This window comes from Nonomuraea sp. NPDC003804, from assembly GCF_040610675.1.
Classification (GTDB): domain Bacteria; phylum Actinomycetota; class Actinomycetes; order Streptosporangiales; family Streptosporangiaceae; genus Nonomuraea.
The window spans coordinates 281,887-332,231 of sequence record NZ_JBEXMT010000006.1 but is presented as its reverse complement, the minus strand read 5'-3'; the positions used below and the strand labels follow the sequence as shown (position 1 = coordinate 332,231).

The 50,345-nt window shown below is 72.1% G+C and carries 49 protein-coding genes (1 of these 49 running past the window's edge); 29 read left to right on the top strand and 20 right to left on the bottom strand.

The window, feature by feature from the left end; translation table 11 throughout:
• Positions 1 to 140: 140 nt before the first annotated feature.
• From ABZX22_RS11135 to ABZX22_RS11110, 6 genes are all read left to right on the top strand, one after another.
• Positions 141 to 512, top strand: coding sequence for a hypothetical protein (locus tag ABZX22_RS11135; protein ID WP_354907499.1), 372 nt, complete (start codon positions 141 to 143; stop codon positions 510 to 512).
• Positions 513 to 580: 68 nt separating this feature from the next.
• Positions 581 to 2,596, top strand: a complete 2,016-nt coding sequence (locus tag ABZX22_RS11130) for a hydantoinase/oxoprolinase family protein (protein WP_354907498.1) — start codon at positions 581 to 583, stop codon at positions 2,594 to 2,596.
• A complete protein-coding gene (locus ABZX22_RS11125; protein WP_354907497.1) occupies positions 2,593 to 4,395 on the top strand; it encodes a hydantoinase B/oxoprolinase family protein in 1,803 nt (600 codons plus the stop codon). Before ABZX22_RS11130 ends, ABZX22_RS11125 begins: the two co-directional genes overlap by 4 nt.
• Before the next feature lie 76 nt (positions 4,396 to 4,471).
• Positions 4,472 to 4,855 carry a hypothetical protein gene (locus tag ABZX22_RS11120; protein WP_354907496.1) on the top strand — a complete coding sequence of 128 codons (384 nt, stop codon included), beginning with the start codon at positions 4,472 to 4,474 and terminating at the stop codon, positions 4,853 to 4,855.
• Positions 4,856 to 4,871: 16 nt separating this feature from the next.
• Complete coding sequence (locus ABZX22_RS11115; protein ID WP_354907495.1) at positions 4,872 to 5,879, top strand: NAD-dependent epimerase/dehydratase family protein; 1,008 nt, start codon at positions 4,872 to 4,874, stop codon at positions 5,877 to 5,879.
• 5 nt (positions 5,880 to 5,884) lie between these two features.
• Positions 5,885 to 6,976 (top strand): dihydrodipicolinate synthase family protein, encoded by a 1,092-nt coding sequence (locus tag ABZX22_RS11110; RefSeq protein ID WP_354907494.1) that lies wholly within the window; start codon positions 5,885 to 5,887, stop codon positions 6,974 to 6,976.
• On the opposite strand, the gene ABZX22_RS11105 is transcribed toward ABZX22_RS11110, so the two are convergent.
• Positions 6,973 to 8,178: a hypothetical protein gene (locus ABZX22_RS11105; protein WP_354907493.1), complete on the bottom strand. Its 1,206-nt coding sequence runs from the start codon at positions 8,176 to 8,178 to the stop codon at positions 6,973 to 6,975. The two genes, ABZX22_RS11110 and ABZX22_RS11105, sit on opposite strands and share 4 nt — an antisense overlap.
• 325 nt (positions 8,179 to 8,503) lie before the next feature.
• Between ABZX22_RS11105 and ABZX22_RS11100 the strand changes: the two genes are divergently transcribed.
• A complete protein-coding gene (locus ABZX22_RS11100; protein WP_354907492.1) occupies positions 8,504 to 9,598 on the top strand; it encodes a dihydrodipicolinate synthase family protein in 1,095 nt (364 codons plus the stop codon).
• A 374-nt stretch (positions 9,599 to 9,972) separates the two neighbouring features.
• On the opposite strand, the gene ABZX22_RS11095 is transcribed toward ABZX22_RS11100, so the two are convergent.
• Positions 9,973 to 10,488: a hypothetical protein gene (locus tag ABZX22_RS11095; RefSeq protein WP_354907491.1), complete on the bottom strand. Its 516-nt coding sequence runs from the start codon at positions 10,486 to 10,488 to the stop codon at positions 9,973 to 9,975.
• Positions 10,489 to 10,607: 119 nt separating this feature from the next.
• On the opposite strand from ABZX22_RS11095, the gene ABZX22_RS11090 reads away from it, so the two are divergent.
• Both ABZX22_RS11090 and ABZX22_RS11085 read left to right on the top strand, forming a co-directional pair.
• On the top strand, positions 10,608 to 11,765 hold the full coding sequence (locus ABZX22_RS11090; RefSeq protein ID WP_354907490.1) for a CoA transferase: 1,158 nt from the start codon (positions 10,608 to 10,610) through the stop codon (positions 11,763 to 11,765).
• 43 nt (positions 11,766 to 11,808) lie between these two features.
• Positions 11,809 to 13,299, top strand: a complete 1,491-nt coding sequence (locus tag ABZX22_RS11085; RefSeq protein ID WP_354907489.1) for a carboxyl transferase domain-containing protein — start codon at positions 11,809 to 11,811, stop codon at positions 13,297 to 13,299.
• On the opposite strand, the gene ABZX22_RS11080 is transcribed toward ABZX22_RS11085, so the two are convergent.
• From ABZX22_RS11080 to ABZX22_RS11045, 8 genes are all read right to left on the bottom strand, one after another.
• Positions 13,296 to 15,140 carry a hypothetical protein gene (locus ABZX22_RS11080; protein WP_354907488.1) on the bottom strand — a complete coding sequence of 615 codons (1,845 nt, stop codon included), beginning with the start codon at positions 15,138 to 15,140 and terminating at the stop codon, positions 13,296 to 13,298. The genes ABZX22_RS11085 and ABZX22_RS11080 overlap by 4 nt on opposite strands.
• Positions 15,137 to 15,622, bottom strand: coding sequence for a sigma-70 family RNA polymerase sigma factor (locus ABZX22_RS11075; RefSeq protein WP_354907487.1), 486 nt, complete (start codon positions 15,620 to 15,622; stop codon positions 15,137 to 15,139). Before ABZX22_RS11075 ends, ABZX22_RS11080 begins: the two co-directional genes overlap by 4 nt.
• Complete coding sequence (locus ABZX22_RS11070; RefSeq protein ID WP_354907486.1) at positions 15,622 to 16,068, bottom strand: hypothetical protein; 447 nt, start codon at positions 16,066 to 16,068, stop codon at positions 15,622 to 15,624. The genes ABZX22_RS11075 and ABZX22_RS11070 overlap by 1 nt, the downstream gene beginning before the upstream one ends.
• A 61-nt stretch (positions 16,069 to 16,129) precedes the next feature.
• Positions 16,130 to 16,525, bottom strand: coding sequence for a hypothetical protein (locus tag ABZX22_RS11065; RefSeq protein WP_354907485.1), 396 nt, complete (start codon positions 16,523 to 16,525; stop codon positions 16,130 to 16,132).
• A complete protein-coding gene (locus ABZX22_RS11060; RefSeq protein ID WP_354907484.1) occupies positions 16,522 to 16,974 on the bottom strand; it encodes a hypothetical protein in 453 nt (150 codons plus the stop codon). The genes ABZX22_RS11065 and ABZX22_RS11060 overlap by 4 nt, the downstream gene beginning before the upstream one ends.
• 65 nt (positions 16,975 to 17,039) lie before the next feature.
• Positions 17,040 to 17,834, bottom strand: a complete 795-nt coding sequence (locus ABZX22_RS11055; protein ID WP_354907483.1) for a carbon-nitrogen hydrolase family protein — start codon at positions 17,832 to 17,834, stop codon at positions 17,040 to 17,042.
• 9 nt (positions 17,835 to 17,843) lie between these two features.
• Complete coding sequence (locus tag ABZX22_RS11050; protein WP_354907482.1) at positions 17,844 to 18,320, bottom strand: hypothetical protein; 477 nt, start codon at positions 18,318 to 18,320, stop codon at positions 17,844 to 17,846.
• Positions 18,317 to 19,951 (bottom strand): RyR domain-containing protein, encoded by a 1,635-nt coding sequence (locus ABZX22_RS11045; protein ID WP_354907481.1) that lies wholly within the window; start codon positions 19,949 to 19,951, stop codon positions 18,317 to 18,319. The genes ABZX22_RS11050 and ABZX22_RS11045 overlap by 4 nt, the downstream gene beginning before the upstream one ends.
• A 62-nt stretch (positions 19,952 to 20,013) precedes the next feature.
• Here ABZX22_RS11045 and ABZX22_RS11040 point away from each other — a divergent pair, with 62 nt between their 5' ends.
• The gene (locus ABZX22_RS11040; protein WP_354907480.1) at positions 20,014 to 21,948 is read left to right on the top strand and encodes a hypothetical protein; all 1,935 of its coding nucleotides are present in this window, start codon (positions 20,014 to 20,016) and stop codon (positions 21,946 to 21,948) included.
• Here the strand turns inward: ABZX22_RS11040 and ABZX22_RS11035 are convergent.
• Positions 21,884 to 23,092: a M20 family metallopeptidase gene (locus tag ABZX22_RS11035; RefSeq protein ID WP_354907479.1), complete on the bottom strand. Its 1,209-nt coding sequence runs from the start codon at positions 23,090 to 23,092 to the stop codon at positions 21,884 to 21,886. The genes ABZX22_RS11040 and ABZX22_RS11035 overlap by 65 nt on opposite strands.
• Complete coding sequence (locus tag ABZX22_RS11030; protein ID WP_354907478.1) at positions 23,089 to 23,934, bottom strand: DUF418 domain-containing protein; 846 nt, start codon at positions 23,932 to 23,934, stop codon at positions 23,089 to 23,091. Before ABZX22_RS11030 ends, ABZX22_RS11035 begins: the two co-directional genes overlap by 4 nt.
• A 145-nt stretch (positions 23,935 to 24,079) precedes the next feature.
• On the opposite strand from ABZX22_RS11030, the gene ABZX22_RS11025 reads away from it, so the two are divergent.
• On the top strand, positions 24,080 to 25,246 hold the full coding sequence (locus ABZX22_RS11025; protein ID WP_354907477.1) for a pyridoxal phosphate-dependent aminotransferase: 1,167 nt from the start codon (positions 24,080 to 24,082) through the stop codon (positions 25,244 to 25,246).
• A 6-nt stretch (positions 25,247 to 25,252) separates the two neighbouring features.
• On the opposite strand, the gene ABZX22_RS11020 is transcribed toward ABZX22_RS11025, so the two are convergent.
• On the bottom strand, positions 25,253 to 26,176 hold the full coding sequence (locus tag ABZX22_RS11020) for a LysR substrate-binding domain-containing protein (RefSeq protein WP_354907476.1): 924 nt from the start codon (positions 26,174 to 26,176) through the stop codon (positions 25,253 to 25,255).
• Positions 26,177 to 26,292: 116 nt separating this feature from the next.
• Between ABZX22_RS11020 and ABZX22_RS11015 the strand changes: the two genes are divergently transcribed.
• Positions 26,293 to 26,844 carry a peroxiredoxin gene (locus ABZX22_RS11015; protein WP_354907475.1) on the top strand — a complete coding sequence of 184 codons (552 nt, stop codon included), beginning with the start codon at positions 26,293 to 26,295 and terminating at the stop codon, positions 26,842 to 26,844.
• Positions 26,841 to 27,377, top strand: a complete 537-nt coding sequence (locus tag ABZX22_RS11010; RefSeq protein ID WP_354907474.1) for a carboxymuconolactone decarboxylase family protein — start codon at positions 26,841 to 26,843, stop codon at positions 27,375 to 27,377. The genes ABZX22_RS11015 and ABZX22_RS11010 overlap by 4 nt, the downstream gene beginning before the upstream one ends.
• A 60-nt stretch (positions 27,378 to 27,437) precedes the next feature.
• Here the strand turns inward: ABZX22_RS11010 and ABZX22_RS11005 are convergent, their stop codons facing one another.
• Positions 27,438 to 28,085, bottom strand: a complete 648-nt coding sequence (locus tag ABZX22_RS11005; RefSeq protein WP_354907473.1) for an alpha/beta fold hydrolase — start codon at positions 28,083 to 28,085, stop codon at positions 27,438 to 27,440.
• A 142-nt stretch (positions 28,086 to 28,227) separates the two neighbouring features.
• Between ABZX22_RS11005 and arcC the strand changes: the two genes are divergently transcribed.
• Complete coding sequence (gene arcC / locus ABZX22_RS11000) at positions 28,228 to 29,127, top strand: carbamate kinase (RefSeq protein WP_354907472.1); 900 nt, start codon at positions 28,228 to 28,230, stop codon at positions 29,125 to 29,127.
• The gene (locus ABZX22_RS10995) at positions 29,128 to 30,219 is read left to right on the top strand and encodes a ring-opening amidohydrolase (RefSeq protein WP_354907471.1); all 1,092 of its coding nucleotides are present in this window, start codon (positions 29,128 to 29,130) and stop codon (positions 30,217 to 30,219) included.
• 59 nt (positions 30,220 to 30,278) lie between these two features.
• Here ABZX22_RS10995 and ABZX22_RS10990 read toward each other — a convergent pair whose 3' ends face one another.
• Both ABZX22_RS10990 and ABZX22_RS10985 read right to left on the bottom strand, forming a co-directional pair.
• Entirely contained in the window at positions 30,279 to 30,713 is a 435-nt protein-coding gene (locus tag ABZX22_RS10990) for an RpiB/LacA/LacB family sugar-phosphate isomerase (RefSeq protein ID WP_354907470.1), read from the bottom strand.
• 3 nt (positions 30,714 to 30,716) lie between these two features.
• Positions 30,717 to 31,580 (bottom strand): NAD(+)/NADH kinase, encoded by an 864-nt coding sequence (locus tag ABZX22_RS10985; protein WP_354907469.1) that lies wholly within the window; start codon positions 31,578 to 31,580, stop codon positions 30,717 to 30,719.
• Positions 31,581 to 31,656: 76 nt separating this feature from the next.
• Here ABZX22_RS10985 and ABZX22_RS10980 point away from each other — a divergent pair, with 76 nt between their 5' ends.
• From ABZX22_RS10980 to ABZX22_RS10945, 8 genes are all read left to right on the top strand, one after another.
• The gene (locus tag ABZX22_RS10980; protein ID WP_354907468.1) at positions 31,657 to 32,202 is read left to right on the top strand and encodes an SseB family protein; all 546 of its coding nucleotides are present in this window, start codon (positions 31,657 to 31,659) and stop codon (positions 32,200 to 32,202) included.
• Positions 32,203 to 32,274: 72 nt separating this feature from the next.
• Positions 32,275 to 32,985: an A24 family peptidase gene (locus ABZX22_RS10975; RefSeq protein WP_354907467.1), complete on the top strand. Its 711-nt coding sequence runs from the start codon at positions 32,275 to 32,277 to the stop codon at positions 32,983 to 32,985.
• A gap of 43 nt (positions 32,986 to 33,028) precedes the next feature.
• Positions 33,029 to 34,210, top strand: a complete 1,182-nt coding sequence (gene aroC, locus ABZX22_RS10970; protein ID WP_354907466.1) for a chorismate synthase — start codon at positions 33,029 to 33,031, stop codon at positions 34,208 to 34,210.
• Positions 34,207 to 34,707, top strand: a complete 501-nt coding sequence (locus tag ABZX22_RS10965) for a shikimate kinase (RefSeq protein WP_354907465.1) — start codon at positions 34,207 to 34,209, stop codon at positions 34,705 to 34,707. Before aroC ends, ABZX22_RS10965 begins: the two co-directional genes overlap by 4 nt.
• Positions 34,704 to 35,774 carry a 3-dehydroquinate synthase gene (gene aroB, locus ABZX22_RS10960; protein WP_354907464.1) on the top strand — a complete coding sequence of 357 codons (1,071 nt, stop codon included), beginning with the start codon at positions 34,704 to 34,706 and terminating at the stop codon, positions 35,772 to 35,774. The genes ABZX22_RS10965 and aroB overlap by 4 nt, the downstream gene beginning before the upstream one ends.
• Positions 35,771 to 36,199 carry a type II 3-dehydroquinate dehydratase gene (gene aroQ / locus ABZX22_RS10955; RefSeq protein WP_354907463.1) on the top strand — a complete coding sequence of 143 codons (429 nt, stop codon included), beginning with the start codon at positions 35,771 to 35,773 and terminating at the stop codon, positions 36,197 to 36,199. Before aroB ends, aroQ begins: the two co-directional genes overlap by 4 nt.
• Positions 36,196 to 36,960 carry an SGNH/GDSL hydrolase family protein gene (locus tag ABZX22_RS10950; protein WP_354907462.1) on the top strand — a complete coding sequence of 255 codons (765 nt, stop codon included), beginning with the start codon at positions 36,196 to 36,198 and terminating at the stop codon, positions 36,958 to 36,960. Before aroQ ends, ABZX22_RS10950 begins: the two co-directional genes overlap by 4 nt.
• A gap of 155 nt (positions 36,961 to 37,115) precedes the next feature.
• On the top strand, positions 37,116 to 37,415 hold the full coding sequence (locus ABZX22_RS10945; protein ID WP_354907461.1) for a hypothetical protein: 300 nt from the start codon (positions 37,116 to 37,118) through the stop codon (positions 37,413 to 37,415).
• Between the two features lie 7 nt (positions 37,416 to 37,422).
• Here ABZX22_RS10945 and ABZX22_RS10940 read toward each other — a convergent pair whose 3' ends face one another.
• Positions 37,423 to 38,316, bottom strand: a complete 894-nt coding sequence (locus ABZX22_RS10940) for an NADP-dependent oxidoreductase (protein WP_354907460.1) — start codon at positions 38,314 to 38,316, stop codon at positions 37,423 to 37,425.
• 70 nt (positions 38,317 to 38,386) lie between these two features.
• Between ABZX22_RS10940 and ABZX22_RS10935 the strand changes: the two genes are divergently transcribed.
• From ABZX22_RS10935 to ABZX22_RS10920, 4 genes are all read left to right on the top strand, one after another.
• Entirely contained in the window at positions 38,387 to 38,992 is a 606-nt protein-coding gene (locus ABZX22_RS10935; protein ID WP_354907459.1) for a helix-turn-helix domain-containing protein, read from the top strand.
• A 425-nt stretch (positions 38,993 to 39,417) separates the two neighbouring features.
• The gene (locus ABZX22_RS10930; RefSeq protein WP_354907458.1) at positions 39,418 to 39,993 is read left to right on the top strand and encodes an NAD(P)H-dependent oxidoreductase; all 576 of its coding nucleotides are present in this window, start codon (positions 39,418 to 39,420) and stop codon (positions 39,991 to 39,993) included.
• Positions 39,994 to 40,017: 24 nt separating this feature from the next.
• On the top strand, positions 40,018 to 40,998 hold the full coding sequence (locus ABZX22_RS10925; protein WP_354907457.1) for an ATP-binding cassette domain-containing protein: 981 nt from the start codon (positions 40,018 to 40,020) through the stop codon (positions 40,996 to 40,998).
• Positions 40,995 to 41,840, top strand: coding sequence for an ABC transporter permease (locus ABZX22_RS10920; RefSeq protein WP_354907456.1), 846 nt, complete (start codon positions 40,995 to 40,997; stop codon positions 41,838 to 41,840). The genes ABZX22_RS10925 and ABZX22_RS10920 overlap by 4 nt, the downstream gene beginning before the upstream one ends.
• A gap of 207 nt (positions 41,841 to 42,047) precedes the next feature.
• On the opposite strand, the gene ABZX22_RS10915 is transcribed toward ABZX22_RS10920, so the two are convergent.
• Both ABZX22_RS10915 and ABZX22_RS10910 read right to left on the bottom strand, forming a co-directional pair.
• Positions 42,048 to 42,689: a hypothetical protein gene (locus tag ABZX22_RS10915; RefSeq protein WP_354907455.1), complete on the bottom strand. Its 642-nt coding sequence runs from the start codon at positions 42,687 to 42,689 to the stop codon at positions 42,048 to 42,050.
• Positions 42,690 to 42,759: 70 nt separating this feature from the next.
• Positions 42,760 to 46,398: an AAA family ATPase gene (locus tag ABZX22_RS10910; protein ID WP_354907454.1), complete on the bottom strand. Its 3,639-nt coding sequence runs from the start codon at positions 46,396 to 46,398 to the stop codon at positions 42,760 to 42,762.
• A gap of 22 nt (positions 46,399 to 46,420) precedes the next feature.
• Here ABZX22_RS10910 and ABZX22_RS10905 point away from each other — a divergent pair, with 22 nt between their 5' ends.
• Complete coding sequence (locus tag ABZX22_RS10905; RefSeq protein WP_354907453.1) at positions 46,421 to 47,413, top strand: MOSC N-terminal beta barrel domain-containing protein; 993 nt, start codon at positions 46,421 to 46,423, stop codon at positions 47,411 to 47,413.
• Positions 47,414 to 47,508: 95 nt separating this feature from the next.
• On the opposite strand, the gene ABZX22_RS10900 is transcribed toward ABZX22_RS10905, so the two are convergent.
• A complete protein-coding gene (locus tag ABZX22_RS10900; RefSeq protein WP_354907452.1) occupies positions 47,509 to 49,470 on the bottom strand; it encodes an ATP-dependent DNA helicase in 1,962 nt (653 codons plus the stop codon).
• Between the two features lie 689 nt (positions 49,471 to 50,159).
• Between ABZX22_RS10900 and ABZX22_RS10895 the strand changes: the two genes are divergently transcribed.
• On the top strand, positions 50,160 to 50,345 hold the 5' portion of the coding sequence (locus ABZX22_RS10895; RefSeq protein WP_354907451.1) for a hypothetical protein. It continues 990 nt past the right edge of the window; 186 of the gene's 1,176 nt are visible here — the first part of the coding sequence; it begins with the start codon at positions 50,160 to 50,162; the stop codon falls past the right edge of the window.

Below are 50,345 nucleotides of genomic sequence, written 5' to 3'. Positions count from 1 at the left end.
GAAGTCCTCAAGACGGCCTCGAACATCAGCCAGCTCATCCGGAGTCACACAAAGATCATCTCACACAAGATCCCGAACTAACAAAGTACTACTAGCTTACTGCTCACCACTACTGCTCCCATCTGTAACAGGAGGCGACCTTGGCCACGGACAAGCCGGCGGCGCTGGAGGCCCTGATGACCCCTGACGACCTGACCGCGGCGCAGGCCGACGCCGCGCGCTGGCGCTACGGCTTCTTCGTGGTGCTGACCGGCATCATCGTGATCCTCGTCGCGTTCGGCGCCGCGGTGTTCGCCACCAAGGAGTTCGCCACGATGTTCGCCGGGGTCTGCGGCGTGATCGGCACCATCATCGGCGCCTACTTCGGCATCCAGGCCGGCCAGTCCGGCAAGGCGAGGGTGGAGATGGAACTGCACCGCGCCCACGAGCTCGCCGTACGGCTGGCCGCCTACGTGGGCACCGAGAACGCCCCCAGGGTGATCGACGACGTGCTGGGAAACAGGAGACGCTGAAGAATCGCCGGTTGTTCGGCAGGTTTCGCTGATCCCCGCGGGTCAGGGCCCAGGTAGACACTGAACCCATGCGCATCGGAGTGGACACCGGCGGCACGTTCACCGACGTCGTCGCGGTCGACGAGCGGACCGGTGAGATCTTCACGACCAAGACCCCCTCGACTCCCGCCAACCCCGCCGACGGCTTCATGGCGGGCATCGAGAAGGTGGGCGGCGGGCCGGTCACCGGGCTTGTCCACGGCACCACCGTGGCGACCAACCAGCTGCTCGAGGACAGGATCGCCGACCTGGGCTTCGTGACCACCGAGGGGTTCGAGTTCATCCTGGAGATCGCCAGGCAGAGCGTGCCCGACGGCTACGGCAACTCCTACTTCTGGGTCAAGCCGCCGCGGATCGTCCCGGTGCACCGGGTCAGGACCGTCGGCGGCCGGCTCGATCACCTCGGCGGGGAGGTCAGGCCGTTCGACGAGGATCAGGCCGTCGAGGTCGCCCGCTGGTTCAGGGATCAGGGGATCACCGCGATCGGCGTGTGCTTCCTGCACTCCTACGCCGACCCCGCGCACGAGCTGCGCATGCGGGAGGTGCTCGAGCGGGAGCACCCCGAGGCGGTGGTGTCGCTGTCGAGCGATGTGCTGCGCGAGTACAGGGAGTACGAGCGGTCGGTCACCACCCTGGTCGACGCGGCCGTCAAGCCGGCGATGCGGCGCTACATCGCCAACCTGTCCGAACGGCTCGGCATGCCGTACGCGGTGATGAAGTCCAACGGCGGCGTGCTGAGCGCCGCCGAGGTGGTGCACCAGCCGATCACCACCGTGCTGTCGGGCCCGGCGGCCGGCGCGCTGGGCGCCGCGCTGATCGCCTCCACGGCCGGGCAGCCGTCAGTGATCACGCTGGACGGCGGCGGCACCTCCACCGACGTGGCGGTGATCGTGGACGGGGAGCCCTCGCTGACCACCGAGGGGTCGATCGGGCGCTACCCGTGCAAGATCCCCATGATCGACATCGTGACCGTGGGCGCGGGCGGCGGCTCCATCGCGTGGATCTCGCCCGAGGGGACGCTCAAGGTCGGGCCCAAGTCCGCGGGCGCCGATCCCGGCCCGCTGTGCTACGGCAAGGGCGGCGGCGACGTGACGGTCACCGACGCGCACGTCTTCCTCGGCCGGATCCCGCCGCACCTGCTCGGCGGGGAGATCCCGCTCGACCGCGAGGCGGCGCGGCAGGGAATGGAGGCGCTGGCGGGCAAGCTGGGCATCACCCCTGAACGCACCGCGACGGGCATCCTGGAGATCAGCGCCTTCAACCAGTGCAACGCGATCCGCCAGATCACCGTCAAGCGCGGACTCGACGTGCGCGACTTCCCGCTCGTGACGTTCGGCGGTTCGGGGCCGCTGCTGGCCTGCCGCCTGATCGACATCCTGAACCTGCCCGCCGTCGTCGTGCCGCCCGACCCCGGCAACGTCTCGGCGTTCGGGCTGCTCACCGTGGACGTCAAGAACGACTACGTCCGCACCCACGTCACCCGCGAACCCGACGCGGACGCGCTGGCCGCCGTCTTCGCAGACCTGGAGGGCCAGGCCGTCGAGGCGCTCGAGCGGGAGGGCTTCACCTCGCCCGTCTGCCAGCGCGGCGCCGACCTGCGCTACTACGGCCAGGCCTACGAGGTGCGCGTGTCCGCGCCGCCCGGCCCTCCTGACGACCGCTGGCAGGCGGAGGTGGTCGCCCGCTTCCACGAGGCGCACGAGCGGCTCTACGGCTACGGCTACCGCGACGATCCCCGTCACGCCGTCGAGTGGGTCAACCTGCGGGTGTCCGGCATCGGGCCCATCACCCGTCCCACGATCCCCGTGCGGCCCGGACGCGACCGGCCGCCCGCCGAGCCGGGCAGCCGCCCCGTCTCCTTCGAGGACGCAGGGTGGGCCGCCTGCCCCGTGCACCCACGCGCCACGCTGTTCGCCGGCGACGTGGTCCGCGGCCCCGCCGTCATCGAGGAGTACGGCTCGACGCTGCCGCTGCACCCCGGCTTCACCGCCACGTGCGACGCCCACGGCAACCTGATCGTCCGCAAGGAAGGGACCGCCCCGTGACCGCCGACCCGATCCTCGTCGAGATCGTCGAGGGCACCCTCGCCTCCGTGGAGAAGGAGGTCGAGACCGCCATCGCGCGCACCGCCCGCTCCCCGATGATCCGCGACGCCCACGACTTCCGCGCCGGTATCCACGACGTCAGGCTGCGCAAGCTCACCGGCCGCTCCTACTCCGCGCTCGTCCAGCCGATCGTGCGCGACTTCCCCGTCGAGACCATGAACCCCGGCGACGTGTTCTTCCACAACGACGTCTACCTGTCCGAGGGTGGCATCGGCCACCTGCCCGACCTCTGCGTGACCGTCCCGGTCTTCCACGCCGGCGAGGTGGTGGCCTTCGTGCAGGCCTTCGGCCACCACGACGACATCGGCGGCGCCGTACCGGGCAGCATGCCCTCCCACGCGCGGTCGGTCTTCGAGGAGGGGCTGATGGTCCCGCCGATCAGGCTCTGGGACCGCGGGGTGCCCAACGAGGCGGCGCTGCGGATCATGACCCGCAACTCCCGGATGCCCGACTCGCTGGCCGGCGATCTCGACGCCGAATGCTCGGCCTGCCTGATGGGCGCGCGCAGGCTGGGAGAGCTGTTCGACCGGTACGGCAAGGCGGCCGTCGAGGAGTGCTTCGACGCCATCATCGCCAACACCACGGAGACCTTCCGCAGGGAACTGCTGTCGAAGATCCCGCTCGGCACCTACGTCTGGGAGGACTACGCCGAGCACGACGGCGTCGACGAGCCGCGCCTGCACACCCAGCGCATCACGCTCACCCGGCTGGAGGACCGCCTGGTGATCGACTTCACCGGCACCTCGCCGCAGGCCAAGGGGCCGATCAACCACGCGGGCGACTACGCCGACGGGGTGTTCATGAAGAAGTGGCTGGCGCCGATCCTGCGCAACCTGGCCGACACCCCGGCGCGGATGGCGGAGCTCGACGTCAACGAGGGGGTCGTCCCGCTCATCGAGATGAGGTTCCCCGAGAAGGGGACGCTGCTGACGCCGATCTTCCCCGCGCCGACCAACGCCAGGACCTTCGTCATCCTGCGGCTGCTGGGCGTGCTGGCCGGGGTGCTGGCCAAGGCCACCGGCGGCCGGATGCCCGCCGACCAGGAGACGATCAGGTACACCGGGGTCTACGGCGAGGACGCCGACGGCGTGCCGTACCTGATGAGGGAGGTGCTGGGCGGCGGCTCAGGCGGCCGGTGGTACGCCGACGGGGAGGACACCATCCACGTCGTGCCCGACTCGCGCAACATCCCGGTGGAGTTCGCCGAGGCGCGCTGGCCGTTCCGGGTGGAGCGGCTCGGGCTCGCGGTCGACTCCGGCGGTCCGGGGCTGTTCCGCGGCGGGCTGGGCTACGACAAGCACATCAGGATGCTGCGCGACGCCTCCTACATGTCGATCGCCGACCGGTCGATCCTGTCGTGCTGGGGGGTCAACGGCGGGCGGGCGGGGCGGCCCTTCACCGTCTCGGTGGCGGGACGCGAGATGGAGGGGCTGGTCGACGACCACCCCGTGCCGGCCGGCGAGATCATCCGCATCCGCACCACGGGAGGCGGCGGCTGGGGCTCGCCGTACGAGCGCGCCCCGCGGCGTGTGGCCGACGACGTGCGCGACGGGAAGGTGTCGGTGCGGGGGGCGCGGGAGGACTACGGCGTGGTGCTGGCCGACGGCGTGGTCGACGAGAAGGCCACGGCGGAGCTGCGCGCCGGGCTCGCCGCCACGCCCGCCACGTTCTTCGACCGGGGGCCCGGGTACCCGAGGCTGGCGGGCGGCCGGACCGCGGCGGAGGTGGACCAGCCCTGACGCGGGCGCGGGGGAAGCCCGCCGCCGCCACCCGCGCCCAGCTCGACGCGCTCGACGGCTGGAGATCACCGACAGGGTGCTGTCCACGTCGGTGCTCCGCTTCGCGCACGCCTTCACCGCGGCCACGGTGGACCCCGCCTCCGTGCTGTCGGTGCGCGCCACCGTCCGGCACGACGTCGGGATCTGGGCGACCGGCTACAACCCGTGGCAGGACACCCCCGGCGGGGGCGGCGGCACGATGGTCACGATGGGCATCCACGGCGTCGAGCTGCTCGTCGCCCTGCTCGGCCCGGCCGTACGGCTGGCCGGCGCGGCCGGCGCCGTCAGGCACTACACGGGCCTGCGCTCGGAGGACACCCATCCTCGACGTCCTCGTCCGCGCGCGCGAGGCCGTACCGGCCTGACCTGCCCGCACCCCATTGACAGGGCCAGACTCGCGAAGTTACGGTCTGGACCGTAAATGAGAGGAGTTCTGGGTGCGGACGGTAGTGGAGCTCGAGGAGCGGCTCGCGCGGCCCGGCGAGGGGCTGATCGCCGACATGGCCAGGCTCGACGGCGACATCATGATCCTTGGCGCGGGCGGGAAGCTCGGGCCCAGCCTGGTCAGGCTGGCGCTCAACGCCACCAAGGGCGACCGGCGGATCGTGGCGGTGTCCAGGTTCTCCGAGCCGGGCCTGGCCGACGCCCTCACGGCGGAGGGTGCCACGGTGGTCAGCGCCGACGTGGCCGACGAGCAGGCGCTGCGCGGCCTGCCCGACGTGGAGAACGTGGTGTTCCTGGTGGGCGCCAAGTTCGGCACGCAGGGCGCCGAGCACGCCACCTGGTTCACCAACTCCTACCTGCCCGGGCGGGTCGCCGACCGGTTCAGGGACAGCAGGATCGCGGCGCTGTCGACCGGCAACGTCTACCCGCTGGTCCCGGTGACCAGCGCAGGCGCCACCGAGGAGACGCCCACCGACCCGGTGGGCGAGTACGCGATGAGCTGCCTTGGCAGGGAGCGGGTCATGTCGCACTTCAGCGCGAAGTACGGCACCCGCCTGGCCCTCATCCGCCTCAACTACGCCGTCGAGCTGCGCTACGGCGTGCTCGTCGACCTGGCGCAGAAGGTCAACGCGGGTGAGCCCGTCGACCTGTCCACCGGCATGGCCAACGTCGTCTGGCAGGGCTACGCCAACGAGGTCACGCTCCGCTCGCTGCTGCACGCGTCCGCGCCGCCGTTCGTCCTCAACCTGACCGGACCCGAGCTGATCTCGGTACGGCAGGCCGCGATCGACCTCGGCCGGGCGCTCGGCAAGCAGCCCTCCTTCGTCGGTGAGGAGGCGCCCACCGCGCTGCTGTCCAACGCGGCCAGGTGCCACCGGCTGTTCGGCTACCCCGAGCTGACGCCGGCCGAGCTGATCGAGCTCACGGCTGCCTGGATCGCCGAGGGCGGCGCGCTGCTCGGCAAGCCGACCAAGTTCGAGCGCCGCGACGGCCGGTTCTGACCAGCATGCTCATCGATCAAGGGGGAAGCGACGTGCTCAGCACGGCTCCAGAGGCTCACACGTCCGTGCGCGACCTGTTCAGGCGCGGGCTGGTCATTCCCGCGCACCCGCTCGCGCTCGACGCCGACCGCAGGCTGGACGAGCGCCGCCAGCGGGCGCTGACCCGCTACTACGTGGCGGCGGGCGCCGGCGGTCTCGCGGTGGGCGTGCACACCACGCAGTTCGCCATCCACGGCACCGCGCTGCTGCCGCCCGTGCTGGAGCTGGCGGCCGAGACCGCCAGCGAGACCGCCCGCGAGGGCCGCGAGATCGTCCTGGTGGCGGGCGCGACGGGCCCGACCACGCAGGCGGTGGCGGAGGCGGAGCTGGCCAGGTCGCTCGGCTACCACATGGTGCTGCTCAGCCCCCACCGGGAACTGGACGAGGACGCCCTGATCGAGCGCGCCCGCGCCGTGGGCGAGGTACTGCCGGTCATCGGCTTCTACCTGCAGCCCGCGGTCGGCGGTCGTACGCTCTCGCGCGACTTCTGGACCAGGCTGGCCGCGATCGAGTCGGTCGTCGGCATCAAGGTGGCGCCGTTCGACCGCTACCGCACGCTGGACGTGCTGCACGGCGTGGTCAGGGCGGGCAGGGCCGAGCAGGTGGCGCTCTACACCGGCAACGACGACCACATCCTGGCCGACCTCATCACCACCCACCGCGTCGTCGTCGACGGCCGGCAGGTGGAGGTCGAGTTCGTCGGCGGGCTGCTCGGCCAGTGGGCGGTGTGGGTGAAGAAGGCGGTCGAGCTGCTCGACGAGGCGAAGCTGGCCCGCGCGGGCGACGACGCCGCCGTGCGCAGGCTGCTCGGCCTCGACGGTCACCTCACCGACGCCAACGCCGCCATCTTCGACTCGGCCAACGGCTTCCACGGCTGCATCCCCGGCATCCACGAGATCCTGCGCCGCCAGGGCCTGCTGGCGGGCCGCTGGTGCCTCGACCCGGCCGAGGACCTGTCTCCTGGGCAACTGGCCGAGATCGACCGCGTGTGGGCCGCCTACCCCTGGCTGCGCGACGACGACTTCGTGGCCGAGGGCCTGGACCGGTGGCTCGCCTAGAGCGTCAGCCGGTACAGGGTCAGCGGGCGGCCGCTGCTCCCGCTGGTCAGGTTCCCGGTGCGCTCGGCGAGCCCGGCCAGCTCCAGGCGGTGCAGCATGCGGCGGGCCGTCCGCTGCTGGACCGCGAGCCGTTCGGCGATCTCCCTGGTGGTCAGCGGTTCCCCGCCGGTCGCCGCGCGGGCCTCGAGCAGCTTCTCCAGCGTCGGCACCGACAGGCCGACCCGGCGGGCGATCACCGAGAGGTTCTGCTCGGCGGCGGGGGTCGCGCTGACCGACTCCAGCACGATGTCGGTGTCGGCGCGCAGCGACAGCACGGCGGCCACCTCGCCGATGCGCCGGGCGCGGGCCAGCGCCCTGCGCGCCAGGCTCTCGGCCTCGGCCGCGCTGCGGCCCAGCCCGAACCCCACCCTGACCACCTGGCCGGCCGTCGTCAGGCGCGACAGCATCGGCAGCCCGGTGAAGTTGCCGGTCGCGTCGGCCAGCGGCCCGCGCGTGGTGACCAGCAGGTGGGTGCCGCCACTGAAGGCGGCCAGCGTGCCGCCCAGCGCCGCCGCCTCCCGCAGCAGCCCCTCCTCGCTCTCGACCTCGATGAGGCCGAGGGCGATCTGCGCGTCCTCCTGCGCCTGGCCCTCCGCGGTCAGCAGCAGCTGGCGCAGCGCCACCCGCACCGAGTGGACCGACGGCGCCAGGCGCAGCACGTGCATGTCGTCGCGCAGCGCCTCGTGCACCGAGCTCAGGCAGGTGATCACCGCGTGCTCGCCGCCGCGCCGGTGGAAGGCCACGGCCTTCTTGGAGGTCATCTCCGGCCGGTAGGGGAGCGTGCGGACCTGCTCGGTCGGCAGCCCCGCCTCCTCGAACGTGGCGATGACGTCGGCGGCCGACAGGGTGTCGATGGACAGGCGCGTGATGTCCTGGCCCTCGTGCTGCAGCCGTACCAGAGCGGTCAGCAGCGTCGCCCCGGAGTAGTCGACGAACGCCGCGGGCCGGGTGAGCGCCTCGGCGTCGCGGGCCAGCATGTACGGCACGATGCCGGTGAACAACCAGCCCTCCACCGTGGTGGCGTGCGCCTCGACGATCGCGGGTGCCTGCGACTCGTGGTCGTAGTCGAGCCGCAGCGCGGTCACGCCCGGCTGCTCCTCGCACGTGGCCGCGACGTCGTCGACCAGATCGTGTGGGCCGACGACCCCGATGACGATACCCACCCACGCCTCCCTCTGCCCTATTACGGTCAAGACCGAAAGGTTAGCTCGTGAACCCGAAGTTTCCAACCATGGCCGACCCCGAGGGTCGCACGCTCGGCGACGAGGAGGTGGCGGCGGCCCTCGAACGGGTGATCCGTTCGGGCATGCTCAACCGACGTCAAGATCGACCAGCAGCCCTGGTACGGCAGGCAGGAGAAGATCACCACGGCCCTGGCCTCGAAGACGGGCTTCGACCTGGTCGTGCTCGGACCCGACTGGCACTGGAACGACTTCCTGTGGCCGCTGGTCATCGCGCAGAGCGACGCCACCCGGACGCTAAGCGATCATGAGTACGGCGATCGACGCGCGGGCCGCCCGGCTGCGCGACCGCCTGCGCGGCGCGCTGGTGGCCGCCGCCGCGACCCCGATGACCCGCGCGGGCGAGGTGGACCTCGACATCGCCGAGCGCTACTTCCACCGGCTCGTCGCCACCGGTGCCGACGCCCTCGCCGTCCTGGCCCATACCGGCCGGGGCCCGTTCCTGCCGCCCGAGCTCAGGCGGGAGCTGATCCTGCGCGCCCGCACCGCCGGCGTCCCCGTGATCGTGGGCGTCGGCGGCGCCCCGGCCCCGGCCGTCCCCTCCGGCACGCCCCCGTACCCACGCGCTGCCCCGGAGTCGCGTCCCGGGCCCAGGGAAGGCACGGGCGGGGGACCGGACCCCGCCCCGCGCTCGGCCGCCGGTCAAGAGTCAGGTCTCGCGATGCACACGGGCCGCCGACCACGGGAAGGCGCGGATCGCGCGGCATCTCCTGTGGAGGGCGAGAGGGCGGTCGAGAGGACCGTGGCGGATGCACGGATGGCCGCCGAACTCGGCGCGGACGGCGTCCTCGTGTTCCCCTCACCGGGCGACCGGCTGGCCGAGCACGAGGCCGTGTGGCAGGCCGCCGGGCTGCCGATGATCGCCTTCGACCTGTACACCGCCCCGTGCCCGCCCGCCGTCCTCGACCGGATCCTGCGCCACCCGGGCGTCGCGGGCCTGAAGACGGCGCTGCTGTCGGACGCCATGGGCTGCCAGGAGACGATCGCCATGACGCGCGAGGCGGGAAGGCTGGCGATCACGGGGGAGGACCGCATGTTCGGCCCCTCCCTGCTGTGGGGCGCCGAGGCCGCGCTCGTCGGCATCGCGGCGGCCCGCGTGGCCGAGACCGCCGAGGTGATGCGCGCCTTCCAGGGCGACGACCTGCGCGCCTTCGAGAAGGCGTCGGCGCGGCTCGACCGGCTCGCCGCGGCCACCTTCACCGCGCCGATGGAGGGCTACGTCCAGCGCATGCTCTGGCTGGCCGCCGACGAGGGGCTGATCCCCGGCTCCCACGCCCACGACCCGTTCGGCCCCGGGCTGCCCGACACCGAACGCCCCGCGGTCCTCGCCGCGTCCGCCTGACGCCCGTCGAACGACCGCCGCGTGATGGCGGTCCAGGCCACCCCTGGAGGCACCCTCGTCCTGGACAGCGAGGCGCTCGCGAAGGCCGCCCTACATCTAGCCCATACGTCCGGGTCACACGGACACGGACGCCATGAGCGATCCGTCGGCACACCTGACTCCACCGTCACCTGAAGGGGACGCGCGGGTGACGGACCCCGCCGGTCAGGACGGCCGGCTGTAGGGGGAGACGGCGATGCTGACCAGGTCGCGGCTGGTGTCGCCCGCCGCCGTCTTCGAGGTCGACGCCGCCACCGGGGCGGCCACCCAGCTGCCCACCCCGCCCGGGCTCGACCCCGCGGGGAGCCGTGGCCGCGGGGGCGTCGAGCCGGGAGCTAGGAGAGGTCGAGGACGGCGTCGGCACGCCGCCTGGTGCCGTCCTCGGCGAACCACCGTTCCTCGGCCGCGAACCACTCCACCCACCGCTGTTCGAGGCCGGGACCGTCGCGCTCCAGCACCCTGGCCATGCGCACCTCCCGCGGCGCCTCCACCCACACCGTGAAGGACACCGGAGCGCCGCGGCGGGCCGTACCGACGCCCTCGATGACCAGCACGGGCGCGGCGGGCACGATCACCTCCTCGGCGTGGACGCCGCGGACCCAGTCGTAGCGGCGGAAGGAGCCCGGCCGTCCCTCGCTCAGCGGGCGCAGCACCCGCTCCTCCAGCGCGGCGAACCACGGCCCAGGACCCTCCTCCCACGGCACGGGGAAGTCGTCGCTGTGCACCACCTGTGCACCGAGAGCGGGCCCCAGCCGGTCGGCGAACGTCGTCTTGCCCGAGCCGGCCGGTCCGTCGACCGCGACGACACGGGTGCGACCGCAGGACGGCGGCCTTGCCATGATGCGTCTCACCAGGTGATCCATCCGACCGATCCTGCCATGGTGGAACAGGGACCTGACTGTCGAGCGCTGCCTCTCGCCTGCGAGGCTGGTAAGGCCGTAAGCTCGGCGACCACCACTGGAGGTTGATCTTGCGCGGACTCCTCGGCGACATCGTCGTCCTCGATCTGTCGCGGGCCCTGGCGGGCCCGCACGCCGCCCAGATGCTCGGTGACCTCGGCGCCAAGGTGATCAAAGTCGAGCATCCCCGGGGCGGCGACGAGTCACGCGGCTGGGGGCCGCCCTTCGTCGGTCCCGAGCACGACATCTCCACCTACTTCCTGTCCGCCAACCGCAACAAGCAGTCCATCGCGGTCGACCTGAAGTCGGAGGAGGGCAGGCGGCTCATCGAGCGCCTGGTACGGCACAGCGACGTGCTGATCGAGAACTTCCGCACCGGAGTGCTCGACCGCCTCGGCTTCCCCGTCGAGCGCCTGCACGAGCTCAACCCCCGCCTGGTGGTGCTGTCCATCACCGGCTTCGGCCACGACGGCCCCGAAGGCGGCAGGCCAGGCTACGACCAGATCGCCCAGGGCGAGGCCGGCCTGATGTCGCTGACCGGGCCCTCGCCGGACGAGCCGTACCGGGTGGGGGCCTCCATCGCCGACCTGCTGGCGGGCATCCACGGCGCCTACGGCGTCGTCGCCGCCCTCTACGCGCGCGAGCGCACCGGCAGGGGCGAGGTGGTGCGCACCTCGCTGCTGGCCGCGGTGACCGGCGTGCACGCCTACCACGGCACCGCCTGGACGGTCGGCGGCCAGGTGCCCGTCGCGGGCGGCAACCACCACGCCTCCATCGCCCCCTACGGCGCCTTCCACTGCGCCGACGGGATGCTGCAGATCGCCGTCGCCAACGACGTGCAGTGGCGCAAGGTGGCCGCCTTGCTGGACATCGACCCCGATGACGCGAAGTATGCGACGAACAGGCAGAGGTTCGCGCACAGGGATGAGCTGATCGTCGAGATGGAGAAGGCCCTGGCCCGTCACGACCGGGCGCACTGGCTGACCGCGCTCGCCGAGCTCGGCGTGCCCGCGGGCGCCATCCGCACGCTGGACGAGGTCTACGCGTGGGACCAGACCCGCTCCCAGGGGCTGGTCGTCGAGGTGGACCATCCCGTGCTGGGCCGCATCGAGCTGCCGGGGCCGCCGCTGCGTTTCGACGGCGCCGAGCCGGTCGAGCACACCGCGCCGCCGGCGCTCGATCAGGACGGCGAGGACGTACTTTCCTGGTTGGCGGAACGGGAACGGTGACCGGCGCGTCAATTCTGCAGCACTCGACGACAGCAGGGGAGCAGTGGTGAGCCGGCCGGACGCGCGCACTCTCATCGAGACGGTCCTGGACAAGGGATCGTGGAAGTCATGGGACACGCCGCCCGCCGACCCCTCGCAGCCGGGCTCCTCCTATGCCGAAGAGCTGGCCGCCGCCCGCGCGAAGAGCGGCTACGACGAGTCGGTGATCACCGGTGAGGGGTTCCTCGGCGGGCACCGGGTGGCCGTCATGGCCTGCGAGTTCTCGTTCATGGCCGGCTCGATCGGCGTGGCGGCGGCCGAGCGGCTGGTGCTGGCGGTCGAGCGGGCCACCAGGGAGGGGCTGCCGCTGCTGGCCTCGCCGGCCTCCGGCGGCACCCGCATGCAGGAGGGCGCGCTCGCCTTCACCCAGATGATCAAGATCGCGGCGGCGGTGCAGCGGCACCGTGACGCGGGCCTGCCGTACATCGTCTACCTGCGGCATCCGACCACCGGTGGCGTCTTCGCCAGCTGGGGCTCGCTCGGGCACGTGACGGCGGCCGAGCCGGGGGCGCTCATCGGGTTCCTCGGCCCGCGCGTGTTCGAGTCGCTGCACGGCTACGCCTTCCCCGAGGGCGTCCAGGTGGCCGAGAACCTGTTCACGCACGGCCTGGTGGACGCGGTCGTCTCGGCCGAGGACGCCCGCGCCATGGCCATCAGCGCGCTGACCGTGCTGACGGCCGGCAGGAGCGGGCTCGAGGCGGGGGCCGCCCCCGAGGAGGACCTGCGTCCGGTGGAGGCGTGGGAGGCCATCACCCGCTCGCGCCGCGACGACCGGCCGGGCATCCGCACGCTGCTGAAGCTCGCCGCCACCGACGTCACCCCGCTGAACGGCACCGGCGAGGGCGAGGCCGATCCGGGGCTGCTGCTGGCCCTGGCCAGGTTCGGCACGGCGCCGGCCGTCGTGCTCGGCCAGGACCGGCGCACGCAGCGGGCGACGGGACCGTTCGGGCCCGCCGGGCTGCGCGTGGCCAGGCGCGGCATGCGCCTGGCCGCCGAGCTCGGCCTGCCCCTGGTCACCGTGATCGACACCGCGGGCGCCGCCCTGTCGAAGTCGGCCGAGGAGGGCGGCTTGGCCGCCGAGATCGCCCGCTCGCTGGCCGACCTGGTCATGCTCGACGCGCCGACGGTCTGCCTGCTGCTCGGTGAGGGGGCGGGCGGCGGCGCGCTGGCCCTGCTGCCTGCCGACAGGGTGCTGGCCGCCCAGCACGCCTGGCTGTCGCCGCTGCCGCCCGAGGGCGCCTCGGCCATCCTCTACCGCAGCGTCGACTTCGCCCCCGAGATCGCCCAGGCGCAGGGCGTGCGCGCCACCGACCTGCGCCGCGACGGGATCGTGGACCGCGTCATCCCCGAGCGGCCCGACGCCGCCTACGAGCCGCAGGCCTTCTGCGAGCGGGTGGCGCGGGCGCTGGAGTACGAGATCGCGCGGTTGCTGGCGACGCCGAAGGCGGACAGGTTGCCTGCCCGCCTGGCGCGTTACCGCTCGCTCGGGATCTAGCGCCGCCAGATCTCCTTGCCTGCCTGGTCGTAGCCGACCACGTGCACGTCCAGGTTGTCCTTCGTCGTGCGGGCGGAGAACAGGGTGAAACCGAGACCCCACGGGTCGGACCGCAGCGTCGCGGTCAGGCGGGCGCCGTCCGGGTAGACGAGCTCGACCTTGGCCGTCTTCTTGACCGTCCATCCGGCGAGGACGTTCTGGCCGTGGCTGTAGGTGGCGTCCTCGATCCTGTGCGGTTCGACGGCGAAGCGCCCCCCGGCCCCCCAGATGATCATGCAGCCGTTCTGGTGGGTGATGCTCGCTCCGCCCTCCAGGGCGGCGGCCGGGCCGACGGGCGGGGAGACCGTGCACGCGTCGGGCGCGTCGCCGCCGACCGAGGCCACCGTGTCTCCCCTGGCGTCGCTCAGCACGAACTGCTCGCTGCCGCCGGGGTAGGGGACGGCCCAGATCTTCAGCGGCGCGCCGGCGGGCGCGTACATGGTGCCGCGAGCACCGGACTTCACCGCCTCGACCTGGGTGGCCTCGGATCCGGCCACCCCGATCGCGCTCTTGCCGAGGTCGAGCAGGCGGCGGGCGTCACCGGGCCCGACCGGCTCGAAGGCGTCGCACGTGGTCTTGGTCCCCGGGGTGGAGCGGCACAGGCCGTCCCAGGTCCTGCCGTCGGCGAGCGTCACCTTGCTGAACCACACCTTCGCCTCGCCGATGGTGACCACCTCGCCGATCGGCGGGTGCGGGTCCCAGGCGGGCTTGTCGGCGGGATGGTCGTCGCGCCACAGCTGCCTGCCCGCCTCGTCGTAGCCCACCAGGGTGAAGCCTTCGAGGTAGAGGTCGCCGGTGACGGCCCGCTCACCCGCGAACAGGCTCACCCCCACCTTCCACGGGTCCGGCTTCACCGCCGCCGTCAGCGCCTTGCCGTCCTTGCGGACCAGCTCCACCTTCGCGGTGCCCCGGCGGGCGATGCCGAACCAGTGGCCGCTGTTGACCCGCAACTGGACCGCCATGGGCTTGCCGCCCAGGTCGTCGAGCGTCAGGTTGTCGACCCTGACCAGGTGGAGTCCCACCTCGCGGCCCTCCAGGGTCCAGATGAGATTGCGGTCGGGGGTGTCGTAGGGCCGCACGCTGAGGTCGCCGAGCTTCACGGCGGCGCCCGCGGGCTTGCCCTGCGCGGACTCGGGGAGCATCGTGATGCCCCGCAGCCGCTGGGAGAGGACGCGGCCGCCGGCGTCGGCGAACTCGTAGGAGGTGACCTGATCCGTGCTGGGGTAGGCGACCGTCCAGATCTTCATCGGGGCCCCCGAGGGCTGGTGGAGGGTGCCGGTGAAACGGGCCCCCTTCGCGGTGACCGCCGTCACCGTCGCCACCTCCTGGCGCGCGCCACCGTAGTCGAGGATGGTCTCACGCAGCGGCACGGACTGGGTCGTCCCCTCGAACCAGCCGGCGTTCCGCATCGCCTTCGCGCCGGCGTTCTCGCCGCACATGCTCGAGGAGGCGCTCCCCGCGTACTGCACGTCCCGGCAGAGCGCGAGCAGGCCCGCGTCGTTCTTGCCGTACCACAGGCGCATCGGGCGGTCCTCGGTCGGGTTGTCGATGACGAGCGCCTCGCCCACCGGCTTCGGGTCCTTCGGCGGGCCCATGGTCGTCTGCCTGTCCTGGCCCCCGTTGAGCAGGAAAGGCACGAGCAGGGCCACCAGCGCGACCGGCAGGGCGGCCAGCACGACCGGCCAGACCCACCGGCCCCGCCGGACCCGCCGCTGCACCTCGATCCAGGCCGTCGGGCCGGCCTCGAAGGTCATGGCGCGGGCGTCGAGCGCGGCACGCAGCCGCTCTTCCAGGTCGTTCACAGCTTCCCCCTCAGTGCCGCCAGCCCCCGGCTGGCGTGTGTCTTGACTGAACCGGGCGACACGCCCATGGCGTCGGCGATCTCTCGCTCGGACAGGTCGAGCCAGTAGCGCAGGATCAGCGCCTCCCGCTGGCGGCGCGGCAGCGTGTCGAGGGCGGCCAGCAGCTCCCGGTGCTCCTCGGCCACGATGACGGCGTGCTCGCTGCTGCGGGCCGGCTCGGGGGGTTCTGGACGGCGCAGCCGGCTGAGGCGCAGGTGGCGCAGCCGGTTACGGGTCAGGTTGCAGACGGTCGCGCGCAGGTATCCGAGTGTCGCCGCGTCGTCGCGCAGGCGGCGGCCGTGCAGCCTGGCGAACGCCTCCTGGGCGATGTCCTCGGGGTCGTCGGCGCCCAGCAGTCCCGCCAGCCGTACCAGGGACTGGTACTGCGCGGCGAACAGCTCCGCGAAGGTGGGGGCCGCGGGCGCCATGGTGGGTGTTTCCATCACGTACCAGAGACACCCGTCGTGGCGACCGGTTGACCGGAGGAGTCGAGGAAATCGAAACCGCGCACCCGCGCGCCGGGGACGGTCACCGTCCAGATGGAAAGCGGCGCCCCCGCGGGCCGGTGGACGGTGCCGCTGACCGTGGCGCCTTCCACGGTGCGCGCGCGCACGCCGGCCACGCCGGGCCGGGCGGCGCCGTAGTAGAGGTCGCCCTCGCGGTCCTCGGCCCACGCCGGCTCGGGCCGGTCGGACACGTCGTGGCCGCAGGAGCGGGGCCCGCACAGCCGCAGGTCGCCGTCCTCGTCGGTGGTGCGGGCGAACCACAGCCGCACCGGCGGGTCCGAGACGGTCAGCACCTGGCCGACCGGCGCCTTGCCCTGCATGACCCGCTGGTAGATCTCGGACGTCTCCGGAGCCTCGCCGCACCCCACCAGGACGATGGGCACGAGGGCGCATAACCATCGCATGCCAGGAGAGACGCCCGACCGGGCGGCCGGTTGACCGGGGTCAGCCGACCGGCAGGCGTTCCACCCTGATCGAGAAGACCTCCTCGCGGGGCACGACCACCTCATAGGCCCCATGGTCGACCATCCAGTAGCCGAGCGCCTCCGCTTTCATGCCACTGTGGCCGGTGTAGGCGATGTGGAGGCCGTCGTCGTCCTCGTCGAGGACCACGCACGGCTCGCCGCCGAACGCGCCGACCGTGCGCACGAGCACCAGCCACTCCAGCTCGGAGCGGTCCACGGTGCGCCGCCAGTAGCCGGAGGCCGCCTCGAAGCCGTCCAACTCCTCCTCGCTGAACAGCACGACCTCGTCGCTGTCGGGCCCGATCGCCGCCGGGTGGGTGCGGCCCCGGTGGCGGGCGACGAAACCCGACGCCACGGGCACGATCTCGTCGCTCATGACGACGGCCGCCAGGTGAGCCCGTCGTAGGCGGCGAACGGCCGCTCGCCCGCGCCGCTGACGTGCACGATCTCCGCTCCCGCCGGGATGGGCATGGGCGTGGTGTGGAACTGGGGCACCACGTGCTCGCGCGAGGTGGTGAACCCGTTGCCCGCGAACGGCGGCGCGTCGCTCCAGTCGCCGCCCATGTGCGGCCCGTACGGCACCGCGTAGGTGTCCACGTCGCGTGCGTACCACCGCATCAGGTAAAGCTCGGGCACGTGGGCGCTCAGCTCCGATCCCTCGAAGGACAGGTCGAGCCCCAGGAATAACGCCCGGGGCGTGGTCAGCCGCACGCAGTCCTGCACGCGGTAGACGTAGCCGGAGATGACCGTGCGCTTGCCCGAGAGGTAGGGCACGAGCAGCCGGGGCGGCACCACCTTCTGCATCTGCGTCCTACGCTCGTTCACGACACCACTTTACGATCTCTTGGCCGTCACGATCCAAGAACCCCGCCAATCGCGGCGGCCCCTGGTCAGGGCAGCCGGCCCACACCCAGCACCCGGTGCTCGAGGCACGGCAGCGTGGCGCGGGCGGAGGCGGTCAGCTCGGCGTCGAGCTCGACCACCTGCACGCCCGGTGCGCTACCCAGATCGGCGCGCACCACGCCCAGCGGGTCGACCAGCATGCTGCGCCCGACGCCGAACCCGTCGCTCGCCTCGGCGGGATTGGGCGCCTGGTCGACGGCGGCGGTCCACATCGTGTTCTCCAGCGCCCTCGCCCGCACGAGCGTGATCCAGTGGTCCTCCTTGAGGGGGCCCGAGCTCCAGGCCGCGATGACGGCGAACATGTCGGCGCCCCTGTCGACCAGCGCCCTGGCCAGCTCGGGGAAGCGCAGGTCGTAGCAGGTGATGAGCCCGATCCGCAGCCCGGCCAGCTCGACCACCGTGGGCTCGGAGCCGGGGGCCACCAGCTCCGACTCGCGCGAGCCGAAGGAGTCGAACAGGTGGATCTTCCGGTAGGCGGCCCTGACGGCGCCCGAGGCGTCGATCGCGACCGCGGTGTTGTGGACGCGGCCCTCGCCCGGCTCGAAGACGCCGGCGATCACCGCGACGCCGTGGTCGCGGGCCGCCTCGGCCAGGCCGGTCACGAAGGGGCCGTCCAGCGGCTCGGCCAGCTCGGTGATGCGCCTGCCGTACCTGGTCAGGGTGGCCTCGGGAAAGATCGCGAGGTCGGCGCCCTCGGCCCTGGCGATGGCCTCGGTAGCCCGCTTGAGGTTGGTGGCGGGGTCGGGGGCGACGGGCAGCTGGCAGAGGGCGATTCTGGTCACGTCTCGAGATTATGCCCGGCTGGAACCCGGCGGCCAGATCACCCGCACCGGCATCCCGGCCTGTCTGGCCATGGCCACCACGTCGGCGGTGCCGCCAGGGCCGCGCGGCGCGGTGCCGTCCCATACGGCGACCAGCTCGTCGGCCTCGGACAGCATGGCCTGCGCCGCGGCCAGGTAGGCGGGCACGCCCGCCTCCTCGAAGGGCAGTTCGAGTACGTGGGTGGCCTTGCCGAGCAGCATGTCGTAGGTGTGGCGGGCGTCGGCGGGCAGGCTCTCCCGGTAGCGGCGGGCGGGCAGGACGGCGTGCAGTTCGCCGCCCGCCGCGATGGTCTCTGCCGCGAAGATCTGGTCGGACCCTTCCGCCAGGCACGACACGCCGACCAGGCCGGGACCCGCGCTCGCCAGCTCGTCGCGCAGGGCCTGGCCGACCAGCTCGACCGTGTGCGGCGTGAGCTCGCGGTGTCCCGTCACGGCGAACCTCGTCATCGCGTCCTCACCACCTGGAAGCCCGCCAGGGCCAGGATGCCCGGCAGGTTCCTGATCGTGTCGCGGTCCTTTTCCTTCGCCGATGCTGACAAAGTGGACCAGTCTCCTATATCGGGATGTGTCTTGTTCTCATCATCCCGCAAGGGGCCGTGGGACCAACCGCGGGTCACCATCATGCGTACCCAGCGCACGTGCTCCATCTCCGCCAGGAGCTCGATCTCCTCCTCGGCGAAGGAGAAGCCGAGGTCCGGGTCGACGCGCGGGCCGAGCGCGCACCCGACCTCCTTCAGCTTCCTGCCGATGTCCTCGGCCAGCAGCCGGTTGGACTCCCGCTTGTCCTCCTCGAGCTCCTCCCACGGCACCAGCGAGGAGTTGACCGCGAACCTGCCGCCCCTGCCGCGCTGGTCGGCCAGGTAGTGGTTGTGCGTCGCCTTGGCCAGGGTCTCCACCAGGTCCTCGGCGATCAGCCGCGGGTCGCCCGCCGCGTCGGTCACCGGGAAGACCCTGAGCGCGCCGTCCAGGCCCTCCAGCAGCGTGGAGTCGAAGGCCGCCGCGTGGTCGACGCGGACGACCAGCGAGCCGGGGCCGCCGCCCCACAGCCGCAGCGACGTGAGCGCGACCTTCAGCGCGAGGTCCTGGTCGGGGTAGCAGACGTAGACGCGGCGCGAGGCGTGCGGCAGCACCTCGGGCAGGCTCACCTGCTCCGGCTCCAGGTCGATCGCCTCGAGGTCGCAGGCGGTCAGCAGCAGGTCGTGCCGGGCGCACAGGGCCGCCGTCGCGCCGGTCGCGTCCGCGTCGACGACGGTGACCGGCAGCGGCCCGGCCTCCCGCGCCCGCGGGCGCCAGTGCCGGGCCAGCTCCAGCAGCAGCGTCCGGCCGAACGTGCCGAGGCCGATGACCATGACCGGGTCCGGTGTGGTGATCGGGTCGTTGTCCAGCAGCACGCGGGCCGCGAGCGTGTCGGGGTTGAAGAAGTCCAGGTGCAGTCCCGTCGGCCGGGTGAGTCCGAGCCGCCGGGCACGCAGCGCGGCGCACATGTCGGGGTCGGAGATGAGCCCGTAGGCGGCCAGCGGGCGGGCCTTCGGCCGCGGCAGGGCGTGCGCGGCCAGCGCGATCGCGGTGTTGGTCGCGCTGTCGGCCTCGCAGGCGTACAGGACGGCGGCGCGTTCGATGCCCGCCGCGCGCAGCACGGCGGGATCGCGCGGGTCGCCCTCCACGTGCAGCACCCCGCGGTCGGCGTGGGGCGTGGGGGAGATCCGCACCACGCCGCGGCCGGCCGCGCGCAGGCGCGTGGTCAGCACGCCCGCGAGCGGCCCGGTGCCGCAGATGACCGCGTGGCCGCGCGAGCCGCGGGCGCGCAGGCGGCGGATCTCGGTGGAGAACAGCAGCAGCAGACCGGCGACCAGGGCGTAGATCGTCGCGGCGGGGGCGGTGAAGCGGGCCACCTCCAGCGCCCATCCCAGCGGCTTGTGATCGACGTCGAACGGAGCCGGATCGAGGACGAACAGCTGCAGCGAGTAATAGACCAGATCGAAGGCCGAGGCCCCGGGCTCGAGATACGCGGCGAATCCCACCAGGCCGAGAACGAATGACGCGAGCACCAGTACGGCGAATGACAGCCGCAAAGCCATTACGTCACGATATTTTGTGTCGCCTTTGAAAGTCCAGTTGTTCGTCGTGTATTCATGTCTGCATGGACCCCGTCAATGCGTTTCTCGCCTGGTCCACCGAGGCTGAGGGCTCCGAGTCGGTCATCAGGGCGGTCCAGTCGGTGAAGAGCCAGCTGGCCGAACGTCATTTCGACGTCTACGACTGGAGCGAACAACCCCATAGCCGCAACATCGGCATCGAGATCCAGGAGAAGATCCGCAGGTCGGACATTCTCATCCTGGAAGGAAGTACGGTTCGCCCCAATTTGGCATTTGAAGTCGGTTTTGCGCGAGCGTTGGATTTGCCTGTCGTCGTCATCAAGCAGGAGGGCACCAGCGAGCTGCCCGAAGACTTCGGCGCGCCGCGATACCTCAACTATCCGAGTGCCAGCAACGACGCCGGGTTCAGCAAATTCGAGACCGATTTCGGCAGGTTGCTCGACCGTCTGGAGCTGGAGTCGCTCAGCCCCGGCCATCGGGCGCTGCGCCGCAAGCTGACCCAGCTGCACGGCGGCCTGCAGTCGGTGCTCAGCAACCACGACAGCGACCACCCGCAGCTGCACCTGCGCAGCGGCTGGCTGGAGGCGCTCGCCTCCGAGGTGCGCAACTCCGGCCCGTCCAACCTCGTCACCGACGCCGACTACTACTCCCACTGCTTCGCCGAGCTGCGCGACTGGAACGACGGCCCGATCAGGGCCATCGCCGACCTGACCGACAACACCGAGACCTTCTGGCAGACCGACCTCGAGCACCCCGAGCTGATGAGCTCCCAGGTCACCGAGCGGATCTTCCTCATCGACTGGCGGCTGTTCTTCCAGGGCGAGGCGGAGCTGTCACGGCACATGTCCATGTGGCGTGACCACATCGGCAGCCTGGCCGACAGCAGCTACGAGATCTACGTGGCCGCCGTCGACGACGTGGGGCTCGGCGTGCGCCATCCCTTCGGCGACACCGCCGTCGGCGCCCACCTGCTGCTGCTCAACCCCGACTGCATCGGCGGCTACCGGAGCAGGCTCGACAGCGACTTCGGCGAGCGGCGCATGCTCCACATCGAGCGCGACCGCCACCGCTTCAACCTGGCCAACCGCTACTACGACGCGGTCAAGGCGCGGGCGGTGCGGTTCGACCCCAACCACGACTTCCACACCCTCAAGCGCGAGTGGCTGCGCAAGCTGGAGATCGGCAGGTGGGACGAGCACTGGACGCTGCGCACCGAGCACCGCTCCCCGGCCTACTTCGACCGCTACGACCAGCACATCCGCACCTGGATCCCGATGTACGACGACCTGATCCAGGACTGCTCGGCCACCGTCGCCAGCGAGATCCTGCGCATCTTCCAGGAGATCGACATGTCGGTCTCGGTCCTGGAGATCGGGTACGGCACCGGCAGCCTCACCTCCGCGATCGTCCCGTGGATCCGCACCCTGTGCGAGCCGTTCGAGCAGCTCGGCCAGCTCTACCCGGTCGACCGGTACCGCGCGATGGACCGCGCGGTGCAGATGCGCAAGCTCGCCCACAAGAAGATCGGCGACGACCTGAACCGCTGGGTGCGCCTGCTCAACAAGACCGCGTGGGACGACGTCGAGGACAACATCACCTACAACGTCATCTTCGGCTCGCTCGTCACCCACTTCCTGTTCGGCCAGAACCCCACCGACGAGTCGATCGACTCCTTCTTCGCCGAGTGCGCCAGGCGCCTCGAACCCGGCGGCAGCCTGGTCTTCTCCGACTGCTTCGCCCCCGACGACGACCACGAGCGCACGTCGGCGGTGGCCGCCTGGCGGACCTGGATGATCGACAACGGCCTCTCGGAGGACTACGCGGAGGCCTACCTGGCCGGCAACCAGGACATGGTCAACGCCGTGTCCGTGCCCCGCGTCGCGGCGGGCGCCGAGCGTCACGGCCTGCGCCTGGTCAAGGAGAAGCTGGTCGGCTCCACGCAGATGTTCCGCCTGCTGGTGTTCCGCTCCGCGCGCTGAGCGCCGCGGCGTAGGCCAGCGCCTGCGCCCGCGCGCAGGCGCCCACGGCCTCGTCGGGCGGCAGGAACCGCGGATCGTGCAGGCCGGCGTGGACGAACCCGGGCGCGCCGCCCAGCCCGACGAAGGCCATCAGCGTCGGCCACGCGGTGCCGTAGTGGGCGAAGTCGTCGCCGCCGCACGAGTGCCAGGCCGGGGCCGGCGCGAACCCGGCCGTCGCCGCCCCGCGCCTGGCCGCCTCGGCCAGCGCGGGGTCGTTGACCAGCGGCGGCTCGCTCTTGGTGACGGTCAGCCTCGCGGCGCACCCGTGGGCGGCGGCCACGTGCTCGGCGCACTCCCTGACGGCCGACAGCAGCGCGCGCTGGTCGGCGGTGTCCAGCGCGCGGAGCGTGACCAGCGCGTGGCCGGCGCCGGGGATCACGTTCTCCGCGGTGCCCGCGTGGACGGCCCCCACGGTGAGCGTGGCGCCGTGGACCGGGTCGATCCGCCGCCCCACCAGCCCGTGCAGCGCCACCACCAGGTGCGAGAGCGCCAGCACCGGGTCCCTCGTGCGGTGCGGGTAGGCGGCGTGCCCGCCGAGCCCCTCGACGTCGATCCTGATCGCGTCGGCCGCCGCGTTGACCGTGCCGGGGTCGGCGCCGATCGTGCCCCACGGCAGGTCGGGGTGGACGTGCACGGCGACCACCGACTCCACCCCCTCCGCCGCCAGCTCGCCCTCGCGCAGCAGCGCCACGGCGCCCGACGGGTGCCGCTCCTCGCACGGCTGGAAGACGGCCACCAGCGGCGCGGGCAGTTCCGTCCTGCGCGCCGCCCGCACCAGCGCGACCAGCGCGGCCAGGTGCACGTCGTGGCCACAGGCGTGCATGTGCCCGTTGGCCGAGGCGAAGGCCGCGCCGGTCAGCTCGGCCAGCGGCAGCCCGTCGAGCTCGGCGCGGACGCCGATCGCGGGCTCGCCCTCCGGCCCCACCCTGACGATCATCCCGGTGCCCGCCACGACCCGGTGGGGCAGCGGCAGGTGCTCGGCGATGACGCCGCAGGTCTCCACCTCCGCGCCCCCCGGTTCGGGTACGGCATGCAGCCGGTGACGCAGGCGGATCGCGTCAGGCAACTCGTCGTCCAGCAGGCGAAGGAGGGCGCTCAGCGTCACGAACGGAGTATGAGCCGGTTCGGCACCGGTTTCCACCAGGTGAGCATCCGCCACACCCATTCGAGCGGACCGTATCTGAACACCGACAGCCACCACCAGCTGAACAGCAGCTGCGCGAGCACCGTCACGCCCGCCACGGCGAGCACCGGCCAGCGCATCGGCGCGGTCAGCACGATGACCACGGTGCCCGACACGTAGTTGGTCAGCGCCATCCTGCCCATCGGCTCCAGCCAGCGTGGCCGCAGGAACAGCACGAGCGTGGAGTAGGCGGCGGCGCCCGCGAGCGCCGCCGTCACGTAGACCCACCACTCGTCGGTCCGCAGGTAGAGCGAGCCGAGCGCCGCCGAGACGACCGCCGACACGCCGAACCCCGGCAGCAGCCACCCGCGGCCCGGCCGCAGGTCCATCAGCGCCATGCCGATCAGGAACAGCCCGGGGATGATCAGGATGCCGCCGCCCACCCACACGCCCCACGCGGTGGCCGCCACCCCGAGCACCAGGACGGGCCAGCCGCCCGACAGGAACGATGCCGGCAGCAGCACGCCGATGCCGAACAGCGCGTAGTCGGTCAGCACCTCACCCTCGTACCAGGTGTGCTGGATCAGCCCGAACGCCAGCAGCCACAGCAGCCTGCGCAGCAGCACCCACCGGCCGGCGCCGCGCAGCACCAGCGCGAAGCTGACGCCGAACAGCAGCGAGAAGATCGGGTAGAAGCGGCCCTGGAGGAACGTCTCGACCCACCACTCGCTGTCCGGCGCCTGGGCGTGCTGCCAGGTGTTGACCAGCATGATGCCGCACACCGCGAAGCCGCGGAGCGCGTCGAGCTCTCTGATGCGCGTCACAGGAACCAGGACCACCACCATACGGGGAAACCGGCCGCGATCACGGGGGCAGGATGTTCGGAAGTGTACGAGCCTCGGGGCGGACACGCGCGCGCGATCGAGGGCGACCCGGGTGATCACGCCTCGAGACCAATAGTGTGGTCTCGTGAGCGATCCCCTTGTTTCCCGCATGCGACGGTTCGGCACCACGATCTTCGCCGAGATGAGCGCGCTGGCCGTACGGACCGGGGCGATCAACCTGGGGCAGGGATTCCCCGACACCGACGGCCCGCCCGCGATGCTCGACCGCGCGGTGGAGGCGATCAGGTCGGGTGCCAACCAGTACCCGCCGGGTCCGGGCCTGCCCGAGCTGCGGCAGGCGGTGGCCGAGCACCGGCGGCGGCACTACGGCCTGGCCTACGATCCCGACGGCGAGGTGCTGGTCACCGTGGGCGCCACCGAGGCGATCGCCGCCGCCGTGCTGGCGCTGTGCGAGCCGGGCGACGAGGTCATCGCCTTCGAGCCCTACTACGACTCCTACGCCGCCTCCATCGCGCTGGCCGGGGCCCGGCTGGTCGCCGTCACCCTGCGCCCGGTGGCGGGGCGCTTCACCTTCGACCCCGACGAGCTGCGCGCCGCCGTGACGCCGCGCACCAGGGCGATCCTGGTCAACTCACCGCACAATCCGACGGGCACCGTGTTCGATCGCGAGGAGCTGGCGGTCATCGCCGAGCTGTGCGCCGAACGCGGCCTGCTGGCGATCACCGACGAGGTGTACGAGCACCTGACCTTCGACGGCGTCGAGCACGTGCCCATGGCCACGCTGCCCGGCATGCGCGAGCGCACCGTGATGATCTCCTCGGCGGGCAAGACGTTCTCGGTGACCGGGTGGAAGACCGGCTGGGTGTGCGCGCCGCCCGAGCTGGTGCGGGCCGTCCAGACCGTCAAGCAGTTCCTGACCTTCACCGCCAACGGGCCCTGGCAGCTCGCCGTGGCCCACGGCCTGCGCGAGGAGCTCGACTGGGTCGCCGGGCTGCGCGCCGGCCTGGAGGGCAAGCGTGACCGGCTGCTGAGCGGGCTGGCGGCGGCCGGGTTCGAGGTGCTCAGACCGGCCGGCACCTACTTCGTGCAGACCGACATCAGGCCGCTCGGCTTCACCGACGGCCTGGAGCTGACCAGGCGGCTGCCCGAGCTGGCGGGGGTGGTGGCGATCCCCACCCAGGTCTTCTACGACCACCCCGACCGGGGCCGCCACTTCGTCAGGTTCGCCTTCTGCAAGAAGGACGAGGTCATCGACGAGGCGGTGACCAGGCTCAAGCGGCTCGGCGGGTAGGGGCGGTCAGGAGATCACCTTCACCGGCAGCTTGCGCTGCCTGACCGCGCCGCGCACCGCCTTGGCCAGCTGCGCGTACTCCGCGGCCCTGGCCGAGCTCGCCCGGTAGGCCATGCCGATCGTCCTGCCGGGCGCCGGAGCGGCGAACCTGCGCAGCGCCAGCCGTACCCGCTTGCCGGTCTCCACCGGCACCGCCGACTCCGGCAGCAGGGTCACCCCGAGGCCGCCCGCCACCAGCTGGACCAGGGTCGGCAGGCTGGTGGCGTAGGTGGTCGCGGTGGCCCGCGCGCCCACCTCCCTGCACACGTCGATCGCCTGCTCGCGCAGGCAGTGGCCCTGGTTGAGCAGCACGATGTCGAGCCCCTTCAGCGCCGACCTGCGCAGCGGCCCCTCCTCGGCGGCCAGCGGATGGCCCTCCGGTACGGCCAGCAGGAAGTCCTCGTCGTAGAGCGGCTCCTCCACCAGCCCGCTCGTCTCGGTCGGCAGCGCCAGCAGCACCAGGTCGAGCCTGCCCTCCCGGACCTCCTCGACGATCGTCTCGGTCTTGGCCTCGTGGACGGTCAGCTTCAGCAGCGGGAAGCGCTTGGCGAACATCGGCAGCAGGGCGGGCAGCACGTACGGCGCGACCGTCGGGATCACGCCCAGGTGCGCGGGACCGCTGAACGGCTCGCGGTTCATGGCCACCTCCCCGACCAGGTCGTCGACCGCGGCCAGCACCCGCGTCGCGTGCACCGCCACCCGCTCGCCGGCCGGGGTCAGCAGCACCTTGCGGGTGGTCCGCTCCAGCAGTTGGGTGTCGAGGATCTCCTCCAGCGCGGACACCGACCCCGACAGCGCGGGCTGGCTCATCCTGAGCGCGGTGGCGGCCTCCCGGAAGTGCAGATGGTCGGCCACGGCAAGGAATGCCCGCAGCTGAGCGAGGGTGGGCATGGGCTCACTGATAGGAATCACCTCTCAGATTGGTTCGACTGCTCGATTTCTCGGATCAATGCTAGATGCGGCAACCTGGAGGCACTGACAACGACGTCCTGCAAGGAGACATAGACGTGCTCACCGTTGGTGACAAGTTCCCCGAGTACGAGCTCACCGCCTGCGTCGACCTCGACCCCGAGAAGGCGTTCGCGGAGATCAACCACAAGACCTACGAGGGCAAGTGGCGCGTGGTGTTCTTCTGGCCCAAGGACTTCACCTTCGTGTGCCCCACCGAGATCGCCGAGTTCGGCCGGCTCAACGAGGACTTCGCCGACCGCGACGCCCAGGTGCTCGGCGTCTCCGTCGACTCGGAGTTCGTCCACCACGCCTGGCGCAAGGACCACGAGGACCTGCGCGACCTGCCCTTCCCGATGCTGAGCGACATCAAGCGCGAGCTGTCGTCGGCGCTCGGCGTCCTCGGCGAGGACGGCGTCGCCCAGCGCGCCACCTTCATCGTCGACCCCAACAACGAGATCCAGTTCTCGATGGTGACCGCGGGCTCGGTCGGCCGCAACGTCAAGGAGGTCCTGCGGGTCCTCGACGCCCTGCAGTCCGACGAGCTGTGCCCCTGTAACTGGAACAAGGGCGACAAGGGCCTCGACGCCAAGGCGCTGCTCGGCGCATGAGTATCGACAACCTGAAGTCGGCGCTGCCCGACTACGCCAAGGACACCAAGCTCAACCTGGGCTCGGTCACGACGACGTCGTCGCTGACCGACCAGCGGTTGTGGGGCGCGGTCCTGGCGTGCGCGCTGGCCACCAGGTCCGCGCGGGTCATCGCCGAGGTCGCCGAGGAGGCGTCGGCCATCCTGTCGGCCGAGGCGTTCAAGGCGGCCAAGGCCGCCGCCTCGATCATGGCGATGAACAACGTCTACTACCGCGCCACCCATCTGATCGGCGACGAGCAGTACAGCACCATGCCGGCCAAGCTGCGCATGACCGTCATCGGCAACCCCGGCGTCGACAAGGTCGACTTCGAGCTGTGGTGCCTGGCGGTCTCCGCGGTCAACGGCTGCGGGCGCTGCCTGGAGTCGCACGAGCAGGTGCTGCGCGGCTCGGGCATGCCGCGCGAGCAGATCCAGGAGGCGCTGCGGATCGCCGCCGTCGTCAACGCGACGGCCGCGACCCTGGAGGCCGAGGCCGCCCTCGTGACGGTCTGATACGCCAGGGCGAAGGGCGTCCCCCGTCGGGGGGCGCCCTTCGTGCTGTCCTGAGGCCGGTCAGCTGTCCAGGAACTCCTCCACGGCCGCCGCGAACTCCCCGGGCGCCGCCGAGTGGATCAGGTGCCCCGCGTCGATGGTGACGAGCTTGGCGCCAGGGATGAGGCCGGCCAGCGGCGTGGCGTCGACATGGCTGGACGGCCCGCCCGACAGCACCAGCGTGGGAGCGGTGATGCGGGCCAGCCCCTCGGCCCACGCCGGGTCGGGCGAGACGAACTGGCGCTCGGTCTCGACCATCATGGGGGAGTCGTCCTCCAACGGCGGCCGGTCCAGCGGCAGCGGCGCCGGCGGGTCCTCCAGCACCAGGACCGAGACCAGGTCGGGGTACCTCATGGCCAGGTGGTAGGCGACCGCGCCGCCCAGCGAGTGCCCGATCAGCGCCGCCCGCTCCACGCCGAGCATCCTGAGCAGCGCCGCCACGTCCTCGGCCATCTCGGGCAGCGCGTAGCCGTCCGGCCGCTCGCTGGCGCCGTGGCCGCGCAGGTCGGGCGCGATCACGTGGAAGCGCTCGGCGAAGCGGCGGGTGTACGGGTTCCAGTGGTTGTGGTCGGCGGTACGGCCGTGCAGCAGGACCAGGGCGGGCGCGGCCGGATCGCCTTCCTCCCGGTAGGCGAGCTCGACGCCGTTGACGTGTGCGATGCGAATCACGTCCGTGAGGCTACCTTCGTGGGAAACGACCGTGAGGCGGCGCCCCAGGTCCTCCTCCCAGGCGCGTCCGCCATGCCACCCGCCCCATCATGGGCAAAGGTTGCCAATGAACGCCCTCCCCTGCGTGGGTAGCGTCGCGACCGTGGGTGAACGGGTACTCGTCGCGCTCGGCGGCAACGCCATGACCGGCCCGGACGGCAGCGCCGCGCCGGGCGAGCAGCGGGCCGCGGTCGAGGCGGCCATGCTCCAGGTCAGGGCGCTCATCGACGCGGGACACCAGGTGGTGCTGACCCACGGCAACGGCCCGCAGGTCGGCAACCTGCTGCTGAAGAACCAGCTGGCCGCCTCCGTCGTGCCGCCGGTGCCGCTCGACTGGTGCGGCGCCCAGACCCAGGCCACCATCGGCACGCTCATCATGAACGCGCTCGGCGGCCGCAGCGCCACCGTCGTCACCCGCACCCTGGTCGACGCGCGCGACCCCGCCTTCGACGAGCCGGTCAAACCGATCGGGCGCTACTTCAGCGAGGCGGAGGCGCGCAGGTTCGAGAAGCTCGGCCAGAGCTGGCGGCGCTTCGAGCGCGGCTGGCGGCGCGTGGTCGCCTCGCCCGAGCCGCTGGAGATCCTCGACGCGGGCGCCGCGACCACGCTGATCGCCGCGGGGTTCACCGTCGTGGCCGCCGGCGGCGGGGGAGTGCCCGTCGTGCGGCAGGCCGACGGGCGGCTGACCGGCGTGGAGGCCGTCGTCGACAAGGATCTGGCGGCCGCGCTGCTGGCGCGTGCCGTACAGGCCGAGGTGCTGATCATCGCGACCGACGTGCCGAACGCCGTCGTCGGGTACGGCGGGCCTGACCCGCGGCCCGTCGGCCGGATCTCCGCCGGCGAGCTGCGTGTCCTGCACGCCGCCGGGCACTTCGCCGGAGGGAGCATGGGACCGAAGGTGGAGGCGGCCCTGCGTTTCGTCGAAGGCGGGGGCAGGCAGGCCGTGATCACCTCCTTGGAGCACATCGCGAACGCCGATGTCGGTACGAGAGTGGAGAGATAGATGCCGGAACCGATCGAAGTGCGCAAGGTCGCCATCGAGAGCGTGACCGACGCCTCAGGGCTGGAGAAGCTCATCGACGACGGGGTCATCGAGGCGCACAGGGTGCTCGCGGTGATCGGCAAGACCGAGGGCAACGGCGGCGTGAACGACTACACCCGCATCCTGGCCGACACGGCCTTCCGCGAGGTGCTGGCCAGGAAGGGGCATCCCGCGCCCGAGAGCGTGCCGCTGGTCTGGTCGGGCGGCACCGACGGGGTGCTGAGCCCGCACGCCACCATCTTCGCCACCACCGCGAACGCGCCCGCCACCGACGAGCCCAGGGTGTCGGTCGGCGTCGCGATGAGCGAGGTCATCCTGCCGGAGGACATCGGCCGCCCGGCCATGGTGGAGAAGGTCGCCGCCGGCGTGCGCGAGGCCATGAAGGTGGCCGGCATCGACGACCCGCGCGACGTCCACTACGTGCAGACCAAGACGCCGCTGCTCACGCTGGCCACCATCACCGACGCCAAGAACCGCGGCAAGGACACCGCCATCGAGGAGACGGGGCCGTCCATGGACCTGTCGAACTCCACCACCGCGCTCGGCATCGCCGTCGCGCTCGGCGAGATCGAGATGCCCGGCGCCGACCAGATCCACCGCGACCTGTCGCTCTACAGCAGCGTCGCCTCCTGCTCCAGCGGCGTCGAGCTGGACCGGGCGCAGATCGTCGTCGTCGGCAACGTGCGCGGGATCGGCGGCCGCTACCGCATCGGGCACAGCGTCATGAAGGACGCGCTCGACGCCGACGGCATCTGGGCGGCCATCCGCGACTCCGGCATCCCGCTGCCCGAGCGGCCGCACCCCTCCGACCTGGGCGGCCGTCTCGTCAACGTGTTCATGAAGTGCGAGGCCGACCCGTCGGGCCGGGTGCGCGGGCGGCGCAACATCATGCTCGACGACTCCGACGTGCACTGGCACCGCCAGATCAAGGCCACGGTCGGCGGCGTCGCCGCCTCGGTCACCGGCGATCCGGCGGTGTTCGTCTCCGTCGCCGCCGTCCACCAGGGCCCCTCGGGCGGCGGCCCGGTCGCCGCCATCGCCGACCTTTCCTGACCCCGTACGGCGCGGCGGCCGACGCCCTCCGCCTCCGGCAGGGCGCGGTGGCCGCGCCGCTATCGCGCCTCGAGGTGCTCGACGTTGGCCCTGTCGGCGGGATCGGCGCTGGGCTCGCCCGCGAACCACGCGTCGAGGATCTCCACCAGCAGCGGCTCGGAGACCGCGCGCAGGCTCAGCGCCAGCACGTTGGCGTCGTTCCACCTGCGCGCGCCGTCGGCGGTGTAGGCGTCGGCGCACAGCGCCGCCCGCACCCCGCGCACCTTGTTGGCCGCGATCGAGGCGCCGGTGCCCGTCCAGCAGCACACCACCGCCTGGTCGGCCCGTCCCTCTGCCACGTCGCGCGCCGCCGCCTCGCTGGCCCACGCCCAGCCGTCACGCTCGGCGGGGTCGAGCGCCCCGTGGGCGATCACCTCGTGGCCCCGCTCGCGCAGCTCCCGCACCAGCTTCGCGGCCACTCCGTCGAGGCTGTCGGCCGCCACCGCGATCCGCATGGCTCAGTCCACTTCCGCGCTGCCGTTGACCCGGAGCTTACGGCGGGCGCGCTCGTAGAAGGTCGTCGTGCCCAGCCGTACCACCCGGGCGGCGCCCGAGACGGCGGTCGCGGTCACGCGGTCGCCGGGGGACAGCCGGCCCATCACCATGCCGTCGACCTCCACGGCCAGCGTGCCGCTGGAGGGCAGCAGCTCCAGGGTGACGCGCTCGTTGGCCGACAGCATCACCGCCCTGTTGAACGTCGAATGCGCCGCGGCGGGCACCACGAGGAACCCTTCGACCAGCGGCGAGACGATCGGCCCTCCCGCCGAGAAGCTGTAGGCGGTCGAGCCGGTCGAGGTGGCGAGGATGACCGCGTCGGCCGCGTAGCGCACGAACGGGTGCCCCTGCACGGCGACGGCGACCGCGGCGATCCCGTCGCCAGGCACCCGCACCAGCGCGATGTCGTTGAAGGCGGTGACCTCGTGCCCGTCGGTCAGCGTCGTCCGCACCGCCATGCGCGGCTCCACCGTGTAGCGGTGCTCGTCGATGGCCGACAGCGCCTCGGGCAGCTCGTCGACGTCGATCTCGGCGAGGAAGCCGAGCTTGCCGAGGTTCACCCCGAGGACGGGCGTCTCCAGGCCCGCGATCAGCCGCATCGTGCGCAGCATCGTGCCGTCGCCGCCCAGGCTGACCAGCAGGTCGGCGCGCTTGCACAGCTCCTCGGGTTCGACCGCGATCGCGCTGCAGTGGATGCGGTCCACCTCGTCGGGCAGGCCGAGCACCGTGACGCCCCTGGAGACCGCCCACGAGATGATCGTCTGGATCGCCGTCTCGGAGTCACGCCTGGGGTGCAGGACCAGGCCAACCGTTCCGATCATGCCCATGTGCTTCACTGTACGCGGCGCCGCCGGGTGACCGTCCACCGCGACCACACGTGATGCGCCGGTAGTCTGGTCGTTTGTGCCGAGCATTCCGCAACCCCTGGTGCCCAGCGACGACGGCGGCGCCGACGCCTCCGTCGCCGCCGCGCTGACCGCCTTCTCCTCCGGCACGGCCGACGCCACCGCCGTCCTGTCGGCCCTCAGCGGCACCAGGCTGCTGGTGCCCGTCGTGGCGCTGCTGACCTCGTCCGAGGTCGGCGAGCACGGGCTCAAGCAGGAGAAGGAGAGCGAGATGGCGCTCCCCAAGCTGATCGGCAAGGACGGCAGGGAGGCGGTGCTCGCCTTCACCGGCGTCGAGGCGCTCACCAGGTGGCGGCCCGACGCGCGGCCCATCCAGGCCACGACGCCGCAGGTCTGCCAGGCGGCCGTCCACGAGGGGGCGGCGGCGGTGGTGATCGACGTGGCGGGGCCGGTGCCGTTCGTCATCGAGGGCGGCGTGCTGGAGGCGATGGCCGCGGTCGAGTCCGGCAGGCTCGACGACGTGGGCCCGTCGGTGACGGTGGCCCGCTTCGCCCCCGCGCCCGCTCCCAGGCGCCGCCGCTTTCCCTGGTCGCGCCGGTCCTGACCGGACGCGCGGGGACAGCAGGGTGACAGCGGCCGGCAGGCGTTCCGCGCGACGGGCGAGTCCAACGCCATCGTGACAGCGGGGGCGTTCCGCGCGACGGCCGTGACGGAAGGGCCTGACAGCCGCCGCCGCACCCGCGAGGATGAGCGGGTGGTGGTCTGGGCGGCGGTGGCCGGCTTCGTCGTGGGGTACGTCGTGCGCGCGCTGGCCGAGGGCTTCGAGGCCGACCCCGTGGACACCCGCGCCGAGGCGCGGCGGGTGCTGCGCGGCCTGCGCCGCCGGCCGTCCCTGCGGTTCCCGACCGTCGAACTGGTCACGGCGGCGGTGTTCGCGCTGCTCACCTGGCGGATGCCGGCGGCGTACCTGCCCGCGCTGCTCTACGCGGCAGCGGCGGGCGTCCTGCTCGCCGCGATCGACTGGCGCACCCAGCGGCTGCCCGACCTGATCACCCTGCCGTCCTACCCGATCCTCGCCCTCCTCCTGCTGCCCACCGGGCGGCTCCCCGAGGCGCTGCTCGGCGGCCTCGCCCTGCTGGTCCTGTACGGCGTGCTGTGGTTCGTCCGGCCCACCGCCATGGGCCTGGGCGACGTGAAGCTGGCCGGCCTCATCGGCATGGCCGCCGGCGCGGTGGGCTGGAACGCCTGGGTCGCCGCGGCGCTCGCGGGCCAGTTGCTCGGCGCGCTCTACGCCCTCACCCTCCTTGTCACGAAAAAGGCGGATAAGTCGACCGAATTTCCATTCGGGCCCTTCATGATCGTCGGGGCGCTCTGTCTCGCCTGGTGAGCCATGGCGATCCCACCGCTCCGTACATGGAAGACTTGTCAGCATGTTGCGCTGGTTGACCGCCGGAGAGTCCCACGGCCCCGAACTCGTCGCCATCCTCGAAGGCCTGCCCGCGGGCGTGGAGGTGACCACGGCCGCCATCGACGAGGCGCTGCGCAGGCGCCGCCTCGGCTACGGCCGCGGTGCGCGGATGAAGTTCGAGGAGGACAAGGTCTCCATCGTCGGCGGCCTGCGCCACGGCCGCACGCTCGGCAGCCCCGTCGCCATCCGCGTCGGCAACACCGAGTGGCCCAAGTGGGAGAAGGTCATGGCGGCCGACCCCGTCGACCCCGCCGAGCTGGAGGGCCTGGCCCGCAACGCGCCCCGCTCGCGCCCCAGGCCCGGCCACGCCGACCTGGCCGGCATGCAGAAGTACGGCTTCGACGACGCCCGCCCGGTGCTCGACAGGGCCAGCGCCCGCGAGACCGCGGCCAGGGTGGCGCTCGGCGAGGTCGCCAGGCGCTTCCTCAAGCAGGCGCTCGGCGTCGAGATCCTCAGCCACGTGGTCTCGATCGGCGCCGCCCAGTCGCCGGGCAACGTCTTCCCCGTCCCCGGCGACCTCGAGGCCATCGACGGCGACCCGGTGCGCTGCATCGACCCCGAGGGCAGCGCCGTCATGGTCGCCGAGATCGACAAGGCGCACAAGGACGGCGACACCCTCGGCGGCGTCGTCGAGGTCCTCGCCTACGGCCTGCCGCCGGGCCTCGGCAGCTACACCCACTGGGACCGCCGCCTCGACTCCCGCCTGGCCGCCGCGCTCATGGGCATCCAGGCCATCAAGGGCGTGGCGGTCGGCGATGGCTTCGAGACCGCCAGGCGTCCCGGCTCGCAGGCCCACGACGAGATCGAGTACACCACCGACGACGGCGTCAGGCGCATCACCAACCGGGCCGGCGGCGTCGAGGGCGGCATGACCAACGGCGAGGTGCTGCGGGTCAGCGCCGCGATGAAGCCGATCTCCACCGTCCCGAGGGCGCTGGCCACCATCGACGTCAAGACCGGCGAGGCGGCCAAGGCCCACCACGAACGCTCCGACGTGTGCGCGGTGCCCGCCGCCGGCATCGTGGCCGAGGCCATGGTGGCGCTGGTGCTGGCCGACGCGGCCCTGGAGAAGTTCGGCGGCGACTCCGTCGAGGAAGTCGCCCGCAACCTGTCCGGCTACCTCTCATCCATGGTGATCAAATGACCAAGGCCGTGCTGATCGGCCCTCCCGGGTCGGGCAAGACGACGGTCGGCCGCCTGCTGGCGGAGCGGCTCGGCGTCGCCTTCCGTGACACCGACGCCGACGTCGAGTCGGTCGCGGGCAAGCCCGTGAGCGACATCTTCATCGAGGACGGCGAGGCGCGCTTCCGCGAGCTCGAGCACGAGGCCGTCCGCACGGCCCTGGCCGAGCACGACGGCGTCCTCGCCCTCGGCGGCGGCGCGATCCTGCACGAAGGCACCCAGGCGTTGCTCGACGGGCACACCGTCGTCTACCTCCAGGTGGGGCTCGCCGACGCGGTCCAGCGGGTCGGCCTCGGCTCGGCCCGTCCGCTGCTGGTGCTCAACCCGCGCAGCCAGCTGAAGAAGCTGATGGACGAGCGCCGTCCTGTCTACGAACGGCTCGCCGTGCTCACCGTGGCCACCGACAAGCGCGATCCGGGCGACCTGATCGAGGAGATCGTGAAGGGGCTGCCCGCATGAGCGCCACGCGCATCACCGTGCGCGGCGACACCCCCTACGACGTCGTCGTCGGCACCGGCGTGCTGGGCGAGCTGCCCGGCCTGCTCGGCGAGGGCGTGCGCACCGTCGCCGTCGTCCACCCCGCCACGCTGCCCGAGATCTCCCGTCCCGTGTGCGGGGCCCTGGAGGCGGCCGGCTACGACGTCGTCGCGCTGCCCGTCCCCGACGGCGAGTCGGCGAAGACCGTCGAGGTCGCCGCCCAGCTGTGGTCGGCTTTCGGCCGCTACGGCATCAGCCGCTCCGACGCCGTCGTCGGCGTGGGCGGCGGCGCCACCACCGACCTGGCGGGCTTCGTCGCCGGCACCTGGCTGCGCGGCGTCAAGGTCGTCATGGTCCCCACCACGCTCCTGGCCATGGTCGACGCCGCCGTCGGCGGCAAGAACGGCATCGACACCCCCGAGGGCAAGAACCTGGTCGGCACCTTCCTGCCGCCGGCCGGCGTGCTGTGCGACCTGGCGACGCTGCCCTCGATGCCGCGCGCCGACTACGTCGCCGGCCTCGCCGAGATCATCAAGGGCGGCTTCATCGCCGACCCGACGATCCTCATGCTGGTCGAGGACGACCCCGAAGGGGCCACCAGGCCGGAGGGCGAGCACACCCGCCAGCTCATCGAGCGCAAGATCCAGGTCAAGGCCGACGTCGTCGGCGCCGACCTGCGCGAGGCGGGCCTGCGCGAGATCCTCAACTACGGCCACACCCTCGCCCACGCCATCGAGCGTGCCGAGCACTACCAGATCCGCCACGGCGAGGCCGTCGCGATCGGCATGGTCTACGCCGCCGAGCTGTCCCGCCTGGCGGGCCGCGCCGACCTGGTGGAGCGCACCCGCTCCATCCTCACCTCGGTGGGCCTGCCCACCGCCTACCGCAAGGACGCCTGGCCCGAGCTGCGCGACCACATGCGGCTCGACAAGAAGAACCGCGGCGCCAAGCAGCGCTTCGTCGTCCTCGACGGCCTGGCCAGGCCCGGCCGGCTCGAGGACCCGCCGGAGGAGCTGCTGGAGGCCGCCTACCGCGAGGTGGCTCGATGATCTACGTGCTCAACGGTCCGAACCTGTCGCGCCTCGGCACCCGCGAGCCCGACGTCTACGGCGCCGCCACCTTCGAGGACCTGCGCGCGCTGTGCGTCGCGACCGGACGCGAGCTCGGCCTCCACGTCGAGGTGCGGCAGACCGACGACGAGGCCGAGCTGATCGGCTGGATCCACGAGGCGGCCGACGGCAAGATCCCCGTCGTCCTCAACCCCGCGGCCTTCACCCACTATTCCTATGGCCTGCGCGACGCCATCGCCCAGCGCACCGCGCCGCTGATCGAGGTGCACATCTCCAACCCCGCCGCGCGTGAGGAGTTCCGCCACACCTCGGTCGTGGCGGCCGTCGCCACCGGCACCATCGCCGGCTTCGGGCTCCAGTCCTACGTGCTGGCCCTGCGGGCCATCGCGGACCTGGTGCGATGACCCGCTACCGCTCCTTCGTCGCGCTGGGCGACAGCTTCACCGAGGGGCTGAACGACCCCGGCGCGAACGGCCGCTTCCGCGGCTGGGCCGACCGGGTCGCCGAACGGCTGGCCCAACTCGAGCCCGACTTCCACTACGCGAACCTCGCCGTGCGGGGCAAGCTCCTCGACCAGGTCGTCGCCGAGCAGGTCCCGGCCGCCGTCGCGATGCGGCCCGACCTGGTCAGCTTCTGCGCGGGCGGCAACGACCTGCTCCGGCCCGGCAGCGACCCCGACAGGATGGCCAAGAAGCTCGCCGGCGCCGTCGCCGAGCTGCGCGCGACGGGCGCCGAGGTGCTGCTGTTCACCGGCGTCGACCCGCGCGACACGCCGCTCATGCGGCGCATGCGCGGCAAGTTCGCCGTCTTCTACCTGCACGTGCGCTCCATCGCCGACCGGTACGGTTGCCGCGTCGTCGACCAGTGGTCCCTGCAGTCGATCCGCGACTGGCGGGCGTGGAGCGACGACCGGCTCCACATGAACGAGGAGGGCCACCGCCTGGTCGCCGCCAGGGTGCTCGACGTGCTCGAGGTACCGTGCGACGACTCCTGGCTCAGGCAGTGGCCGGCCCGCACCGTCGACCCCAGGGTCAAGCGGCGGGAGGACGCCCGCTGGGTGCGGGAGTTCCTGGTGCCGTGGATGAGCCGACGCCTGCGCGGCACCTCCTCGGGCGACGGCCTCGACCCCAAGCGCCCCACCCTGGAGCGGTGGAAGCTCCACTAGTGCCGTTGTCGGTGTGGTGGGTCCCGCCGACGGGGCGGATGTATCAGACTTGAGCGATGGCGGAACGGGTCCAGGTTCGGCAGATCGATGACGACGAGGGCCGTCGGCTGCTGCGGATGGTGCGGCGGGCACGGGGTCGATGGTGACCACGCTACGTGCGGATCGCGATCGTCTGCGACGACTGCTCCCCGCATGTGACCATCAAGCGATGCCGCCGGGTGGCGGACTGGGCCGAGGCCGACAACGTCGAGATCGCCTACACCCCGACCAACTCCTCGTGGCTCAACCGCATCCAGGCGCGGTTCACCGCCTTGCGCTACTTCGCGCTGGACGGGACCGACCATGCCAGCCATAAGGAGCAGGGCGGCATGATCCGCCGCCACATCACCTGGCGGAACCGGCATGCAGACAACGTCCGCCTCCGTCAGATCGTCACCAGGGCGAACGTCGCCTAAGGCGGCACTAGACGAGGATGACGCGGCGGCCGCGTGTGTGGCCGGCGCGGCTGTCGATGTGCGCCTTCGCGGCTTCGGCCAACGTGTAGGTCTTGTCGATCGGAATGTGGAGCTTCCCCTGCGCGATGAGCGCGGCGGCCTCGGCGAGTGCTTCCGGCACGCTTCCGGCCTCGCCGGAGAACCGGACGCCGAACTGCGGCGCGCTGAGGTCGGCGATGGAGACGACCTTCTGCGGGTCCCGGGTCAGCTCCACGAGTTCGGGAATCACGCCGGAGCCGGCCAGATCGAGGGCTGCGTCGATGGGACCGAGCCGGCGCACTCTGTCGACCCAGCCGGGGCCGTATGTCGTGGCGAGGGCACCGAGGCTGCGCAGATAGTCCTGGTTCGCCGCCCCGGCCGTGCCGATCACCGTGATGCCACGGTCGCGGGCGATCTGGAGCACCGCGGACCCGACTCCGCCGGAGGCGCCACTGACAAGGAGCGTCTGCCCGGGCTGGACGCCGACCTGGCCGATGATGCGCAGCGCGGTCTCGACCACGGAGGGATACCCGGCCGCCTCTGCGAAGGACAGGCCGTCGGGCATCCGAGCCCAGGCCGAGAGCACGGCGAACTCGGCGTAGGTGTCAGCGCCTTCGCCGAACACGCGGTCGCCGAGGTCGAACGCTTCGACGCCCTCCCCGATCTCGTCGACCACTCCTGAGGCGTCCAGCCCGACGCCGGCGGGCAGCCGGATCGGATGGGCCTTCAGGATCTGGCCTTCACGGATTCTCCAGTCGACGGGGTTCACGCCTGCTGCCCGGACCGCTATGCGTACCTGGCCGGGGCCCGCGTGGGGTTCCTCGGCCTCAATGATGTGCAGGACGTCCGGACCGCCGAATTCGGCGAAGTTCACCTTCTTCATGCCGCAGACCGTAGCACTAACGGTTAGCCTTTTGAAACGGTTGTGTTTTCGCATCTGGTAGTGTTACCGCATGACCGGGCAGCTCGGACGCCGCGAGCGCAAGAAGGCCGCAACCCGCCAGAAGATCGCCGACACCGCCCTGCGCCTGTTCGCCGAGCGCGGCTACGACGCGGTGGGCATCCGCGAGGTGGCCGCCGCGGCCGACGTGGCCGTGACCACGCTCTTCTCCCACTTCAGCTCGAAGGAAGCCCTGGTCTTCGAGCAGGACGAGGACTTCGAGCAGCGCCTCGTGCGGGCGGTCACCGACCGCCGGCCGCACGAGGCGCTCATCCCCGCCCTGCGCCGCGAGATCCACGCCATGGTGCAGCACTGCACGGCGGACGGCGCCGCCTCGCTGTGGCGCATGATCGAGGAATCACCGGCGCTGCGGCAGTACGAGGAGTCGATGAGACAGCGCCACGCCCGGTCGCTGGCAACGGCCATCGCCGCCGACCTGGACTTGCCGCAGACCACGCCGACCTGCAGCGCGATCGCACGCTTCGCGGTCGACGCCTTCTCGGTCGCCCGCGAAACGGACGACCCGCAAACCGCGGTGGACGAGATCTTCCGCATGATCGAGGCGGCGTGGGCGGTCGCTGGTGCCACTCCACCTACGCGGGAGAGCGTTGCGGTGTGAGGCGCAGGGGATGGAGAACGCGCCAGCCGGGCACGGATCCCGACCGGCGCGTCGCAAGCTACCGGGCAATCGTTGCCTGATAGGCATTAGCTCGCGACCGGCGGCAACGCACCTCTTACCGCCGTGCTCGTACCCGCCTCGCCCCGCCGCCCGATGCGCCCGCGCCCGCGCGCCCCGCTGGCAACCCGGATCCGACAGACCCCGCATACCCCGCCGGCCTCGCGCGCTCGCGTGCGTCCCATGCCTCCCTCGCCCTGTCGTGCGCCTCGATCACCTGGCGCCCCGGCCGGCCTGCTCCGTCGGATCGGCCGTCGCCGCGCCTCGGCCCGCCCTGCTCCGCGGGATGACCCGCGGCCTGGCCAGGCGGCTCCGCTAGATCCCATCTAGCGACGATCTAGCGCCTCCTTCCTGAAGGGAGGTGCGGGATGAAGGCGACGGACCCGCTGCGGCTGGCAGTGATCATCGGCAGCACACGCGAGGGCAGAGTCGGTGACGGCATCGGCCGCTGGTTCGCCGCCCGCGCCGCGCTCCGCGACGACCTCGAGGTCTCGCTCCTCGATCTGGCCGGCTACGCCTTCCCCTCCGCCTTCCCCGCCGTGCCGACCCCCGCCATGAGGGCCTTCTCGGCCGAGGTGGCGGCGGCGGAGGCGTTCGCCGTGGTCACGCCCGAGTACAACCGCAGCTTCCCCGCCTCGCTCAAGCAGGCGATCGACTTCGCCTACGACGAGTGGCAGGCCAAACCGGTCGGGTTCGTCTCCTACGGCTCGGGGTCCTGCGGGCTCTACGCCATGGAGCAGCTCCGGACCGTCTTCATCGGCCTGCACGCCGTCACCGTACGTGACGGCGTGGGGATCGACCTGCTCGGCGACGGCGTGGACGACCGCGGCAGGCCGTACGGCAGCGACGCACGCGAGCAGGCCGTCGCCACCTTGCTCGACCAGCTCCTGTGGTGGGGGCTCGCGTTGCGCGAGGCCCGCGCCATCCGGCCCTTCGCCTCCTGAACTCCCGACAGAAAGCGACACATCATGACAGAGCTAGCCATCGAAACCTCCGGTCTGGTCAAGACCTTCGGCGACAACCGCGCCGTCGACGGTCTCGACCTGGCCGTGCCCGCGGGCATCGTGTACGGCGTGCTCGGCCCCAACGGAGCCGGCAAGACCACCGCCGTTCGCATGCTCGCCACGCTGCTGCGTCCCGACGGCGGCCAGGCCAGGGTCTTCGGCCACGACGTCAGGCGCGAGGCCGACGCCGTCCGCGCCAGGGTGAGCCTGACCGGCCAGTACGCCTCCGTCGACGAGGACCTCACCGGCATGGAGAACCTCGTCCTGCTCGCCCGGCTGCTCGGCCACCGCAAGCCCGCCGCCGGCGACCGGGCGCGCGAGCTGCTGGAGGCGTTCGGCCTCACCGAAGCCGCCGACCGCCTGGTCAAGAACTACTCGGGCGGCATGCGCCGCAGGCTCGACATCGCCGCCAGCATCCTCAACACTCCCGACCTGCTCTTCCTCGACGAGCCCACGACCGGGCTCGACCCGCGCAGCCGCAACCAGGTCTGGGACATCATCCGCGTCGTCGTCGCCCACGGCACCACGGTGCTGCTGACCACCCAGTACCTCGAGGAGGCCGACAGGCTCGCCGGCCGCATCGCGGTGATCGACCACGGCAAGGTCATCGCCGAGGGCACCCCCGGCCGGCTGAAGTCCTCCGTCGGCGCGGGCGCGATCCACGTACGGCTGCGCGACGCCGCCCAGCGCGCCGAGGCCGAGCGGCTGCTGTCGGCGGCGCTCGCCACGCACGTCTATCGCGAGGCCGACCCCGTGGCGCTGACCGCGCGGGTCGCCGGCGACGACGGCGGGCGTGCGGCCGCCGAGCAGGCCTCGCTGGCACTGGGCGAGCTGGCGCGCGCCGGCATCGTCGTCGACGACTTCTCCCTCGGCCAGCCCAGTCTGGACGAGGTCTTCCTCGCTCTCACCGACCGCCCCGCCACCGAGAAGGAGATCGCCGCGTGACCACCGACACCTCAACCAGCACCACCTACGTCCCCGTGGCCGAGACGCTCAGGGCCGTGCTCGCCCCGGCCGCCCGCCCCGACCGGCCGAGCGCGCTGTCGGCGTCGATGACGTTCGGCTGGCGGTCGCTGCTGAAGATCAAGCACGTGCCCGAGCAGCTCTTCGACGTCACCGCGTTCCCGATCATGATGACGTTGATGTTCACGTTCCTGTTCGGTGGCGCGCTCGCCGGCTCGCCAGGGGAGTACCTGCAGTTCCTGCTGCCCGGCATCATGGTGCAGAGCGTGGTGATGATCACGATGTACACCGGCGTCGAGGTCAACAAGGACATCGAGCGAGGCGTTTTCGACCGCTTCAGAACCCTGCCGATGTGGCGGCCCGCCCCCATGGTCGGCTACCTCATGGGCGACATGCTCCGCTACGTACTGGCCTCGACCGTCATCCTCGTCGTCGGCCTGATCCTCGGCTTCCGGCCGGATGGCGGCGTGGCCGGCACCGTCGCGGCGATCGCGGTGCTGGTCGGTTTCTCGTTCGCGTTCTCGTGGTTGTGGACGATGCTCGGCCTGCTCCTGCGCAGCGAGAAGTCGGTGATGGGGTGGAGCATGCTGGTCCTGTTCCCGCTCACCTTCCTCAGCAACGTCTTCGTCGACCCTGCCACGATGCCGGGCTGGCTGCAGGTGTTCGTCGTCCACATCAACCCGATCAGCCACCTGGTGGCGGCGGTCCGCTCCCTGATGGACGGCTCGGCGAACGTCTCCGAGCTGGGCTGGGTGCTGGTGGCGAGCATCCTGCTCGTCGCCGTGTTCGGCACGCTCACCATGCGCCTGTACAACCGCAAGTAGCGGACCTTCCATCACGGCGCGACCCTGCCCCGCACACGGACCGGGCGGGCGAAGGCAGCGACCGCCTTCCCCTCCCGGTCCACCGTGCCGGCCCGAAACTGCCTGCACCGTTCGTGATGAAGCTCGCCGCCGTCTTCCCCGCCGGTCCGCCGCGTGGGGGCACGGCCCGACGAAGCCGCGCACGGCCGGCTGCGTGCGCGTGCCGGGTCACCCGATCCATCGTGGGGTGTACTCGACGTGGAGCTCACGCGCTCTGCCCAGCACGCCGTCCCCTGTGAGTTCGGTGCAGTAATGCGAGTCCCACGGCGCCGCACTGCGATGTCCCGGGCCGTGGCGGACGAGGTCGAAGAAGAGGTCCGCGGTCCCACGGAACGCCTTCGCGCTGCCGACCATGAACAGCGTTTCGGCCTGCACACGCTGGTGGAACACATCGCGATACTCCCGGCGACGCCGGGTGGCGGCATCGATCCCATCATCGTCCGCCGGGTCCGGCGGAAGGATGCCCACCCTGCCGACCGCGCCTTGCCCGAGACGTGCGCGCAGCCGTTTCCAAAGGTGCGGCTTGAACCGCAGCGAATGGTGGAGCAGCACCAGGTCCAGCGGGCCCTCCCCGGTCAACGGCCCGCCCGAAGGAAGCGCGCCGCCGCGGAGTGGCAGGTAGACGATCGAACGTCGCGAGCGCGCGGCCAGCAGCCACAGCATGCCGACGTACCGGGCGGCGCCCGCGTCCATGTTCATCTGCAGGTATTGGTCCTGATCGACCAGCAGCGCGCGGGTGAGCGGATCGGCCGCGCGGACGATCCGGAACTCCGCCGCTCCCAGCCGGACGTGATGGATACTGATCCTCATACCGGGATTCTCCGCGACCCCTGACCACCGTCGGGCGACCGTGACACTTCACAACCGCGACCGCGACACCTCACAACCGCCAGGGGATGTCGCCGCCCGGGTCGTAACGGCAGAGGGTTCCCGTGGAGACGGCGGCGCGCAGGTGGGCGGCGAGCTCCGGATGGAGCGTGTCGAGCTTCCGCAGCACGTCGCGGATCCTGGCGCTGACGGTCTTGCGCGCCCGTTCCGCCTCGTCCCCGAGCCTGCGCGAACGCCCGCCGAGCCCCGCCGCGGCCCGTAGCTCGGCCAGCAGCGCCTCGCGTTCCCTGTCGAGGTCCGCCGCCCGCGCGTCGTCGCCCATCCGCAGGGCATGCTCGGTCTCCTCGTCGAGCCTGGACAGGTGGCGTCGGTAGCGAGCCTTGGCTTCCTCGTCGAGGATCGCGTCGCCGCCCATCCGGCGCGCGGCCACCACCGCCTCGCCGCCCTCAGGGGCGAGCAGCTGTACGGCGGGCAGGTCCGTGCCCGGCCGGCTCAGCAGGTGGTGGAGATCCCGCAGGCCCTTCGCGTCAGGAACGTGCACCCTGCGCCCGCCGAACGACAGGGACCACACCGACCCCTGCCTCCTGAACTCGTACCGGGAATCGGCCTGACCCGCCCTCGCGGACACCCCTGGCCTGTCCGCCGAGGGAGCCGCCGCCCGTGACGGCATCCTGGATGCCTCGTCGCCATCCGGCCCGATCGGTCGGGAAGCCTGCGGGTCGCCTGGCCGAGCCACCCGCGTCTCGGCCACCTGTGCCACCCGGGCGGCTGGGGCGGGGGCGTGCGTGTTGTGCGCCTGCCGTACGCGTTCGACATCGGCCGGGATGTGGCGCATGCCCAGCGTGGCCGCCTCGGCTGTCACCTCGTCGAGCAGCCGCTCGGCGGTTTCCGCATCGCCGGGGCCGGCGCGGCCGAGCAGTGCGGCGCCGAGCCGCAGGCCGGCCTCCACCGACCAGGGGCGTGCGCGCAGCAGCTCGGCCGCGCGCCGGGCGGCGGTGAAGGCGGCTATCGCCTCGTCCCAGCGCTGTTCGGCCGCCTCCACCAGGCCGTGCCACAGGGTCATGGGCCCGCTGACGTCCCAGCCGTAGAGGGAGACCGCCCACTCGCCCAGATGCGGCCGCAGGAGTCGCCTGGCCTTGGCGCACAGGTAGGGATCACGGGAGGCAGCCGCCACCTCTGCCAGGTGGCGCAGCCACAGCGGGCGGATGAACCCGTCGGCAGGTTCGTCGCCGACCCGTGGCGACGGCGTATGGGCTCGCCCGCGCCGCAGGTCGGTGAGCGTCTCCAGCATGGCCGCGTGGTGGTGATGGCGGCCGGAGCGCAGCCGTTCGAGCACGGGCGCCAGTTCCTCGAACCGGCCCTGAGCCAGCAGCAACGCCCAGCGATGGTGGTCGATCATGTAGCCGTAGTGGGTGTGACCGTGGTCGTCGCCTATCGCGACGACTTCCTCCAGCAGCGACTCGGCCTCGGCGAAGTCGCCGAAGAGGAGCTTGATGATGCTCATGTCGATCGATGTGGACAGGTCGACGTGGGCGTGCTGACTACGTCTGCCCATCGTGACGTAGCGATCGAACTCGTCGAGGAAGCGGGGATCGCCGAGCTCCAGCAGCGCCACCCAGTGGAGGGAGGAGGTGAAGTGCTCCATGTCGGCGTCGCCGCCACGGCGGGCGAGCTCGCGCAGCTCGGCGGTCAGCTCCACCCGCTGGCCGGCGGTGCCAGGGCCCCAGATCGTGTCGTGCAGCGCCCACAGGCCGAACGTCAGCGCCTCGTCGTCGTCGCTGTTTCTCGCCAGGAAGGTGATGCGCACCGCCAGATCCTGCGCGAGCCGATCGGCCGAGCGCGGATCCACGGGGAGCGGACCGCCCGACGGCGCGGCACCGGATGGCGGCGAGGGCGGATCCGGCGAGGCCGCGTCGCCACTCGACGGCGCGGCGGACGGCAGAAGGGGGGAGGGCAGCTCTGCAGCGGACAGGTCACCGGACGGCGCATCGGCTGACGGCGGACGGGAGACGGGCCGGCCGGCATCGGGCCTGCCTGCGGAGGGTCGGGTTGCCGAGAACCGATCCGAGGAGGGCTCGGCTGCCGAGGACAGCCCGGCGGCGGCCTCGGCGGCGACGAAAGCGGGGTCGGCGGTGGCGGGAGCGGGGTCGGTGGTGGCGGGCGCGGCGGCGTCGGGGATGAGTTTGCGGTGGGCGTCGCGCAGCAGTTCCATGCTCGTGCGGAGGTCCTGGGGACCGCAGGTGCCGTGGTAGGCCAGCGCGGTGCGCGCCAGCAGGCCGGGATCGTCGAGCCGGCGGGCGGCGGTGATCGTCCGGTCGAAGACCCTCGCGGCCTCCTCCTGCTCGCCGTTGTGATGAAGGTGGCGGCCGTACTCCAGCCCTGTCTTGATCAGCGACTCGGGCGGCCCCGCCTCGGCCCGCTCCATGGCCCTGCGCCAGTGGGTCATCGACTCGTCCCTGGCCAGGCGGTGCAGCGCCTGCCTGGCCGCGGACACCAGCAGCTCGCACGCCGCCACCGGGTCGAGGGCGTCGCCCGCGAGGTAGGCGTGGCGGGCCAGGTCGCCCGGCAGTGCCTCGTGCGCGTCGCGCAGCGCGTGGACGGTGGCGGCATGCCTGGCCCGCAGGTCCGCCTCGTCGAGCGAGTCGTAGAGCGTCTCCCTGACCAGGTCGTGGGCGAAAGCGAACATGCCGCCCCCCTGGGAGACCACCAGCCGGGCGGCGGCGGCCTGGGTGAGCAGCCGGTCGACGTGGGCGACGGGCTCGGCGGCGACGGCCGCGAGCACCCGCCGGTGGAACGCCCGCCCGAGCACCGCGGCGTCGGTCAGCAACCTGACCACGGTGGCGGGCAGCAACGACAGGCGGCGCCACAGCGTGTCGCGCACGCCCGGCGGGATCGCCGTCACCGAGCCGTTGGTGCGCCACAGCCGGGCGGTCTGCTCGACGAAGAACGGATTGCCGCCCGTGCGCAGGTGGATCTCTTCCACCACGTCGGCGCCGGGCGCGCCGCCGATCGTGCGGGCGATGAGCGCGGCCACCTGCGCCCGGTCGAGGCCGGTGAGCGTGATCACCGTGGCGCGTGACGACAGCGAGCTCAGCTGCGGCCGCAGTGGGTGCTCACCCTGCTCGACCTCGACGTCACGATAGGTGCCGACCAGCAGGAGCCGTTCGAACCAGGTGTGCTGCGCGGCGAACTCCAGCAGCCGCAACGACGCCCCGTCGGCCCAGTGGAGATCGTCGAGCACGACCATCACGGGACGCGTCTGGGACACCGCGACCAGCGCGGTGGTCACCGCGTCGTAGACCCGGAACGCGTCGCCGCCCTCGCTCGCGCTGCCCTCGCTCGCGCTGCCCTCGCTCGCGCCGCCGTCGCCGAGCAGCGCCGCCAGGCTCCCGTCCGCCGCCTCCTCGACCACGGGCCATTCCGTGGTACGGCGCAGCCCGCGGATGACCTGCACCCACGGCCAGTAGCCGGGCGCGGCCTCGGAGTCCCAGCAGGAACCGCTCAGCACCAGCGCGCCCTCATGCCTGGCGCGTTCGGCCGCGCTGGTCACCAGCGTGGTCTTGCCGATGCCCGCCTCGCCCGTCACCAGCACGAGCCCGCCGTGGCTGGCGGTCGTCCTGCTGATCTCGGCACGCAGCAACGCGGCAGGGTGCTCCCTGCCGATGAGTGCCTGGGCGTCGTGCGTTCGCATGGTGTTCAGACGGTAGCGGTTGGTGCCGACAAAACCGCGTTGCGGACCGGCGGAGCGCCAGCCGAGAGAGCGCTCTCTCGCGAGCTACAGTGAGCTGGTGCTGATCACGCAGATCCGTGTATATCCCATCAAATCCATCACGGGGCGGGCGGTTGACGCGGCGTATGTCCACCCGTGGGGACTGGACGGCGATCGCCGATGGGCCGTGGTCGATCACCAGGGCGACAACCTGTGGCTCGGCGAGTACCCGCGCATGCTGGCCGTCACCGCGCAGGAGCGACCCGGCGGCGGCCTGCTGCTGTCCGCGGACGGCATGCCCGACCTGGCGGTACCGCCCGCGTCCGGGCCGAGTGTCCGCGTGGGCTTCTCGGGGCTCGACAGCGCCGTGCTCGCCACCGACGCCGCCCACTCCTGGTTCACCGATCTGCTCGGCGTGCCCGCCAGGCTGGTGTGGCTCGACGACCCCGCCCGCCGTTCCGTCGACCCCGCCCACGGCGGGCTGCCCGGCGAGGTGGTGAGCTTCGCGTGGGACGCGCCGCTCCTGCTCACGTCCGCCGCCTCCGCGCGCAGGCTGGACGAATGGATCGAGGACGGCGCGCGCGTGCGGGGCGAGCCGCCGCCGGGCCCGCTGTCGCCGCTGCGCTTCAGGCCGAGCGTGATCATCGACGGCGGGGAGCCGTTCGAGGAGGACGGCTGGCGCGAGGTGCGGATCGGCGCGGTCGACTTCCGGGTGTCGGAGCTGTGCGACCGGTGCGCGGTGACGGTCATCGATCCGGTCACCCGGGTCAAGGGCAAGGAGCCGCTGCGGACGCTCGCCAGGCACCGCCGGTGGGACGGCAAGACCTGGTTCGGCATCCGCCTGGTCCCGCGCACCAGGGGGGAGATCCACATCGGCGACCCGGTGACGGCGACCCGCGCCGGAGCCAGGGGAAGGCGGCCCAGTGACGGCTGCCCAGTGAAGGCGGCCCGCGCCCCGGGAGCGCACGTGCCGTCCAGGGGCTCGACATCCCTGTGACCTGCCGCGGTCCAGGCATACCTGGACCGCGGCCGTACGTCGCCACGTAGCGACCGAATCGGCGCCCCGCGCGCCGGAACTCCGGGGAGCGGGCCTCAGCCGGTCAGCCGCTTGAGGGCGGTCCGCACCACTGCCGGGTCGCTGGTCCGCCAGAACGGCGGCAGCGAGTTGAGCAGGAACCCGCTGTAGCGCGCCGTCGCCAGCCGCGGGTCGAGGACCGCCACCACGCCCTTGTCGTCCTGCGCCCGCAGCAACCGCCCCGCCCCCTGCGCCAGCAGCAGCGCCGCGTGGGTGGCCGCCACCGCCATGAACCCGTTGCCGCCCTTGGCCATCACGTGCCGCTGCCGCGCCGACGTCAGCGGATCGTCGGGCCGGGGGAACGGCACCCTGTCGATGATCACCAGCCGCAGCGAGGGGCCGGGCACGTCGACGCCCTGCCACAGCGACAGCGTGCCGAACAGGCACGTCGCCTCGTCCTCGGCGAACTGCTTGACCAGCAGCATCGTCGAGTCGTCACCCTGGCACAGCAGCGGCACGTCGAGCCGGTCGCGCAGCGCCTCGGTGGCCGCCTTGGCCGCCCGCATCGAGGAGAACAGCCCGAGCGTGCGCCCGCCCGCCGCCTCGATCAGCTCGGCGATCTCGTCGACGTAGGCCTGGGGCAGCCCGTCACGCCCCGGCTGGGGCAAATGCTTGGCGACGTAGAGGATGCCGGAACGCGGATGGTCGAACGGCGAGCCGACGTCGATGCCCGTCCACCCCTTGTCGCCGAGCCCCCACTGCGCGGCCAGCCCGTCGAAGGTGCCGCCGAGCGCCAGCGTGGCCGAGGTCAGCACCACCGTCCGCTCGCCGAACAGTTTCTCGCGCAGCATCCCGCCCACGCTCAGCGGCGCCACGCGCAGGGTCGCCGGACGCCGGTCGGTGGCGCCGTCGAGCCATACCACCTCGGCCCTGTCGACCTCCGAGGCGTGCCCGTAGGCCTCCAGCATGCGCACGGCCGTGTCGTGCACCTCGTCGAGCGCGGTGAAGGCGGCCTTGCGCTGGCCCGCCTTGTCCGGGTCGTCCTTGTCGGCCCCACGCGGCCCCAACGCCGTGATGCACCTGGCCGCGCTGTCGCGCACCAGCGCGAGCGTCAGCCCCAGCACCTCGGGCAGGTCGTCGACACGGCCCGGCGGCGCGGCCTCCAGCAGCGCCTTGAGGTCCTCGCCCGCCTCCATCAGCTGGTCGGCGATCGGCTGCTCGATGAGCCGCCCCACCCGTCGTACGGCCAGCGACACCGAGGCCTCCGACAGCTCGTCGGTCACCACCGAGGTCACCCTGTCGACCAGCTCGTGCGCCTCGTCGACGACGACGACCTCGTGCTCGGGCAGGATCGACATGCTCTCCATCGCGTCGATGGCCAGCAGCGCGTGGTTGGTCACGACCACGTCGACCTCGCCGGCGCGCGCCTTGGCCAGCTCGGCGAAGCACTCGGCGCCGCTCGGGCAGCGCTGCGCGCCCAGGCACTCCTTGGCGCTGACCGAGAACTGCCGCCACGCCTGCTCGTTGACGCCGGGCACCAGCTCGTCGCGGTCGCCGGTCGTGGTCTCCTCGGCCCACTCCTGGATGCGCTGGACCATCCGCCCCGTCGCGCTCACCTCGCGCGGGTCGAACAGCTGGTCCTGTTCCTCCTCCGGCCAGCCGGCCGTCGCCTTGTAGCGGCACAGGTAGTTGCGCCGGCCCTTGAGGATGGCGAACGTCGGCTCGTGCGGCAGCTCCTTGCCGAGCGTCTCGGCCAGGCGGGGCAGGTCGCGGTCGACCAGCTGCCGCTGGAGGGCGATCGTGGCGGTGGAGACGACGACGGGGGAGTCGGACTCCATGGCGTGCCTGATCGACGGCACCAGGTAGGCCAGGGACTTGCCGGTACCCGTGCCGGCCTGGACGGCGAGGTGCTCCTCGTTGTCGACGGCCTGCTGCACGGCCTTGACCATGGTGATCTGCCCTGGCCTGTCGCTCCCTCCCAGGGCGCCTACGGCGATCGAGAGCAGCTCTTCGACTGGTGGGAGTGTGGAGTCCGGCACGGCAGAAACCGTACCTGGTCGCGGCGACAGAAATGGCAGCCTTCCGGCGAGGGCACGCCGCGCCACCCCGAAGCCGCGCCCCGGGGCGCCGCCGCCCGAAGCCGGTCCCGCCGGCCCGCTCGGTGCCGCCCGAAGCCGGTCCCGCCGGCCCGCTCGGTGCCGCTCGCCCGCCCGTACTGCCCGCCCGTCGCGCCGTTGCCCGACCCGTCGCCACGCCGTCCGAAGTCCCGTCTCGCAGCCGCGTCGGCAGGCCGTGCCGCCGGGCCGTTCCGGGGATCACGGCCAGGCGCACGGCCCCGCCGGAGATCGTCTGAAGATCCGCCCAAGCGCCACCTGATCCGCGGCAAAAGGATGGTCACCTCTCCGTACGGAGGTGAACACATCCCGGCGTTCCAGACGCCCGTCCCCTTCGGGCGTGGCACACTTGCGGGCGTAACCCGCCAGGTCAAAGAAGATCTTCTCGCTGTGGCGCCCGGGCTTCACGGCGGGCTGTGGAAAGCCCGGTTCGCTAGGGTTTCGCAAGGTTGAGTGGACGAATAAAGGCTGGTTAAAGCAGTATGTCTGCCATGTCGGAAGTTGTCCCGTTGCCGTCATTCGGTGAAGTCTTCTTCGATGCCCGAGGTCAGGAGCGGTGTCTCCGGGTCACGTGGCACGAGGGCACCCTGGTGCTCAGCCTGTGGCGAGGAGAGATGTGCACCGGCAGTTTCCGGATGCCGATGGACGACGTCGGGCGGCTGCTCGACACCCTCGACGACGGCTACGCCGAGGCCACGGGCGAGCAGCCCGCCGCGGTCGCCCAGCCCGTCGACGAGCCCGCCGAGTACCCGGGGACGGGCCAGTACCACCGCCCGCCGCCGTTCGAGCACGAGCCGCAG

Excerpts from the sequence above, each read along its gene's own strand:
- ABZX22_RS11130 (WP_354907498.1), top strand. The coding sequence starts at position 581 with ATGCGCATCGGAGTGGACACCGGCGGCACGTTCACCGACGTCGTCGCG.
- ABZX22_RS11110 (WP_354907494.1), top strand. The coding sequence starts at position 5,885 with ATGCTCATCGATCAAGGGGGAAGCGACGTGCTCAGCACGGCTCCAGAG.
- ABZX22_RS11100 (WP_354907492.1), top strand. The coding sequence starts at position 8,504 with ATGAGTACGGCGATCGACGCGCGGGCCGCCCGGCTGCGCGACCGCCTG.
- ABZX22_RS11075 (WP_354907487.1), bottom strand. The coding sequence starts at position 15,622 with ATGGAAACACCCACCATGGCGCCCGCGGCCCCCACCTTCGCGGAGCTG.
- ABZX22_RS11065 (WP_354907485.1), bottom strand. The coding sequence starts at position 16,525 with ATGAGCGACGAGATCGTGCCCGTGGCGTCGGGTTTCGTCGCCCGCCAC.
- ABZX22_RS11050 (WP_354907482.1), bottom strand. The coding sequence starts at position 18,320 with ATGACGAGGTTCGCCGTGACGGGACACCGCGAGCTCACGCCGCACACG.
- ABZX22_RS11045 (WP_354907481.1), bottom strand. The coding sequence starts at position 19,951 with ATGGCTTTGCGGCTGTCATTCGCCGTACTGGTGCTCGCGTCATTCGTT.
- ABZX22_RS11040 (WP_354907480.1), top strand. The coding sequence starts at position 20,014 with ATGGACCCCGTCAATGCGTTTCTCGCCTGGTCCACCGAGGCTGAGGGC.
- ABZX22_RS11020 (WP_354907476.1), bottom strand. The coding sequence starts at position 26,176 with ATGCCCACCCTCGCTCAGCTGCGGGCATTCCTTGCCGTGGCCGACCAT.
- ABZX22_RS11010 (WP_354907474.1), top strand. The coding sequence starts at position 26,841 with ATGAGTATCGACAACCTGAAGTCGGCGCTGCCCGACTACGCCAAGGAC.
- ABZX22_RS10995 (WP_354907471.1), top strand. The coding sequence starts at position 29,128 with ATGCCGGAACCGATCGAAGTGCGCAAGGTCGCCATCGAGAGCGTGACC.
- ABZX22_RS10990 (WP_354907470.1), bottom strand. The coding sequence starts at position 30,713 with ATGCGGATCGCGGTGGCGGCCGACAGCCTCGACGGAGTGGCCGCGAAG.
- ABZX22_RS10985 (WP_354907469.1), bottom strand. The coding sequence starts at position 31,580 with ATGGGCATGATCGGAACGGTTGGCCTGGTCCTGCACCCCAGGCGTGAC.
- aroC (WP_354907466.1), top strand. The coding sequence starts at position 33,029 with ATGTTGCGCTGGTTGACCGCCGGAGAGTCCCACGGCCCCGAACTCGTC.
- ABZX22_RS10965 (WP_354907465.1), top strand. The coding sequence starts at position 34,207 with ATGACCAAGGCCGTGCTGATCGGCCCTCCCGGGTCGGGCAAGACGACG.
- aroB (WP_354907464.1), top strand. The coding sequence starts at position 34,704 with ATGAGCGCCACGCGCATCACCGTGCGCGGCGACACCCCCTACGACGTC.
- aroQ (WP_354907463.1), top strand. The coding sequence starts at position 35,771 with ATGATCTACGTGCTCAACGGTCCGAACCTGTCGCGCCTCGGCACCCGC.
- ABZX22_RS10950 (WP_354907462.1), top strand. The coding sequence starts at position 36,196 with ATGACCCGCTACCGCTCCTTCGTCGCGCTGGGCGACAGCTTCACCGAG.
- ABZX22_RS10940 (WP_354907460.1), bottom strand. The coding sequence starts at position 38,316 with ATGAAGAAGGTGAACTTCGCCGAATTCGGCGGTCCGGACGTCCTGCAC.
- ABZX22_RS10935 (WP_354907459.1), top strand. The coding sequence starts at position 38,387 with ATGACCGGGCAGCTCGGACGCCGCGAGCGCAAGAAGGCCGCAACCCGC.
- ABZX22_RS10930 (WP_354907458.1), top strand. The coding sequence starts at position 39,418 with ATGAAGGCGACGGACCCGCTGCGGCTGGCAGTGATCATCGGCAGCACA.
- ABZX22_RS10925 (WP_354907457.1), top strand. The coding sequence starts at position 40,018 with ATGACAGAGCTAGCCATCGAAACCTCCGGTCTGGTCAAGACCTTCGGC.
- ABZX22_RS10915 (WP_354907455.1), bottom strand. The coding sequence starts at position 42,689 with ATGAGGATCAGTATCCATCACGTCCGGCTGGGAGCGGCGGAGTTCCGG.
- ABZX22_RS10910 (WP_354907454.1), bottom strand. The coding sequence starts at position 46,398 with ATGCGAACGCACGACGCCCAGGCACTCATCGGCAGGGAGCACCCTGCC.